The organism is Halobacteriovorax sp. GB3 (assembly GCF_028649655.1).
Lineage (GTDB): Bacteria > Bdellovibrionota > Bacteriovoracia > Bacteriovoracales > Bacteriovoracaceae > BSW11-IV.
Window position 1 is genome coordinate 627,750 of sequence record NZ_JAQSLN010000001.1, and the last position, 57,671, is coordinate 685,420.

58 protein-coding genes (2 of these 58 cut by a window edge) are annotated in these 57,671 nt (G+C 36.1%); 44 read left to right on the forward strand and 14 right to left on the reverse strand.

Annotated features, from left to right (window positions below; all coding sequences use genetic code 11):
* A protein-coding gene (locus tag HBN50_RS03110; RefSeq protein WP_273867849.1) for a DNA recombination protein RmuC crosses the window boundary here: on the forward strand, positions 1–1,043 show its 3' portion. The gene continues 97 nt to the left of window position 1, outside the view; the window shows 1,043 of its 1,140 coding nt (coding positions 98–1,140); the start codon falls outside the window, past its left edge; its stop codon occupies positions 1,041–1,043.
* Here HBN50_RS03110 and HBN50_RS03115 read toward each other — a convergent pair.
* Entirely contained in the window at positions 1,035–2,051 is a 1,017-nt protein-coding gene (locus HBN50_RS03115; protein ID WP_273867850.1) for an MBL fold metallo-hydrolase, read from the reverse strand. The two genes, HBN50_RS03110 and HBN50_RS03115, sit on opposite strands and share 9 nt — an antisense overlap.
* Before the next feature lie 304 nt (positions 2,052–2,355).
* Positions 2,356–2,991, reverse strand: a complete 636-nt coding sequence (locus tag HBN50_RS03120; RefSeq protein WP_273867852.1) for an alpha/beta hydrolase — start codon at positions 2,989–2,991, stop codon at positions 2,356–2,358.
* Between the two features lie 130 nt (positions 2,992–3,121).
* On the opposite strand from HBN50_RS03120, the gene HBN50_RS03125 reads away from it, so the two are divergent.
* Positions 3,122–3,757, forward strand: a complete 636-nt coding sequence (locus HBN50_RS03125; protein ID WP_273867853.1) for a 50S ribosomal protein L25 — start codon at positions 3,122–3,124, stop codon at positions 3,755–3,757.
* A 30-nt stretch (positions 3,758–3,787) separates the two neighbouring features.
* On the opposite strand, the gene HBN50_RS03130 is transcribed toward HBN50_RS03125, so the two are convergent.
* Positions 3,788–4,312 carry a hypothetical protein gene (locus HBN50_RS03130; RefSeq protein WP_273867856.1) on the reverse strand — a complete coding sequence of 175 codons (525 nt, stop codon included), beginning with the start codon at positions 4,310–4,312 and terminating at the stop codon, positions 3,788–3,790.
* 170 nt (positions 4,313–4,482) lie between these two features.
* On the opposite strand from HBN50_RS03130, the gene HBN50_RS03135 reads away from it, so the two are divergent.
* The 3 genes from HBN50_RS03135 to HBN50_RS03145 are packed head-to-tail and all read left to right on the forward strand — an operon-like array spanning position 4,483 to position 6,193.
* Entirely contained in the window at positions 4,483–4,875 is a 393-nt protein-coding gene (locus HBN50_RS03135; protein ID WP_273867860.1) for a response regulator, read from the forward strand.
* Entirely contained in the window at positions 4,872–5,303 is a 432-nt protein-coding gene (locus tag HBN50_RS03140) for an Mpo1 family 2-hydroxy fatty acid dioxygenase (protein ID WP_273868344.1), read from the forward strand. Before HBN50_RS03135 ends, HBN50_RS03140 begins: the two co-directional genes overlap by 4 nt.
* A gap of 20 nt (positions 5,304–5,323) precedes the next feature.
* On the forward strand, positions 5,324–6,193 hold the full coding sequence (locus HBN50_RS03145; RefSeq protein WP_273868345.1) for an EamA family transporter: 870 nt from the start codon (positions 5,324–5,326) through the stop codon (positions 6,191–6,193).
* Here the strand turns inward: HBN50_RS03145 and grxB are convergent.
* Entirely contained in the window at positions 6,190–6,834 is a 645-nt protein-coding gene (grxB, locus tag HBN50_RS03150) for a glutaredoxin 2 (protein ID WP_273867863.1), read from the reverse strand. The genes HBN50_RS03145 and grxB overlap by 4 nt on opposite strands.
* Positions 6,835–6,901: 67 nt before the next feature.
* Between grxB and HBN50_RS03155 the strand changes: the two genes are divergently transcribed.
* The 5 genes from HBN50_RS03155 to HBN50_RS03175 are packed head-to-tail and all read left to right on the forward strand — an operon-like array spanning position 6,902 to position 10,594.
* Entirely contained in the window at positions 6,902–8,866 is a 1,965-nt protein-coding gene (locus tag HBN50_RS03155) for an MFS transporter (protein WP_273867866.1), read from the forward strand.
* Between the two features lie 3 nt (positions 8,867–8,869).
* Positions 8,870–9,298: a PPC domain-containing DNA-binding protein gene (locus tag HBN50_RS03160; protein WP_273867868.1), complete on the forward strand. Its 429-nt coding sequence runs from the start codon at positions 8,870–8,872 to the stop codon at positions 9,296–9,298.
* Complete coding sequence (locus HBN50_RS03165) at positions 9,295–9,738, forward strand: phosphatase domain-containing protein (RefSeq protein ID WP_273867869.1); 444 nt, start codon at positions 9,295–9,297, stop codon at positions 9,736–9,738. The genes HBN50_RS03160 and HBN50_RS03165 overlap by 4 nt, the downstream gene beginning before the upstream one ends.
* Complete coding sequence (locus tag HBN50_RS03170; RefSeq protein WP_273867871.1) at positions 9,738–9,950, forward strand: hypothetical protein; 213 nt, start codon at positions 9,738–9,740, stop codon at positions 9,948–9,950. Before HBN50_RS03165 ends, HBN50_RS03170 begins: the two co-directional genes overlap by 1 nt.
* Before the next feature lie 8 nt (positions 9,951–9,958).
* Positions 9,959–10,594 (forward strand): hypothetical protein, encoded by a 636-nt coding sequence (locus HBN50_RS03175; RefSeq protein ID WP_273867872.1) that lies wholly within the window; start codon positions 9,959–9,961, stop codon positions 10,592–10,594.
* Between the two features lie 30 nt (positions 10,595–10,624).
* On the opposite strand, the gene HBN50_RS03180 is transcribed toward HBN50_RS03175, so the two are convergent.
* Together HBN50_RS03180 and HBN50_RS03185 are read right to left on the reverse strand one after the other, a co-directional pair.
* Positions 10,625–12,628: a transketolase C-terminal domain-containing protein gene (locus tag HBN50_RS03180; protein WP_273867874.1), complete on the reverse strand. Its 2,004-nt coding sequence runs from the start codon at positions 12,626–12,628 to the stop codon at positions 10,625–10,627.
* Between the two features lie 68 nt (positions 12,629–12,696).
* The gene (locus HBN50_RS03185) at positions 12,697–14,058 is read right to left on the reverse strand and encodes an HD domain-containing phosphohydrolase (protein ID WP_273867877.1); all 1,362 of its coding nucleotides are present in this window, start codon (positions 14,056–14,058) and stop codon (positions 12,697–12,699) included.
* 173 nt (positions 14,059–14,231) lie between these two features.
* Here HBN50_RS03185 and HBN50_RS03190 point away from each other — a divergent pair, with 173 nt between their 5' ends.
* The 9 genes from HBN50_RS03190 (at position 14,232) to HBN50_RS03230 (ending at position 22,428) form a co-directional block, all read left to right on the forward strand.
* Positions 14,232–14,477 (forward strand): hypothetical protein, encoded by a 246-nt coding sequence (locus HBN50_RS03190; RefSeq protein ID WP_273867879.1) that lies wholly within the window; start codon positions 14,232–14,234, stop codon positions 14,475–14,477.
* Between the two features lie 149 nt (positions 14,478–14,626).
* Positions 14,627–14,878, forward strand: coding sequence for a hypothetical protein (locus HBN50_RS03195; protein ID WP_273867881.1), 252 nt, complete (start codon positions 14,627–14,629; stop codon positions 14,876–14,878).
* Between the two features lie 64 nt (positions 14,879–14,942).
* The gene (locus HBN50_RS03200) at positions 14,943–16,373 is read left to right on the forward strand and encodes an aldehyde dehydrogenase family protein (RefSeq protein WP_273867883.1); all 1,431 of its coding nucleotides are present in this window, start codon (positions 14,943–14,945) and stop codon (positions 16,371–16,373) included.
* Between the two features lie 112 nt (positions 16,374–16,485).
* On the forward strand, positions 16,486–18,165 hold the full coding sequence (locus HBN50_RS03205) for a hypothetical protein (RefSeq protein ID WP_273867884.1): 1,680 nt from the start codon (positions 16,486–16,488) through the stop codon (positions 18,163–18,165).
* Positions 18,166–18,443: 278 nt separating this feature from the next.
* Entirely contained in the window at positions 18,444–19,970 is a 1,527-nt protein-coding gene (locus HBN50_RS03210) for an ATP-binding cassette domain-containing protein (RefSeq protein ID WP_273867886.1), read from the forward strand.
* Positions 19,971–20,047: 77 nt separating this feature from the next.
* Positions 20,048–20,539, forward strand: a complete 492-nt coding sequence (locus tag HBN50_RS03215) for a YajQ family cyclic di-GMP-binding protein (protein ID WP_273867888.1) — start codon at positions 20,048–20,050, stop codon at positions 20,537–20,539.
* Complete coding sequence (locus HBN50_RS03220) at positions 20,539–21,276, forward strand: glycerophosphodiester phosphodiesterase family protein (protein WP_273867889.1); 738 nt, start codon at positions 20,539–20,541, stop codon at positions 21,274–21,276. The genes HBN50_RS03215 and HBN50_RS03220 overlap by 1 nt, the downstream gene beginning before the upstream one ends.
* A 2-nt stretch (positions 21,277–21,278) precedes the next feature.
* On the forward strand, positions 21,279–21,881 hold the full coding sequence (locus HBN50_RS03225) for a hypothetical protein (RefSeq protein WP_273867890.1): 603 nt from the start codon (positions 21,279–21,281) through the stop codon (positions 21,879–21,881).
* A 10-nt stretch (positions 21,882–21,891) separates the two neighbouring features.
* A complete protein-coding gene (locus HBN50_RS03230; protein WP_273867892.1) occupies positions 21,892–22,428 on the forward strand; it encodes an NUDIX hydrolase in 537 nt (178 codons plus the stop codon).
* On the opposite strand, the gene HBN50_RS03235 is transcribed toward HBN50_RS03230, so the two are convergent.
* Positions 22,420–22,998, reverse strand: a complete 579-nt coding sequence (locus HBN50_RS03235) for an NYN domain-containing protein (RefSeq protein ID WP_273867894.1) — start codon at positions 22,996–22,998, stop codon at positions 22,420–22,422. The two genes, HBN50_RS03230 and HBN50_RS03235, sit on opposite strands and share 9 nt — an antisense overlap.
* Before the next feature lie 16 nt (positions 22,999–23,014).
* Entirely contained in the window at positions 23,015–26,626 is a 3,612-nt protein-coding gene (locus tag HBN50_RS03240) for a hypothetical protein (protein WP_273867895.1), read from the reverse strand.
* A 157-nt stretch (positions 26,627–26,783) separates the two neighbouring features.
* Between HBN50_RS03240 and HBN50_RS03245 the strand changes: the two genes are divergently transcribed.
* The 4 genes from HBN50_RS03245 to HBN50_RS03260 all read left to right on the forward strand — a co-directional run bounded on the left by HBN50_RS03245 (position 26,784) and on the right by HBN50_RS03260 (position 31,407).
* Positions 26,784–28,151 (forward strand): hypothetical protein, encoded by a 1,368-nt coding sequence (locus tag HBN50_RS03245; protein WP_273867897.1) that lies wholly within the window; start codon positions 26,784–26,786, stop codon positions 28,149–28,151.
* A gap of 79 nt (positions 28,152–28,230) precedes the next feature.
* Positions 28,231–29,925, forward strand: coding sequence for a hypothetical protein (locus HBN50_RS03250; protein ID WP_273867899.1), 1,695 nt, complete (start codon positions 28,231–28,233; stop codon positions 29,923–29,925).
* Between the two features lie 46 nt (positions 29,926–29,971).
* Positions 29,972–30,784: a CPBP family intramembrane glutamic endopeptidase gene (locus HBN50_RS03255; RefSeq protein WP_273867900.1), complete on the forward strand. Its 813-nt coding sequence runs from the start codon at positions 29,972–29,974 to the stop codon at positions 30,782–30,784.
* Positions 30,785–30,906: 122 nt separating this feature from the next.
* Positions 30,907–31,407 (forward strand): hypothetical protein, encoded by a 501-nt coding sequence (locus HBN50_RS03260; RefSeq protein ID WP_273867903.1) that lies wholly within the window; start codon positions 30,907–30,909, stop codon positions 31,405–31,407.
* Positions 31,408–31,415: 8 nt separating this feature from the next.
* Here the strand turns inward: HBN50_RS03260 and HBN50_RS17585 are convergent, their stop codons facing one another.
* Complete coding sequence (locus HBN50_RS17585; RefSeq protein ID WP_443135159.1) at positions 31,416–31,532, reverse strand: zinc finger domain-containing protein; 117 nt, start codon at positions 31,530–31,532, stop codon at positions 31,416–31,418.
* 169 nt (positions 31,533–31,701) lie between these two features.
* On the opposite strand from HBN50_RS17585, the gene HBN50_RS03265 reads away from it, so the two are divergent.
* Positions 31,702–35,061 carry a hypothetical protein gene (locus HBN50_RS03265; RefSeq protein WP_273867905.1) on the forward strand — a complete coding sequence of 1,120 codons (3,360 nt, stop codon included), beginning with the start codon at positions 31,702–31,704 and terminating at the stop codon, positions 35,059–35,061.
* A gap of 13 nt (positions 35,062–35,074) precedes the next feature.
* Here the strand turns inward: HBN50_RS03265 and HBN50_RS03270 are convergent, their stop codons facing one another.
* Positions 35,075–35,911 carry an Fpg/Nei family DNA glycosylase gene (locus tag HBN50_RS03270; protein ID WP_337961796.1) on the reverse strand — a complete coding sequence of 279 codons (837 nt, stop codon included), beginning with the start codon at positions 35,909–35,911 and terminating at the stop codon, positions 35,075–35,077.
* A 74-nt stretch (positions 35,912–35,985) separates the two neighbouring features.
* On the opposite strand from HBN50_RS03270, the gene HBN50_RS03275 reads away from it, so the two are divergent.
* The 13 genes from HBN50_RS03275 to HBN50_RS03335 all read left to right on the forward strand — a co-directional run bounded on the left by HBN50_RS03275 (position 35,986) and on the right by HBN50_RS03335 (position 49,089).
* Positions 35,986–36,606: a hypothetical protein gene (locus HBN50_RS03275; protein WP_273867906.1), complete on the forward strand. Its 621-nt coding sequence runs from the start codon at positions 35,986–35,988 to the stop codon at positions 36,604–36,606.
* Complete coding sequence (locus HBN50_RS03280) at positions 36,603–37,166, forward strand: histidine phosphatase family protein (RefSeq protein WP_273867907.1); 564 nt, start codon at positions 36,603–36,605, stop codon at positions 37,164–37,166. Before HBN50_RS03275 ends, HBN50_RS03280 begins: the two co-directional genes overlap by 4 nt.
* Before the next feature lie 376 nt (positions 37,167–37,542).
* Positions 37,543–37,860 (forward strand): hypothetical protein, encoded by a 318-nt coding sequence (locus tag HBN50_RS03285; RefSeq protein WP_273867908.1) that lies wholly within the window; start codon positions 37,543–37,545, stop codon positions 37,858–37,860.
* A gap of 11 nt (positions 37,861–37,871) precedes the next feature.
* Positions 37,872–38,150 carry an XRE family transcriptional regulator gene (locus HBN50_RS03290; protein WP_273867910.1) on the forward strand — a complete coding sequence of 93 codons (279 nt, stop codon included), beginning with the start codon at positions 37,872–37,874 and terminating at the stop codon, positions 38,148–38,150.
* 41 nt (positions 38,151–38,191) lie between these two features.
* Positions 38,192–39,229: a serine hydrolase domain-containing protein gene (locus HBN50_RS03295; protein ID WP_273867911.1), complete on the forward strand. Its 1,038-nt coding sequence runs from the start codon at positions 38,192–38,194 to the stop codon at positions 39,227–39,229.
* Positions 39,230–39,855: 626 nt separating this feature from the next.
* The gene (locus tag HBN50_RS03300) at positions 39,856–40,026 is read left to right on the forward strand and encodes a hypothetical protein (protein ID WP_273867912.1); all 171 of its coding nucleotides are present in this window, start codon (positions 39,856–39,858) and stop codon (positions 40,024–40,026) included.
* Between the two features lie 139 nt (positions 40,027–40,165).
* The gene (locus tag HBN50_RS03305; RefSeq protein ID WP_273867914.1) at positions 40,166–41,617 is read left to right on the forward strand and encodes a sensor histidine kinase; all 1,452 of its coding nucleotides are present in this window, start codon (positions 40,166–40,168) and stop codon (positions 41,615–41,617) included.
* On the forward strand, positions 41,607–42,266 hold the full coding sequence (locus tag HBN50_RS03310; RefSeq protein WP_273867915.1) for a response regulator transcription factor: 660 nt from the start codon (positions 41,607–41,609) through the stop codon (positions 42,264–42,266). The genes HBN50_RS03305 and HBN50_RS03310 overlap by 11 nt, the downstream gene beginning before the upstream one ends.
* 75 nt (positions 42,267–42,341) lie before the next feature.
* Positions 42,342–43,226: a hypothetical protein gene (locus HBN50_RS03315; RefSeq protein WP_273867917.1), complete on the forward strand. Its 885-nt coding sequence runs from the start codon at positions 42,342–42,344 to the stop codon at positions 43,224–43,226.
* A 328-nt stretch (positions 43,227–43,554) separates the two neighbouring features.
* Positions 43,555–45,498, forward strand: coding sequence for a hypothetical protein (locus HBN50_RS03320; RefSeq protein ID WP_273867918.1), 1,944 nt, complete (start codon positions 43,555–43,557; stop codon positions 45,496–45,498).
* On the forward strand, positions 45,495–48,605 hold the full coding sequence (locus HBN50_RS03325; RefSeq protein WP_273867920.1) for a hypothetical protein: 3,111 nt from the start codon (positions 45,495–45,497) through the stop codon (positions 48,603–48,605). Before HBN50_RS03320 ends, HBN50_RS03325 begins: the two co-directional genes overlap by 4 nt.
* 161 nt (positions 48,606–48,766) lie before the next feature.
* Positions 48,767–48,907 (forward strand): hypothetical protein, encoded by a 141-nt coding sequence (locus HBN50_RS03330; protein ID WP_273867921.1) that lies wholly within the window; start codon positions 48,767–48,769, stop codon positions 48,905–48,907.
* Positions 48,901–49,089: a hypothetical protein gene (locus HBN50_RS03335; RefSeq protein WP_273867923.1), complete on the forward strand. Its 189-nt coding sequence runs from the start codon at positions 48,901–48,903 to the stop codon at positions 49,087–49,089. The genes HBN50_RS03330 and HBN50_RS03335 overlap by 7 nt, the downstream gene beginning before the upstream one ends.
* A 56-nt stretch (positions 49,090–49,145) precedes the next feature.
* Here the strand turns inward: HBN50_RS03335 and HBN50_RS03340 are convergent, their stop codons facing one another.
* The 3 genes from HBN50_RS03340 to HBN50_RS03345 are packed head-to-tail and all read right to left on the reverse strand — an operon-like array spanning position 49,146 to position 49,730.
* The gene (locus HBN50_RS03340; protein ID WP_273867925.1) at positions 49,146–49,424 is read right to left on the reverse strand and encodes a helix-turn-helix domain-containing protein; all 279 of its coding nucleotides are present in this window, start codon (positions 49,422–49,424) and stop codon (positions 49,146–49,148) included.
* Positions 49,414–49,509: a hypothetical protein gene (locus HBN50_RS17590; protein WP_443135162.1), complete on the reverse strand. Its 96-nt coding sequence runs from the start codon at positions 49,507–49,509 to the stop codon at positions 49,414–49,416. Before HBN50_RS17590 ends, HBN50_RS03340 begins: the two co-directional genes overlap by 11 nt.
* A complete protein-coding gene (locus HBN50_RS03345) occupies positions 49,509–49,730 on the reverse strand; it encodes a type II toxin-antitoxin system RelE/ParE family toxin (RefSeq protein WP_273867926.1) in 222 nt (73 codons plus the stop codon). The genes HBN50_RS17590 and HBN50_RS03345 overlap by 1 nt, the downstream gene beginning before the upstream one ends.
* A gap of 496 nt (positions 49,731–50,226) precedes the next feature.
* Here HBN50_RS03345 and HBN50_RS03350 point away from each other — a divergent pair, with 496 nt between their 5' ends.
* Entirely contained in the window at positions 50,227–51,024 is a 798-nt protein-coding gene (locus HBN50_RS03350; protein ID WP_273867927.1) for an aspartyl protease family protein, read from the forward strand.
* Positions 51,025–51,084: 60 nt separating this feature from the next.
* Positions 51,085–52,125: a hypothetical protein gene (locus HBN50_RS03355; RefSeq protein WP_273867929.1), complete on the forward strand. Its 1,041-nt coding sequence runs from the start codon at positions 51,085–51,087 to the stop codon at positions 52,123–52,125.
* Positions 52,126–52,379: 254 nt separating this feature from the next.
* Here the strand turns inward: HBN50_RS03355 and HBN50_RS03360 are convergent, their stop codons facing one another.
* Positions 52,380–53,165: a hypothetical protein gene (locus tag HBN50_RS03360; RefSeq protein WP_273867930.1), complete on the reverse strand. Its 786-nt coding sequence runs from the start codon at positions 53,163–53,165 to the stop codon at positions 52,380–52,382.
* A gap of 206 nt (positions 53,166–53,371) precedes the next feature.
* Here HBN50_RS03360 and HBN50_RS03365 point away from each other — a divergent pair, with 206 nt between their 5' ends.
* The 5 genes from HBN50_RS03365 to HBN50_RS03385 all read left to right on the forward strand — a co-directional run.
* Positions 53,372–54,208: a TIGR02147 family protein gene (locus HBN50_RS03365; RefSeq protein ID WP_273867931.1), complete on the forward strand. Its 837-nt coding sequence runs from the start codon at positions 53,372–53,374 to the stop codon at positions 54,206–54,208.
* Entirely contained in the window at positions 54,208–56,100 is a 1,893-nt protein-coding gene (locus HBN50_RS03370) for a hypothetical protein (protein WP_273867933.1), read from the forward strand. Before HBN50_RS03365 ends, HBN50_RS03370 begins: the two co-directional genes overlap by 1 nt.
* 23 nt (positions 56,101–56,123) lie before the next feature.
* Positions 56,124–56,666: a hypothetical protein gene (locus HBN50_RS03375; protein WP_273867935.1), complete on the forward strand. Its 543-nt coding sequence runs from the start codon at positions 56,124–56,126 to the stop codon at positions 56,664–56,666.
* 126 nt (positions 56,667–56,792) lie between these two features.
* Positions 56,793–57,263 (forward strand): hypothetical protein, encoded by a 471-nt coding sequence (locus HBN50_RS03380; protein ID WP_273867936.1) that lies wholly within the window; start codon positions 56,793–56,795, stop codon positions 57,261–57,263.
* A 124-nt stretch (positions 57,264–57,387) separates the two neighbouring features.
* Positions 57,388–57,671 carry the 5' portion of a hypothetical protein gene (locus HBN50_RS03385; RefSeq protein WP_273867938.1) on the forward strand. The gene runs 250 nt beyond the window's last position, so only the first 284 of its 534 coding nucleotides appear in the window; it begins with the start codon at positions 57,388–57,390; its stop codon lies beyond the right edge, outside the window.

Consider the following 57,671-nt stretch of genomic DNA (forward strand, 5'->3'; position numbering starts at 1 on the left):
TTCAAAAGATGAGTAATTTCATTTTTCAGAACTTTGCTGAACTTCGAGAAACTCTTGTTCTTAGGCAAGAAGAGAATCGTGAGAAGATCAATCGAGAGATTGGAAACTTTAAAATGGAGATGAAAGATAGTCTCCATAAGGAATTTGTAAATACCAACAATGTCTTAGAAGAAAGACTGGATAAAATCTCAAATCGAGTGAGAGAAAATCTCGATGAAGGGTTTAAAAAGACCAATGAGACATTTGCCAATGTCATTCAAAGACTTGCCAGAATTGATGAAGCACAAAAGAAGATTGAGTCTCTCTCAAGTAATGTTGTCTCACTTCAAGATGTTTTAACAGATAAGAAAAGTCGTGGAATCTTTGGAGAGGTTCAACTTAATCACCTTCTTGCTAGTGTCTTTGGCGATAAGAACGATAAGGTCTATGCTCTTCAGCATAAGCTCTCAACTGGCAAGATTGTCGATTCCATCCTCTTTATGCCTGAGCCAACAGGTAATATCTGTGTCGATTCAAAATTTCCTTTAGAAAACTTTAAAAGAATGTTTGATAAGGAACTAGATGAATCGCAAAGAGCTTTTGCTCAAAAAGAATTTGCAAGAAATGTAAAAAAACATATCGATGATATCGCTAATAAATATATCATCACCAATGAAACTTCTGATCAGGCGATAATGTTTCTACCGGCAGAGGCGATCTTTGCTGAACTACACGCCTATCACCCTCAAGTCATAGAGTACGCCAACTCACGCCGTATCTGGATTGCTTCTCCTACTACTTTTATGGCAACACTAACGACACTTCAATCAGTGCTTATTAATATTGAAAGAAATAAGTATATGGGTGTGATGCATGAAGAGATTAATAAACTTGGAGAAGAATTCAAGCGTTATCAGGAAAGGTGGGGTGATCTCTCTAAACACTTAAATGCTGTTACTAAAGATGTTGATCGCATTAATATAACTTCCAATAAGATTTCAAATCGCTTTCAAAAAATATTGGAAGTTGAGTTAGAGCAAAAGCATCAGCAGTTTTTAGAATAGAAACTGCTCCCCGTTGTAGGGAACATAGAATTTTGAATCATCTTTTAATGGATCATTTTTTATGGCCTCTAAGAGATCTTTCTTAGGTGCATCGTAGGGCTCTTTTGTCAGACGAAAAGTTCCAAAGTGGATGCCAATTGATGTTTTAGCATCAAGAAGATGATGGGTATCGAGTGCTTCTTTTGGGTTCATATGAGCGTAGCGCATAAACCAGCGCGGTTCATAGGCTCCAATGGGAAGAAGGGCGAGATCGGGAGAGCCTAGGCGGCTTTTAATCATATGAAAGTGCGGCCCAAAGCCTGTATCTCCTGCAAAGTAGATCTTCTTTGAACCCTCTATCCAGAAACTTCCCCAGAGCGTTTGATTTCGATCGCGTAGTCCTCGAGCGGACCAATGCTGAGAGGGCGTAAAACTGTATTTTATTTCTTCAATCTCAATGGACTCCCACCAATCGAGTGTTTTTACATTTTCAATACCATTTTCTTTGAGAAGAACATCGTTACCAAGACCAATGAGAATGAGTGGTCTATCTCTTTTAGAGAGGTACTTAAGAGATTCAAGATCGAGATGGTCATAGTGATTATGACTAATGAGAATGACATCAATTTTTGGAAGGTCTTCTTTTTTCACTCCAGGTTCTGTAACTCGGGCAGGACCTGCAAAACTAAAAGGAGAGGCCCTATTAGACCAAATTGGGTCAGTGAGAATATTCTGATGATCAAGTTGAATTAAAAGTGTCGCATGATTAATGAAAGTCACTTTCGCTTGATGAGTCTTATCTGGGGCTACTGGTTTTACCTTATCAAACTCCGTTGGCCACTTTGGCCATGGATCGTCAAAGTACTTCATTTTGACGAAACGCCAAAAACTCTTTTTACCTGGATCTTTTAGGTAGTTTTCAAAGGTCTTGCCATTAAAGTGGTCACTTTTAGGACCGCTGTAGGGGGTTGAACTTATCACCGTGCATGATGTCATCAGGAGAAATAGTATATATTTAAGTGAATTCATAGGGAGATTATGCCGAAAGGTCATAATAATTTCTATAAAAAGATCTCTGTGATAAAATTATCTAAGATCACTTTCAACTTTGTGATTTTTTGATTATATTTATCAGGATTTCTAATTATTTTTTAAAGGATAGCGTTATGGGTTTTGATGCATTTGTTGCTTTTTGTTTAGTTGGGATTTGGGCACTTCTTCCAATCTCTCTCGTTATTGCTGTAAAGACATTTGATGATGAAGCTATTGGTGGTCACGACCACTAAATAATATAAGCTCCTCTTCAATAGGAGGAGCTTAATCTCTCGTGGCCTTAAAGATATTCGTTAAGCCACTCTCTCAGGTCTTTCATTTCTATGGGGTCTATTTCGTGCTCCATTTCATAGGCATAAAAACTTACATCTAATCCTTGCTCTCTAATGAGATGCTGGGCTTCGCTTACTTCCGTATAGGGAATGACGGGATCAAATTCTCCGTGGGCCATAAAAAGGGGAGTCTTTTTCGCTTGATCAGAAAGAGACTTATTGAGTTCGCTATAGAAGACGCGCGGACTAAGGGCCACGACACCACCGAGTTTATGGTTGTAATTAAAAAAAGTATGAAGCGCAATACAGCCTCCCTGTGAGAAGCCACAAAGAAAAATATCATCATTTTGATAACCACTGGCCTTAAGTTCTTCAATTAGTTTAATGACCTTGTCACTTGACTCTTTTACTCCAATCATTGGATTTGCTGGAGGCAGATCATACCAAGAGCTACCAATTGGGTAGGGCCTAGGCGCATCAATAAGGACATAAGCAAGTCCTGTAACATTGATTTCCCCAATAAAGGGAAGATAGCTTTCTTTGCAATCTCCAAGCCCGTGCATGACGATCATGACTTTGTGGTGAGGGCTTGGCACCTCGTGCTTCGCCTCGATAAAGAGAGAGTTAAATTGAGTTGTTTTCATATACTTAACCTTTTAGTTGAGTAGTTTGGTTGCTCATTATTTTCATAAAAATACATTTAATTATAAACATTTTTTCCCACCCTCCGAAATGATTAAATGAGATATTTGTCACAACACATAGGAGGACAATGTGTACGAACTACTAAAAACTGAATGGAGAGATGATAAAGTTAAGGCACCTCTTACAAGAATGAGAAGAGACGGTTGGGTTCCAGGCGTTCTTTTTGGTAAAGGGTTTGAGTCGACAAGCTTTATGGTTAGAAAAAATGATCTAACAAAATTTCTTCACCACTCAGGTAAAGTTTTTGAAGTAGAAGTCAAAGGTTATGGAAAGCACCTAGTATCACTAGATAACGTTCAATGGGATCACATGGGTGATTTTATTAAGCATATTTCTTTCCACAAAATCTCTGCAAACGAAAAAACAATCGTTAAGCTTCCAATTCACTTTGTAGGTGAGGCTGTTGGTATCAAAGAGGGTGGAGTAGTACAACAAGTTATGCAAGAAGTAGAAGTAAAAGGACTTCCAAAAGATATGCCAGAATTCCTAGAATTCGACATCTCTTCACTTGGTTTCCACTCACACTTCACTCTACATGATGTAACTCTTCCAAAGGGACTAGAGTTCCACCACGATATGGAAGACACTCTTGTTTCTTGTCATCCTCCGAAGAAGGTTGTTGAGACAGTTGAAGAAACTGTTGCACAACCAGAACTGGTTGGAAAAGAAACTGTTGTTGAAGACGAAGTTAAAGAAGCAGCATAAAAAAGAAAGGGCCCAGAAAATGGGCCCTTTTTAATTTGAAACTAATTTATCTAGTGTTTGTTTTGTCTTTTTAAAGAGTTCTTCCAAGTAACCATCTTTATAGAGAATATAGTGGTTTGGTCCAGGAAGAATGGAATTCATTAAACTCATTTTTACAACTTTATGATCTTCAGTTTCGATCGTCTCATCATCGTGATCTCTATCGAGGCGACAATGTCCTAGTTCGTGATAAATCATCATTTCTCTAGAGGTCTCACCACGATCTTCCCACCAATCTTTTTCTATTATAATTTCTTTTGTTCCATCAGAGTAAGAGATGCAGACACCATCGTATCCATCATTTCCTGTATCTCCAAAATTGATAGGTATATCTCCGACACTAAAATCCGAGCCGTATCTCGCTTTGGCGTCGGTCTCAAACTTTGTGACGTACTTTGAAAAAGTAGAGTCCGAAGTTGTAAATTGGCGAGTCCCGTTTGAAGACTTGGCATGTTTTAAAGGCAATCCACAAGAGACAAGTAGTAGCGGTAATAAAATGATAGCAAATTTTCTCATGGTCTTCTCCTTTGCCCTTAATAAAAGCAAAAGAGATGCCAATGAAATAACGTGAAAACGATGAGTTATTCCCTAAATAACTGTCTAAAAAATAGACTGTATAAAAACCTAACACATTGAAAGGTTTACTATAAAAAATATCGATTATAATAAATAAAAAGGAACTCATTATGGGAAAAGATATCTTAAAAGACATTAATATTCTCGTCGTCGATGACGAGGAAGAGATTAAGGACATTCTGAGGCATGACTTTACTGAATTAGGTGCTAATGTTCATTTTGCTAACGATGGTAAAGATGCCCTAGATAAGATTTTCAATCAAAACTTCGATGTCATTCTTACAGATGTCGCTATGCCTGGCTATGATGGATTGCAACTGATTGAAGAGATGACATCGAGTAAACTGGCGATTCCCATTGTTGTGATGACTGGCTATTTGAAATACATTGATGAGCTTGAACACTTTGATCAAATCGTAAGAGTCATCCAAAAGCCTTTCAACGTGCAAGAGGTAGCCTCAATATTAAAGCATGCCGTTTTAGAAGAAGGAGATCTTACATAAAAACTCTAGATCAGTGGCTAAGTGAATACGGAGAGTCCCACCAAAATACGACAAATCGTCTCATTCATAAAATTTGTGTCCCGGCCATTACGTGGAGCTTGCTGGCGCTTCTTTGGAAGATTCCAAATTTTGGTATGCCTGAGCTTGCTAATTTTGCGAGCCTCTTTGTCTTGATTTGCTTTGCTTTTTATTTAACTCTTCGAAGCTTTAAAGTTATGGGTATATTTTTTATTCTCTTAGGCCCCATTTTTCTTTCCCTCTACTTATTAAGAGATTATCCTTACTTGTGGCAGACGGCCTTGACCGTCTTTGTCATTGCTTGGATTGGACAATTTATAGGTCACAAAATAGAAGGAAAAAAGCCTTCCTTTTTTAAAGACCTGCAATTCTTACTTATTGGACCTTTGTGGATATTCATAGGTAAGTAAGCTCTCTTGGTAGGTGGATTATTAACGTTTATGTAACAGCTCTTCTGGCTACCTTTAGCTTTGCGCTTGGCTCTCAGATTTTTACTTACTACGCTAGAAGTGTTTCATCTACATGGATGAATGCAGTTAAGGCGATGGTTGGACTCTTGTTCTTTGTCCTCTTTGTCTCGCTGTTTATCGGCTTTCAAAAAATTAGCCTCCCTTTCATTTTACTTTTTGCCCTTTCTGGAGCCCTCGGTTTAGGAATAGGGGATATCTTTCTCTTTAAGGCCTATAGTGAAATGGGTCCAGGAAGAACGATGATGCTCTTTGGATTTCAGCCCTTGATTCTTGGAGTTCTTAGTTATTTCTTTATTGGTCAGGCCATTGAACCTAAAAAGCTCATTGCTATTATTTTCTTTGTAGGATGTCTTTTTACGCTCTCTCTTGAAGCATTTCGAGCTGATGGTCACTGGCAGATCAAAGGAATTCTCATGGCCCTTTTATGGCTTGTGATGGATTCAACTGGTGTTGTTATCACGCGCTATAGTTTTGATCAAAATCCTGATTTGCATGCGATGGAAGGAAATATTTATCGCTGTCTTGGTGCTGTATTTGTTTTCATCGTCATGATGAAATTGAAGCCCTATGGGCTTGTTTCAAATTTCAAAAAAATGAAATGGAAATCGCGCTCAATGGTTGTGTTTGGCTCTTTTTTAGGGACATTTGTTTCGCTGGCCCTTTATCTCGAAGCGATTAAGACTATTAATCTTGCGAGCCTTGCGGGAATCAATGTTTCTGGAACTGTTTTTTCGGCGATCCTCGAATGTATCATTTTCAAGAAGAAGCCAACTCCCTATTTGGGAGTGGCCTTTATTTTCTTTCTCATTGGTGTGAAAATTCTCTTTTAGTCGCGCCAGAAATCTTCGTGGTAATCGAAGTTACAAAGTTGTTTTACTTTCTGTAAGTACATATTGAGATCTTGTGGAAATTGAAATTCTGGAAATACATAAAGCCCCCAGAGATGGGAAGCAATCATGATGTCGACTACTGTAAACTTATCTCCACCAAAGTAAGGGTGAAGATTATTTTTTACCTTCATAAGTACTGGTACGAGTTGCTTTAGAAAGGCCTGTCTGTTTTGAACGAGCTTATTAAATGGCCCTCTTTTTTTGCTCTTCTTTTCTACAAAGTACTGTCTGGACTTTTCGTTGAACTCTGGAGTCCAAACCCAATAAGGCATACAGAGATTATGGACCGGGCCAGCAATTTCATTTAAAAGCGCTTCAATTTCATCTTTGTGCTTATCGTAGAGACTGAAGTCGAGTTCATTTTTAGTATCAAATTTTTTAATGATATCTAAACTCTCATTCATATTCGTCCCATCTTCAAGGCCCATGATCGGAAGCATTTTAACGCCTGTCAGATCAACAGGGGTCTTTTCATCATCGTAAGGAACAACGACAGACTTGTATTCAGTTGATAGAAATCCGAGTGCCATGCGCACGCGAACACAAAAGGGACAATGGACATAGTGATATAGTGTATTCATGGGCCCTATCATAGAAAAAAGGGCCCTTTTTGGCCATATGTTTGCGATGCGTAATAAGTGACTTCTCATGTTCTCTAGGGCACAATTTAGGGGAACATCATTTTTATTTGGGAGAACACACTTGTCATTGGAATTTATCTTCAAGGATCGAAGGTTTTGGCCACTTTTTTGGACGCAGTTCCTAGGGGCCATGAACGATAACTTTTTTAAAAACGCCCTAGTTATGCTGATTACATACAAAAGTATTTCTTTAATGGGGCTCTCATCTGCATCGGTTGTTGCTATGGCCGGTGGAGTTTTTATTTTTCCATTTTTTCTCTTTTCTGCAACAGCAGGACAGATTGCAGATCGATATGAGAAAGCAACGGTCATTCGGTATACAAAGATTTCTGAATTTCTGATTATGTTTGTCGCGGCCTTAGGCTTTTATTTTGACTCCTATCAAATGCTCATGTTTGTTCTCTTTTGTATGGGAGCACAGTCGGCCTTTTTTGGACCGCTAAAATATGGAATCTTGCCCAATCTTCTTAAAACAGAGGAACTCGTTACAGGTAATGCCTTCGTTGGTGGAGGTACATTTCTTGCCATTTTGATTGGGACAATTCTTGGTGGCCTTGCAACGACAATCGAAGGGGCGTCAGTTGTTATTGGAATTGGTATTCTTCTGGTTTCTTTTATTGGGATTTTAACTTCTAAAAAAGTTATCAACGTTAATAATGCCGATGAATCGATTAAAGTTGATTACACTTTTATTAAACCAACAATTGATATTATTAAATTAACGGCAAAGAATAAGAAAGTATTCTACTCTGTTCTAGGTATTTCTTGGTTTTGGTTTCTTGGGGCCGCGATACTTTCTGTCCTTCCAGGTCTTGTTAAAGATTACTTCTACGGGGATCAAAGCGTTGGAACTCTCTTTCTAGCAACATTTACTATTGGGATGGGGCTTGGCTCTTTTTTCTGTAATAAGCTTTCCTTTAAAAGAGTTGAAGTGGGAATGGTTCCTCTGGCCGCTCTTTTTATGGGGATCTTTCTTTTTGATATGTATCTTGTAGGAAATAGCTGGCAAGGGGTCACTGATGAACTTCTCTCTATCTCTGCTTATTTAGAAGAAGAGAATTCTATTCGCGCCCTCATTGATCTTCTTCTCGTTTCGGCCTTTGGTGGAATGTTTATTATTCCTCAATTTGCTTATATTCAGCATGAAACTCCTGAAAATGAAGTTTCAAGAATCATCGCTGGAAATAATATTTGGAATACTATTTTCATGGTCGTAGCTGCAGTGCTCATTATGGTTATGGACTCTATGGGAATGACGATTCCAAAGATTCTTGGAATCTTTGCTTTTGTTAATATCATTTTCTCTTTCATCATTTACTACTTTGTTTACTCCGAAGAAGCTCTTCGTTTCTTGGGATGGATCATTGCTAAGCTCATGTATAAAGTTGAAGTGAAGGGGCGTGAGAATATGCCACAAGATGGACCTTATGTGATTGCAAGTAATCATGTGAGTTTTGTTGATTGGATTCTCGTTATGTCTGTGTGTCCACGACCTGTTCGATTTGTTATTGATCACACATATTACAATGCTCCTATGGGACCTTTTTGGTTTGATCAGGCTAGACTGATCCCAATTGCAACAAGAAGGGAGAGTCCTGAGGTTTTAGCAACGGCATATGAAGAGATGTCTAAGGCCTTAGATGAGAATCATATTTTAGGAATTTTTCCTGAGGGATATCTTACTCGTAATGGAAAAATGAGGGCCTTTCAACCAGGACTTACAAAAATTATAAAAAGAAATCCTGTACCGGTTATTCCCTTGGCCATTGATGGACTTTGGGGAAGCTTCTTTTCTCATTCAGGGAAGGGACCACTCAAGGGATTGCCTTCAATTTTTAAAAGAAGAAAAGTGAAGTTAACGATTGGTGAGCCAATGCTCCCTGAACAATTGGATATGAAAATCTTAGAAACAAAGATTCATGCTCATCTAGAAATTAATCACGAAGGACTTGAAGAATTCGTATCGGAGTAATCTATGGAATTTATGAAAGATGGTGATAACTACGCAATCCGCATCGACAAAGACGAAAATGTTTTTGAAAAGCTTACGGAGTTCGCCTTAAAAGAAGGGCTCAACAGTGGTCATATTAGTGGTATTGGCGCCTTAACGAACGTAGAGCTAGGATTTTATCACTTAGATAAAAAAGAGTACGAAAGAAAGGTCTTTGATAAAGAATATGAGCTTTTAAGTTTAGAGGGGAATTTAACTCACTTAGATGGTAAGCCATTCTTTCATCTTCACGCCTGCCTTGGTGATGAGAATTTTAATGCTTTTGGTGGTCACGTTTTTAATGCAGATGTTGCCGTAACATTAGAGCTTAACTTTCGCATGTTTGATGAGTTGATTGAGAGAAAGATGAATGCTTGTATCGGTCTTAATCATATGGAAATGAGAAGAGTATGAAGCAAAAAGCAATCATTGTTGATCTCGACGGTACGCTTTGTGATTTAAAGCACAGAGTTCATCACGTTGAAGGGGAGACAAAGGATTGGAAGTCTTTTAATTCTAAAATACCTTACGACGAACTCAATAAGTGGTGTCTCGATTTAATGAAGGCCATGAAAAAGGCAGACCATAAAATAATCATCGTCACAGGTCGTAGTGAGGGAACAAAAGAAATGACGGCCGTTTGGCTTTCTAAGTATCAAGTGCCTTACGATGCTCTCTATATGAGACCTAGTAAAGATCAGAGTGAAGACTCTGATGTTAAAGAGGCCATTTACAATAATCACATAAAAGATCACTACAGCGTTACCTTTGTTGTTGATGACAGACTTTCTGTTGTTAAAAGATGGCGTGAAATGGGACTCGTTTGTTTGCAATGTGATTGGGGAGATTTTTAATGACACATGGATTTCGTGCTCAGATAACAAAGAAAGATAATTCTTTTCTTGTTCAAATGACGGAACAAGATAAAGGAACATTAGAAGAAGCTAAAGTCTATGCTAAAGAGATTGTCAGAGATTGGCTTGAAACATATCCTGATCTTACTAATGAAGAGTCTTCTTTTACATTAGAATTTAATAATCATAAAATGGATTTAAACATACACTAGGAGGGTTTATGAAAGGTTTAAGTGTTTTACTCATTTTGACTCTTGCCATCTCATGCGGAAAGAAAGAAGAAAAGAATAGTGAACTTGTTCGCTACGGAGAGGCCCTTCAAGAAAAAAGGGAACTTACATCTGAAGAGGTTGAAAGAGTTCAAGGAATGTGTGAAGCCCTCGCCTTTAGCGAAAGAAGACTTGATAATCTGACTGATAACGGTAGAAAATTTAGATTTCAAAGAGAAACGAAAAATTGTAAAGGTGAGAACGAAAAACTCGATTCTGCCATGGCCGAAATTACAATTCCATTTGATGGGAAGGCACCCTTTTTTAAAAATCTCTCAGAGGGAGATCTCATTTCTACTCTTGTAACAAGTGATTATTATCTCTTTAAAAAGGCCTGTGCCAAAGAAATTTCGCATAATCAATGGCAAGAAGGGGATATCTTTTATAGAATGCGCATCTTAAAATCAGATCATTTAGAAGTCATTCACTATAAAAAAGAAGATGACGGAAAATGGTATCCAAAGAGAATTGAAGAGGTTGTTGTTCAATTAGCTGGATCGGATTCAATTAAAGGTCTCATCAAAAAGCATGTCCAAGCAACTTTTTGTTCCAATGGTCAGTTAAGTTATTTTAAGCAAAGTTTATAAAAAAAAGGAAGGCAAAATGCCTTCCTTTTTTTATTTCATTTGATTGTAGGCTTCTAAGATTCCTTCAGTATTAAGTTTGTGAAGATCGTAGAGGTGATCGGCTTTGTAGGCCGACTGACCAAACTTACCATTGTTAGCAAGTGTGCGCACTTTAAAGTCAACATCGTTAATTTTAAGAGCGTGAACAATCTGCGCTCCCATACCACCAACAAGTTGGTGATCCTCAATTGTAATGAGCTTTCCATTTGTAGCAGCAAGACTCTTTTTAATAAGATCAACATCTGGCTTATTAACAAAGGCATTATTAATAACGGCTGCATTAATTCCTTTTTGAGCAAGTTCTTTTGCTGCATCAAGGGCCTTTTGTACCATTGGCCCATTGGCAACGATTGTTACATCACTTCCTTCTTTAAGCATTTGAGCTTTTCCCCACTCATAGCTTAGTCCTTCTACATATTCGCTTGGGTGACTTTCACGGCCAAAGAAGAAAAGAACACTGTCGGCAACTTTTCCGCTTTCTCTCTTTTCTTTAATCTGATTAATGGCCTGTTCCATATATAGTTCAGCTTCTTTTGAACAAGAACAACTAACAACTGTAGTATGAGGAATCGATGAAGTTGCTGCAAAATAAGTCGTCGCTTGGTGAGAAGCACCATCAGCTGCATCTTGAAAACCAGTGTGAGAGAAAAGACCAATTACTGGTGCTTCAGAGAGTTGGGCCATAATTAAAGGAAGGTTCCCTTTTGTTACACCAAATTGTGCAAATGTATCAACGATTGGAATGAGCCCTTGCTTTGAAAGTCCTACGGCCGTTGAAACCATATTTGATTCTGCAATTCCGATATCAACATAATGAGTTGGAAATTCCTTATGGAAAGCTGCAATCCCTGTTGAACCTTGAAGATCTGATGTTACAGAGAAGACTGGTAGACCATTTTTAGCTGCGGCAATTGTTGCACGGGCAAATCCAGGTTGTACTTTTTCTTTGACTACACTTGAAGGAGCTGATTCTTTTGGAGCTGGCTTACTAGCAAGAATTTCATTTGCCCAAGTTTTAAATTCTTCAGGAGCGCTTCCTTTGTAGATTTCATCAAGAAAAGAAACAAGAGAATCATCATAGGCCTTTAGTGGATAACCGTGTCCACCTGAAGCACTCTTTTCTGTCGCTTCAACTCCGTAACCTTTTATTGTCTTTAGAATAAGAGCTATTGGTTTTGTCGGGTCTTTTTTCGCTTTTTCAATTGAGTTTTCAAAAGTTGTATAAAGACCTTGAAGATCGTGACCATTTTCAACTGTTTCAACTTCCCATCCTAGTGCAGAGAGAGAAGCGAAAGTCGGTTCCATATCAAAAGAATCTTCTTCGATTCTACCTGAAAGTTTTGTGTTGTTATCAGAGATGATAAGAACAAATGGATTCATCTTATTTTTCTTTGCTAGACCTGGAATTGCGGCAAAAGCTTCTTTTGTTTCACCTTCCATTGAGCCACCATCTGAGAGAACACAAAGAGTTGTTCTGTCATTACCGATGATTTTATCTGCAAGGCAAAGCCCTTGAGCTTGAGGAACACCAGAACCAAGTGGACCGTTAGAGATAAAAACTCCCTCAGGGTTAAGGTGAGCTTCTCCGTGTCCTGTTAATTTACTTTCAATTGAGCGGAAACCTCTTAGAGCTTTGAAATCGAGGTTATCAAAACCATAGTTTGCTCTTAGAGCGTAAATTCCATTTTCTGCGTGACCAGCGTCATTAACAAAGTTGAAGGCTTCAAACCATTGCTTATTTGAGTTAAACATAATTCCATGAAGTGCCGACATTGTTTCAGCGAAGGCCGCTGGACCACCCCAGTGACAAGCAGCTCCACCAATAACAGCGTGCTGATTCATCAGAGCAACGAGTGCTCTTGTTGCCATAGGACAACCAACTTTAATTTTATTTCCCTCTTTATCTGTAACTTCACTAGCGTACTTAAGTTCACTAGTTGGATTCAGGGCTAATTTATTAGCAACTTTAAGGGGAGTGAGTTGACTCAATGACATATATTCTCCTAGGGTAAATTCATAAAAATTTCCCTATAAAGATAGTTCAATTTCTTGTTTCTGCAAAGTTAGTCGAGACTTTCACCAGGAAAAAGTTTTTTAAAGGCCTCTAGGTGGGACTTTTCACACAAATTTTCATGAATATCCATAAATTTATGATAGGCACGCGCCGAAGCATTGGCATTCGCTAGATCTTGTTTGAGCCCTTGAAGGTAGTATCTGGAAAAATGATTGGTAATATAAATGATTTTACTAAATGGCGAAATCTTGTGGCCTTTGAGTTTTAAAGGAAAGCCAGATCCCCTGACATCTTCATGATGCTGATAGGCAGCAAGAATGACTTCCGAGGGGACATTGTGAAGGGTGCTTAGAATCTCCATTCCGTGTTTTGGATGTTCATTGAGTTCTTCTTTTTCTTCAATTGTTAAATACAGTGGGTTCTTTTCACGAATCTCTTCTGGAATCATTTTCATTCCCACATCGTGTAGTAGACCAGAGAGAAAGAGCTTTGTTTTTCTTTCATCACTTTCCCATTCAAGCTTTTCACTAATGGCGAGAGCATAGATTGCACTTAAAAGAGAGTAGTTGTAGATGTCGGGGCACTCAAGTCTTAAATGATCCAATAAGTTCAAGTAGGAGTGAGACTTTGAGAGGACATTTAACACACTCTTAGCGTAGTAGTTGATATAGCTCATTGTTCGATCATCAAAGTTTAATTTAAAGACACTTTCTTGAATGATGTTATGGGAGTGAACGAGAAAATTCATTCTCTTTGAATCATCAATTTTCTTATTGTCTTGAAGGGCCTTGCAGATTTTTAAGTTCATCAGAGTGTAGTCTTGAAAGTCCTTTTTGAGAGCGTGAAGGAACTCCACGCCTTTATCTTCAAACTTTTTTAAGATCTCATAATTATAATTGTCACCCTTATTAGAGACTTTGATGTACTTGCCGTTTCTTATTCTTATGTAAATATCAAAGGGCGCAATTTTACCTGAGATAAAACTTTTAAGGGGAACTTCACAAAAGAGATCATCGTCAAATTCATTTTGCTTGTAACTATCTTCCGATTCACTGCCAAGAAGATGCATTAATTTATTTCGAAGTTCATCTTGATTAATGGGCTTAGCGACAAATTCATCCGCGCCAAGACGGTAGGCTTCTTTAGCATCGAGAGCGGAAATAAAAGATGTCATAATGATAAAAGGAAGGTCTTGATTGATGGACTTAACATCCTTTAAAAGATCGATTCCATTGCCATCTTCTTTGAGGTGTACATCCGAGAGGATCAGATCAAAGGTGTGTTCACCCATTTTATTTTTGGCGGTAGTGATATCTTCGGCAAAAGAAATTTCCACATCTAGATTCTCTAGATAAAATTCTAGAACGTCGTGAATACCAACTTCGTCTTCGACAATTAATACCGATTTCATTGGCCTACCTTGATAGTTTTCTTTTCTTAATTTTAAAACAAAAAGAATAATTCTCACTATAAGATTTGTTTTGTTTTTTAAGGTGAAGCTTCATTTTTCTTAAGACTTAAAGGCTAAGGCCAAAATAAGAATTGTCGATAAAATAAGGGATATTGATTAAAAGGGAGGCGCGTGTGTGTGATAACTGTAAAGCACTGAAAAGAGATTCAAGATTTTTAAACGGAAGACGCTACCGCATCCATAGGGTGAATCTATATCGTGTTTACAAAGAGCAGATTATTACTATTCGTCTTTGCCACGTTTGTGCCATTGAATTATTTAAAAGAGGGGAAATGAGTTTTCTCTCTCGAAACCGTCCTTTACTTCGATCAATAGATCGCTTCAAGCAACCCGAGAAAGATCTTGGAATTGAGTGGTAAATTCGCCACATTAATCTGTCATTGAATTCAGTAACTTATTGATTAATCGTTTTCAATACTAATTGTTTTGCTTGTAACTTATTGTATTTACATAAGCTTTAAGAAATCCTAATATTTTCATTATAATAATCTCAAGAGAGGTGGAACGTATGTGCGACTCTTGTAAATTTAAGAATGAAAATTGGCAATTTAAAGCAGGCGAGAAGCGAGCAAGACTTAAGAAAGTGACGCTCTATGGGATGATTCCAGGCTTTACTGTAGATCTCAAGCTTTGCACTCTTTGTGAGAGAAATCTCTTCTATCAAGGTGAGTTGAAGTTTATTCAAGAAAACGAGCTCCTTGAACAAGAGGTTAAGCAAAATAGGCAGAGTTATTGTCGGGTGAAACAGCAAGCGCGCTAGGTCTTTAAAAGTTATCTCTTTTGATTAGAATAGACTATGAGAACACAACGACAAGGAATCTCATATGACTTATTCTCATCTCAATGGTGCCTATATAAACCATCAATGGTTCAATCAAAACTCCAATACAATTTCAGTAAAAAATAAAGAGACTGGCGAGCTTCTCAGTGAAGTCTCTCTACTTGAAAAAGACCAATTGGACTCTGCGATTGATGGCTCCGTGAGCGCATTTAAGGAAATGAGAAATTGGAGTGCTGGAAAGCGATACGATATGCTTGAAGTTCTCATTCAAAAATTTAAGGCAAAAAAAGATGAATTTGCAACACTGATTTCTCTAGAAGCTGGAAAGCCTATTAGTTACGCTAAAGCGGAAGTGGCCCGCTGTCTTTCAACACTTGAATTTGCTAAAGAAGAAACGCGAAGAATTTGTGGAGAAGTCGTTCCGATGGACTTTGCAGCTGGAGCTGGTAAAACGGCTTTTACAAAGCGCGTTGCAAAAGGCGTTCTCACTTGTGTATCACCTTTTAATTTTCCACTAAACCTTGCTCTTCATAAAATTGCACCGGCCCTTGCCGTTGGATCGAGCGTTGTTTTAAAACCTTCGCCTTATACTCCTCTTTCAAGTCTTATGTTCGCTGAGCTTTTGAATGAAGTTGGCTATCCAGAGGGGGCCCTCAATGTTGTCGTCTGTGACAATGATGTTGCCCAAATGCTTGTGGAAGATGAAAGGGCCAAGGTCTTTTCTTTTACGGGCTCTCCTCAAATTGGCTGGATGCTAAAGTCACTTGCTGGGAAGAAGAAAGTTATTTTAGAGCTTGGAGGAAATGCTGCTTGTCTCATTGATGAGAGTGCCGATCTTGAAAAAGCTGCAAAAGATTTAGCCGTTGGTTGCTATCTCTATAGTGGTCAAATTTGTATCTCCACACAAAGAATTTTCGTCCAGCAAAGTGTTCAAAAGAAATTTCAGGATCTCTTATTAAAAGAAATTGAAACGATTCAATGTGGTTCTTTAAGTGATGAGTCAGTGATTGTTGGACCATTAATTGATCGTGTTCACTTTGATCGCATTGACTCATGGGTGAAAGAGGCCATTGAAAAGGGAGCGAGTGTTCTTGTTGGAGCAAAGGCCTTTGATGAGAAAAGAAACATTTATGCTCCAACACTTCTTACAAATGTTTCAAAAGATGCAAAAGTTTATCAAGAAGAAGTCTTTGGTCCTGTGGCACTCATTTCTACGTTTGATTCTATTGAAGAAGGATTCGATCTGGTTAACGATTCCCGCTTTGGACTTCAATGTGGTTTCTATACAAATAATCTCTCACATTTTAAAAAGGCGCACGACACATTAGATGTTGGGGCCATTATCATGAACGGAGCTCCTGGATTTCGAATTGACTCGATGCCATACGGTGGAGTCAAAGACTCTGGACTAGGAAGAGAGGGACTTAAGTACTGTATTTTCGAAATTACTGAGCCGCGCCTCGTTATTTTCTAGAAGGTGTCACATTTTTTTAGGGCCCGAATTTTGCTAAATGAAATTGCTCGTTCTATGATGTCCTCGTCAATTATGGGATGACGAAACACCACACAGAACAAGGAATATCACGATGAAAGCAATCATACTTCTTAGTACGATGATGGCCTCAATCGGCTCTTTTGCTTACGCTCCAGATTGGAGTGCCAATGCTAAAATTAATCTTGGAGAGACAAGAGAAAATATCTACCAATTAAGTGAAGAGGACTTTCAAGAAGTTCAAAAAGAAGGATACATTCATGCCCTTCGCTATCCCGTTTCAGTAACTGGTCTTCTTATCCCTTACAGGGCCATGCAAGACTATTATATTTCTAGTGAAGAATCGGGACTCAAGAAATTCCTTGCTCGCCTTGGAAAGAAACTTGTCGGTTTTAACTCTGAAGAAACGATGTATCAGTGGCTTGGGCTCAATCCTTACAATGATGAAGATGCTACTGGGATTTTTAAAATTCCTTATCCTGATGGATATAAGCCTTCTTATTATATGGGTGCTAGTGTTGTTGATACAAAGTGGGGAAAGGGCTTAACATATTCGTGTGCCACTTGCCACTCGGCCACTCTTTTTGGAAAAAGTGTCATGGGTCTAACAAATAAAAGACCAAGGGCCAACCGATATTTCTTGCTCGCTAAGAACATGATGCCATTTATATCTACTAAGACCTTTGGAAAATATACCAATGCTACAGAGGGTGAAATGGAAATGTTTGCTCGCACGAAGAAAAACCTTCACTCTGTTGGTGCGACAAAGCCTCAGGTTTTAGGACTTGATACATCTCTTCCACAAGTTGCACTCTCTTTGGCCCGAAGGGGAAAAGATGAGTACGCAACAAAGAGCAAATTCTATCAAACGTTTCCAAGTCATAATAAATTAGACACTGAAGTTGCCGATTCCAAGCCCGCTGTTTGGTGGAACTTAAAATATAAAACTCGTTGGCTCTCTGATGGATCAATTGTTCAGGGAAATCCTATTCTTACAAATTTTCTTTGGAATGAACTGGGTCGTGGAACTGATTTAAAAGAACTTGAAACGTGGATGAAAGACAATCAAGAGACGATCAAAGAATTGACTGTGGCCGCTTTCTCGACAAAGGCACCAAAGTGGTGGGACTTCTTTCCTGTGGAAACGATTTCTCTAAAGCGTGCTAAGCGTGGTGAAAAAATTTATGAGAATCGCTGTAGTAAATGTCACGGCAGTTATATAAAAGGCTGGTCTCAAGAGGGAAGTGAATCTTGGGATCTCGAAAAGAAGTTAGAAACTGTCGAAGTTCAGTATCATGAGAAAACACCTGTTAAAGATGTTGGGACTGATCCAAAGAGGTATCAGGGAACGGAGGCCTTTGCAGGAGCTCTCAATGATTTAAAAATTTCAAAGTGGATGAAAACTGTTGTTGTTCCTCAAAAAGGTTATGTACCACCTCCTCTTGAAGGTATTTGGGCACGTTATCCTTATCTTCATAACAACGCCATACCAAGCTTGTGTCAGCTTTTAACGAGAGCGAAAGATCGCGTAGAAACATTTTATCAAGGCCCTGCTGACAATGCTGAAACTGACTTTGATAGCGAATGTGTAGGATATCCAATTGGTAATAACATTCCTAAGCACTTTAAAAAAGATAAAGATGCCTTCTATGATACGAGAAGAGAAGGGATGTCTAATAGCGGACATGAAAGAGCATTTATTGGAAAAAATGGTGAGGAACTTCTTTCTAAGCAGGAAAAAATGGACCTAATCATGTTTTTGAAAACTTTATAGTTGATTATAATTTGAAACTCGACTACGATCGAGAAAGTTAATAACAAACCTCATTGGAGGCCGTCATGATTTTAAATTCAAAAAAAATCTATTCAGAGTTCATCGAACTGGCGGCGTCTATTCGCATCTTATAAGTCTTATATCCAAATATATATTCTTGTAGGCCAGTCTGATGACTGGCCTTTTTTATGTCTAAAAACGAAGGAGAACTAACGTGAACAATTCAAATGCAATTGAAAGAAAAGGAATGACTATGAACAACGTAATGATGAGGTTTCATGACTTATACGATAACGATAAATCGCTTAGAGCGAGGAAGAAAAACACTTTTAAAAAATATCAATTTAACGTTAGCAAAGAATGATAGAGTTGCTCTGATTGGTGCCAATGGTGCAGGCAAGACAACTCTTCTAAGTTATTTAAATAAACATCACTTTGCTAACTCAAGTGCTCTATTGAAGCAGGAGTTAGACAATGCAGTCACAATTCAATCACTATTTTTTCCAGATCAAACTGAACTTGGAAAACTTTATTCACTCATTCAAAAAGAAGCGGCCACTCTCGATGATATCCAACGATATGAAGAATTGGGAGGCTATCTTTTTGAAGGACGAGTCTTAAACTATCTTGAACAATATGGGTTTTCATTAGAGCGGAAGATCACATCACTTAGTGGAGGCGAGAGAAAAATTCTTTCTTTAAAAAAGATCGAGTTTCAAGAAAGAGAAATTCTCTTACTAGATGAGCCCACAAATCATATGGATGAACAAAATAGAGAAATTCTAAAAGAATTTATTCATTCATATCGAGGTTGTATTCTTTGTATATCCCACGATATCGATTTTATCCAAGAATGTTTTCGAAGAACTTGGGTCATTGAGAATGGGGAAATTGAAGATTACCCTATGAGTGTTAAAGACTACTTTCTTCAAAAAGAGAGAAAGCGAAGAAACAACGAACTTCTAAAAGAAGATTTAAGAAAAAAAGAAGATATTCTCAAATCGTCTTTTGAAAAAAAGAAAATTGAAGCGACTAAACAGGACTCTTTTAAGCAACCACGATCCATTACAAAAACAGGGAGAGTGTGTAAAAGGGATGCTGGTGCTGGCTCAGCACAATTTCGAGCTCAGTCTCTTCATAAAGGCACTAAAAGTATAGAGCGATCGCTGGAGATGATTCATGAAAAGAAGGCCCAACTAAGTTTAGCGAGAGAGCCTAGTTACTCTTTGAATTTAAAAAGCATTTCAAAGTCCAAGGGGCGCTTGATTTCTGTTGAGAGATTTTGCTTAAAAGAGAAAGAGGGCCTGCTTAGCTTCTCTCTTTCATCAAGTGAGAAAGTTTGGTTACAGGCTCCTAATGCCTGGGGAAAGTCCTCACTGCTAAAGATTATTGAGGGAGAAGAAATTCCCTATATTGGTGATGTCTATTCACACAAATCGATGAAAGTGATGAGCTTTAAGCAATTTATCGAGCGTGAAGAACTTCTTTATAGAAAATTGGACTCTTATGATAAAGAGAAGAGAGAAGAGATTCACACTCTTTACTGCTCTTGGGGAGGAGAGTTCTTATCGCTTAAAAATCGAGAGCAGCTCTCATCGGGTCAAAAGGTTAAGCTATGGATGGCCATGGCCTCTATCTCACAATATGACCTTCTTCTTTTTGATGAACCAGAGAGTCATTTAGACTTGTTTTCAAGAAGAATGCTTGAGAGTTTTATGAAAAATTATCAAGGAGCGATTCTTTTGATTACCCATGATACCAGTATAGTTGATTCGAGTGTTTTTACTAAGGTTGTTCCCTCTTAAAAAGAGGGGGCAACTTTTCAAGAGCACTGGTCTTTGGTATCTTAGTACTAGTAAATATTATTTAAGAGGAGAGAGTAATGCCTTCATTTGATTTAGTTTCTAAGCTTGATATGGGCGAGATGAAAAACGTTGTAAACATGGCCCAAAAGCAAATTTCTGGTCGCTATGACTTTAAAGGCTCTAATACATCGATTGACTTTAAGGGTGAGGAAGCCCTTGAGATTAAGGCCAGTGATGATTATAAAATGACTGCTGCCCTCGATATTTTAAGACAAAATATGGCCAAGAGAAATGTTGGTATGAGATCAATAGATCCTCAAGATATTGAACCATCAGGAAACCAGATGTTTAAACAGACTATTCTTATCAAGGCAGGAATTGATAAAGAACAAGGAAAGAAAATCAATAAGGCCATTAAAGAGTCTGGAATTAAAGTGACATCGAGCTATCTTGACGAAAAAGTTCGTGTTCAAGGAAAGAAGATCGATGATCTTCAGGCCGTCTTCCAATATTTAAAGTCTCATAAAGATGTTGTCGTTGATTTACAGATGGAGAATATGAAGCGCTAATGAGAGAAGCTTTTATAGACCGACTAGCTATTGCTCATCGTGGTCTTCATCGAGATGGTATTCCTGAAAATACATTAGGCGCTTTTGAACAGGCGATTAAGTATGGGTACGCCATCGAAATTGATGTTCATTTAAGTGCGGACAAAGAAGTTGTCGTCTTTCACGATCAAACTTTAAAGCGTGCTGCTAATCGCGATATCGCTGTTGAAAAAACGGCTTATAGTGAATTTAGAGATATTGAAATCTTTAATTCAAAAGCAACCATACCAACACTTCAAGAGGTCTTAGATCTAGTTGATACTCAAGTTCCTCTAGTGATTGAATTAAAAACCTACGATCTTTCAATTGAATTAGCACAAAGAGTTTACCAAATCCTCTCTCACTATGAGGGGAAGGTCGCTATTCAGTCATTTAATCCAATCCCACTAATCTGGCTTCGTCAGCAGAGTCGAGATTTGTGTCTTGGCGTTTTAACGGGAAGTTTGGATGGGGCAGTACTTCCTTGGTACAAGTGGCTTACTTTGAAATATATGATCCTTTGTCCTCTTGTTCGACCTGATTACTTTGGCCTAGAGTATAGAAAAACCAATCGTTTTCAAGAATTGATAGCTTCTAGCTTTTATCAAAGACCAATCGTCAATTGGGTTATTTGTGATGAATCTGAAAGAGAGGATAGTCTCAATCAGGGCCGTAATATTATTTTTGAAAATTTTCTACCAGAAAAGTTGAGTTATTAAGAATGAAAAGAATTGCTCTTTTGGCCTTTGGCCTATTAATCATTGCTCTTGGATATTATGTCTACTCGCAAGATGGATCAGTTACTGTCGTAAAAAGAGATGATCCAAAAGTAAAGAAAGACTTCACGTACAATAAAGAGAAAATTCTTTCTGAGGATGCCGTCGAAGCTCTCGCAAAAAAGGCCCAGGAATCAGAAGAATCACCATTGAGTGATGAAGAACTTGAAGAGATGGAAGAGCACTTCATGGAAGTCGAGGGGAGATGGAGAGCTGAGATTGAACAACTCTTTATTAAAGAACTCGAGTTATCGGAAGAGTTTGTTGCTGATTATTATAAAATGCGTGAAGGCTTTGAAAAAGATAGCTACCTTGCTTTTGAAACTTATCATGAACAGATGAGACTAAAGCATGGAGATAACTACAGTTATAATCCAACAGAGGATGAAGAGGCCTTTCAAAAAGAAATTCGTGAAACGTATGAGAAAAAGCTACTAGAAAAAATGGGCAAGGAAAAATTTCGAAAGTATATTCAGGTTAAGGACCGATTTAATGAAGGCTTGATTGAAGGTAACGATCGAAAGGCCGCGCTACTCATAGAATTTTAGGGATTGATTCATGCTTAAGAAATGGAAAGAACTTAGTTCAAAAGAAATTCTAAAGGCCCATGTTTTTCGCTACATCCAAAAAGTTCGTCAAACACCAGACGGTAAAAAAGAGGGAACTTTTGATGTTCTTCATTGTGCCAATTGGATTAATATCTTGGCCTTCGATGAAAAAAATCAATTGATCATGGTGAAACAATATCGTCATGGAACCGATGAAATCAGTCTTGAGCTACCGGCAGGGGTAATTGATCCTAATGAATCAGCTTTAGATGCAGCTAAAAGAGAGCTGCAAGAAGAGACAGGTTATAGCTCTAAAAATTGGCAAGAAATTGGGGTTCTTAAACCAAACCCGGCCTTCATTGACAACACTTGTAGCTTCTTTCTAGCAAAAGACTGCAAGAAGACTCATGAGACGAACTTTGATTACTTTGAAGAAATAGAAACTCATCTCTATGATCTTGATGAAGTTAAAGAGATGATAAGAGCGAAAAAAATAGGCCACTCGTTAGTGGCCTGTGGATTATATTTTTACGACAATCTAATTTGATTTCTTACTTGGGGCCTTCTTTTTATTTTGGCCTTTTTTCTGAGTCTTTTTCTGACTTGATCGTTGATTCGATCTTTGATTTGATCTCTGTTGAGAAGGAAGCTCAAAAATATCACTTTCTAAAATTGGGTGAAAGTAATCAGCTTCTTCAATGAGAACTCGCGATGTCGTCTCCTCAATAGCTGCAATTTCAACGCGAACACCTTCACCTTTCAAGTGGCGAACGAGCTCAACATAATCACTATCTCCCGACATAATGATAATGGAGTCAACCTTACTTGCAAGTTGAGTGGCCTTAATCGTTAGGGGAATGTCAGCGCTCTTGTGACAAGCAATAACTGAACCATGATAGAAATTGTGTAGCCTTTCACGAAGCTTAGAAGAGATGTTCTTACCCTCTCTAAAGTAAATTAGGCGGTTGAGTCCTCTGTTGTCGAGAAGTCTTGGAACAACGGTATCAAAATTAACCATCGTTGTTTGGCTGTTTGTGATTGTGTGGATACTTCTTTCGATGTTATTTCCATCGACGAGTATGGCCACAGATTGATTGATGAGTACTTCAAAACTCATTTTAACTCCTTTTATATTATCTTCTTAACTCCTCGTCTGGAGGTGATGGAAGATCATCGTCATCACCCTCGTCGCTACAAGAAGCGCCATTTACTAGATAATATAAAAGAGAACCGATATTTACTCGTTTAGCCTCAAAGTTTCTATAGTAAAACCAAAATCCATAGTGGTGCTTAGCAATGGTCGCCTTACTGCATGGAATCTTATTATACTTGAGCATGTAGAAGAAAACTGTCTTAGCATACTTCCTATTTCCACCTTCATTAAGCTCAGGTGCAAGCATTAGGATTACATTTTCATAAACTTCGTAGGCCTTCTCTAGTTCATCTCTATCAATGACATTGTCTTGATTGCGATCGAAACGAAGGAATGTAGATTCGATATTGAGCATGGCCCCAAGAACGAGTGAGAAGTCTCTAATTCTCATTGGCTCTTCCATTGGGATGTCTCTTGCGAATCCTTCAATACTTTTAATAAATTCGATGTCATCTTGATCTGAGTTCCACTTAGAGTACAGACGTAGCCTTGGGAAGTAATCTCCATAATTCAGATCGTCGAAGATGACTTTAAATAGGTTTTTACGATGACAAATCGGATCGATAAGTGGGTCATCGTTTTTGTCTAATGTGTATGGACAGATGACTTGCATCTTGTCGACAACATCACTGGCAAGCTTAACGGCCTGAAGAATGAGAGCAACATACTCAGTCGCTTCTTCTTGATTAAGTGACATATCTCCATTTGATTGACTCTGAAAGAGATCTCCTAGGAGAAGTGTATTTCTTGCAAAGAGGGTAAAGTCGCTTGTCCAAAGAGAGAACTCTTCAAGGATTGAGCGAATCCCTACGAGAACACTTGAGAGCTGATCAATAGAGATTGAATTCTTAAGTGCCTCTTCTTCATTTGTTTCATACGGACCGTAAGCAATGAGCGCCTTTCCAAGTCCCCAACGAAGGAAGGCCAATTCTTCGTAACCGTACTTATTTCTGTTAACACTATAAGTGTAGTGCTGCATTCCCGATTCTTTCTCTCTAAAGTAACGGTAGTGCGATGCAATTTTTGAAAAATTCTTCTTAAGCTTTGTGAGATACTCTGGGCGAAGTTTCTCGTATTCTGGAAGCTTAGGGAATTGTAGATTCTTAAGTGTCTTCTTCGACACATCAAGAGTCGGTGCGAAGTGCTGGTAAGTGACATCATTAAAAATCAGAGTTTCAAACCCTTCCATTGCAAGAACAATCAGACGATCAATTTCTTTTTTAGAGAAAATCGAATCAATCATATCGTTATTTGGTGGAAGGTCAGGATTCGTTGCATCGTAAGAGAGTAGCTCTCTTGGTCTAAGCTCTAAAAGCCTCTCTTTGACATCAACGACTGTACGCTTAAGATTGACAAAGTTAAAGTCAATGAAGCGCTCAAGAGTTCTTAGAACTCCTTTAACACCAAAGAGCTTAGTCTGCGGTTGGATATTTTCAAAGAGCGTATCAACAGTTCTAATGTAAGAGTAGATCTTTAAGTTAAACTCCGCTGTCGTTTTGAAATCGTCTCTTTCTGTGGCCATGATAGAAAGTGCCAGCTTCACCATCTTTCCAACTTTTGAAAGAAGTTTAAGAGCGTCTTTTTTCGAAAGTTTCGAAGGCTGTCCTCCAGCAAAGAGAGCTTTGATTGGAAAGAGATCTTCAATGAGCTGAATGTCTTCAGGCTTCATGTTGATCGTCTCACCAGCATCTTTAAAGAGTGACACGAGATCAATGTCATTATTAAGAATATATCCCTTATTAATGAGTGAGATCACTTCTTTAGAAAGTTGGTCAATACTCTTTAGGAGAATTTCAGCGTTGGCATCACGCTCTTTCTTGTCATATTTGTCAAAGAAATCACCGGCCTTTTCTACAAATGTATCACCGTGAACAAGAAGGTTTACGTAATCAAGGGCCTGCTTAAATTCAAAGAAAGAATAAACCGTCGGGCTACCTCCAAGAATATGCGACTTGAAGCTATTGAGAAGGTTTGTATACTTTTGTTGATCATCTTTATCTTCAAAGAAGAACTCAACGATTTTTCCCGCTTCTTTAGAAGTAAGAATATCGAAATCTTCCTCTCTTTCAATGAGGAGACTTTCAATCTTTGATAGCTGAGAGAGAAGGAGAGTTCTAATGTCGCTCTTTTTCTCATAAATAGGAAGAACGTAGCGAATATCAAAGTATAACTCAACGAGTTCTCTTGTTTTTCCTACAACTTTTAAAACTTCATCCCTTGTAACGATGTGACGTAGACCACCCAGCGTCAGTTGCTTAACTGAAAATAGTGCGTTTACAACTTCCATATCAAAGTTAAACGTTGTGGTTTCATTGTTTAACGTTTCAATAAACGTTAGTGGAGAAAGCACTTCTGGAATGTTCTTGGTGTTTCTAATGAGCGTTTCGATATCTTGCGGGAAATCTTTTGCTAGCTTATAGACTTTCGCTCTCGCCGCAAGGATATCATCATCAGATTTGCTTTTGATATCTTTTGTTAGCTCATCAACTTGGAGATAGCGTTGATAGGCCTTAAGACCAAGTCTTGTGTAAGTGAAGATGGTCTTTAAATCTTTAAAGATAAATCTTCTCTTATGACCACCAATGAGATCTTTCTTTAAACTCTCGATTACTTTTTCGTACTCTTTTAGCTTAAAGCTATCACCTTGATCATTTTGAATTTCATCAAGATTGATTTGTTCAGCAATATTGAATAGGTCATCGATATCAAAGATGTGCTCATTATCTTTTTGTTGATAGAGCGTTCCTTCGATGTCGTCTACTTTAGAAATAAGAAAGTCGTGGTATTCAAATTTATTAGTGAAATTATCTTTTGAAATAAGAATCATATCAAAAGCACTCATAAGTAGTGTCGGTGCTTTATAAACGAGATCCACAAGTTGAGAAGAGGTAATGAACCTTCTTGAACCACCTAGAAAAAGCTTCTTAATGAAAAGAAGACTGTCGATGGTCTTTTCATTAATAGGTTTTCCTGCAAGGTCATTTTGTAACTTAAAAATAAAGGCATTGAGATCGATTGTTTTTGGCGTCTTGTGTCCAAGCTCAATCAGCTTAAGAGTTTCATCGCTAAATCTCTTAACCGCTCCAGCAAGCTTTTCTCTGTTTTTCCAAAAGTCCAGACGAAGTTCCTTCTTTTGCATATCTTCAAAAGTCTTGAGGATAATGACGGCTTCTCTGTTAACGTTTGAAAGCAGTTTGAAAAGAGGTGAGATATTTTCTTTAGAGATTTGGTTCGCTTCATCACGTAGCATGAGCATGTTGAGTTCGAAAACGAGTGAGAGACCTTGAATGATCGTTTCACTATTTTTTTCGAAGAACTCTTTAATAAAGAGAGTAAGTTCTCCCTTTGTTAAAACATCTCTATTTTGAACTTGAACATAACGAAATTGTCTTAAGCTCTCTTCAAGACAAACGATTTGATCTTCAATATTTTCGATGAAAATTTGTGAAATCTTCTCCGGGTTAATCGTGCACCCATTGAGTTCTTCACTTTTATAGATATTTGATTCCTCTACTGGAGTGTCATTTAGAAATCCACAGGCATTGAATAACAATGCTGAAGCTAGAAGAATGATGATATTCAGTTTTCGCATATTTAGCCAACTCGGTTGGTTATTTGATATTAATTGTGCTAGAAAACATTAGTTAAAATTTCACTAAATTGGAAGGAAAGTTAAGGAAATGTAACTATTTTACAAGTTGCGTAAAAATAAATAGCATTTTACTTCGTTAACTTTACTATTGGATGTAATGAACTTGAAAAAACTAACGACAACGGCCACGCTCGCGCTAATTTTGCTAGTTAATCCGGCCTATTCAAAGAATTCTGGGATCAAAAGTACATTGTCTCTCGAGACATTTCAAAGGCTTAATGATCCGCAGCAGAAAACGAGCACAACTGAATGGGTTGGGGCATCCCTTAAGGGAAAAAGTAAGCTCTTTCACCTAGATTCAGCTCTCGATACAGATCTTCGCGTCTATCTCAACGACGATAAAGATATCAACTTCTCTATTGCCGAAGCTTATGTTGAATCATCAAATGGTTATGACAAGAGCATTTCTGTTGGGCGAAAATTATTGGACTGGAATATTAACGAGCATTATTGGATGCTTGGAAATATGAATGGTCTCCAAGGAATGCAGCTTTTAAGCGAAAAGCAAGAGGGGCTTATTGGACTCCACGCTGAGCGTACGTTTGATACAAATTTTAAAGTTTCCATTTTCTTTTCTTATTTCAATATTCCGGCGCTAAACCCTGGTCTTGACGTTAAAGACGGAAAGATTACTTCAAACTCTGAGTGGGTGAGAAGACCACCTGAGTATACAGTTGTAAAAGGAAAGCTTGTTCCTATTCGCTATGACATTAATATGCCAGGTTACGATAAGCTTGTTCTCAAGAAGTCTCTTGGGATTAGACAGTCTTATAAGTGGGAAGATGGAGAGATTTCAAGTTTCTTCATTTATAAGCCAGAGAATAAGGTTCGTGTGAATGCTGAGGCGAAACTTGTAGAAGAAAATGGCGGTTATTTCGTTGATGTTACGGCAAACCCAATTGTTAATCATCATATGATTTATGGTGTACAACTTAGACAAGACTTTGGCGATGTGAAAACGATCACAGGATTTGATATCACTGATCCAAATGCTCGACTCGGAAAGGACTTCGATGTTCTCGATCCTGTTAAGCTTGAAGAGGCCCAGAGAACTTATAAGTCTGAATACTTTGATGTTGCTCCTAACTATGACCGTGAAAGTTACTTTCATTCAACGGCCTATATCAATCGCGATACTTACGATCTCCTCTTTGGTTACATTCAAATTCTCTCAGATAATATTCGTGGAAGTGATGACTTCTACAGTGAGACGGTTAAATGGAAGCAGGCCTTTGGTGGTAAGATTCGCTACTTTTTCTCAGATGATCTTCAGCTTTCTGCTGATATTAAATATGATATTTCAAGAAAGGATCAGATTGTAAAAGCGGAAGTTTTCTATCGTTTTATGAATTCTGCTGCCATCAAAGTTGGGGCTGAACTGATCAAATCACCACAAGATAATAGCTATTGGAGTGCCTATCGCGCTCACGATACGATCTATTCAAACCTCAGTTATACTTTCTAATTTTCATAGGGCCTTGTTAACTTAGGCCCTATGGCATAATCTTTGCTCTTTATATAGTGAAACCTGCTATTTGGAGCGTATGTCTTTGTTTTTATATAAGCAATTGTCTATATTTCTTTTAACTGTCAATATTGTTTGCACAATATTTCAAAGTAGTTACGCCAGTGAATCGGATTGTTACGAGAAGGCGCTGCTCTTTGTAACGAACCACCGTCTCCAATTAAAGATCAAAAATAAAGAATCAGCTCAAAATTATCACCGTTTTCTCGTTGATCTCAAAACTCGAACAAATGTATTCAGTGCAGATGAGATCGAGAAGCAACAAGATCTTCTGGCCCAATATGGACTGGAAAAATATAAGGGCTCGGCCTTAATGCAAAAGATTTATAATTTTGTTGGAGGAACTGAAAAGTTAATTGAGTATTATCAATTTGAGATTCCAACTCTGAAGGGATTCAAGAGTAAGTTTGAAGCTGAGTCCTACGCGCCAACTGAAAAAGTTGAACAGACCATTAATGATAGAATAAAGCTTAAAATTGAAAATACAAAAAAGGGAAAGAATCTCGATCTCTTTATGAAAGAATTAATAGAGAGAGATAAGGGGCACTACTCCAATGAGATTATATCGAGAAATTGGGACCTTGTTCTTAAGTACTTTCCAAAAGAAAAATCACTTAAAAACTTCCTTGCAAAAATTAGAAGCTTCTATGGAACAGTCCTACAAGTTGCTGAGTACTATAATATGGTCGTTGTTTCAGCTCCTGTTTCGAAGGAATTAGAAAAACTCATTGATTTGCGAGATAGAGAAACTATTTTAGAGAAGCTTCGCTTGGTACTTATTGATAAGCCTGTTTCTAGCGTGACACTCGATGAAAATGAAGCGAGATTAAAAGAAGTCTTTTCTTTTGAAAACCTCGATGATTTTAAATTCTTTCTAAGAAGAGCATTTACAAGTTATTACGAATTAAATATCGCTTTAAAACCTCGTGATGAAAAAAATATTTACTTTTATTATGACAATTATAAAGAGGAATTGCTAAACGCGCTAAAGGAAAGCGGACTTCCAAAAGAGTTAAACTATAGAAAAAACCTTTTAGACTTCAAAAAAATTGTCGAACAACATATTGGACGAGAAGTTAGAGAGGAGAGTCTTAAAAGATTTTTATCGTCACATCTTGAAAGAGAAGTTTATCGGAAATTTCTAAGGAGACACCGTTTTAAAGAGTTTAAAGAAATCGTTTTTGATTATATGAAAAAAGATGACTGGTCTTATGATCTCAATCAGCCAAAAGATAATTTTAACCACTTAAGAGAATTGATGACGAAGATTCTTGGAACTTATGTGGGAAGAGGGAAAGTCACTCGCTTTATTTTGTATTCAAAGCTGGATGAATTTAACTTTGAGATTAGTGAGATTCATCGAATCTGGGCGATGGATGCTTTAAGAAAGAATGCTGGAGTCGCGGCCTACTCGGTAGATAATCCAAAGAGTATGACTGATATGAAAACCGATGAACTTATTGTCATTGATGAATCATCAAACCCTGAGCTAATGCTATCAAGTGATGAAGCGACAGAGGGGCTTTTTGAAATAGCAAGAGAGCTCAATTATGAAGATGTAACTTCTGCGGTGTTAGTTCTTGAGCAAATCATTTTAAGAGGAAATCTCGATCTCAATAAAATTGTCCAAAGAACAGAGTTAACTCAAGACAAAGTTATGGAAATTCTAGGTGCGTTAAATGAGAAAAGAGAACTTCTTGCAAGTTTTATGTAAATAAATAAAATGGTATTGAACTAGGCCTCTTATTTCTAGGATGGAAATGAAGCATATCAAAATCTTTACTCTCACTATTTTATTAAGTTTCACCTTTCATTCAAAGGCCCAGATGAGTCGTGGCTTTGCGAGTCTTCTTCCAGGCGGTGGTCAGGCCTTAAACGGAGACTACCTCGAGTCCTTTCTCTATTTCACAGCAAGTTTTGGACTCATGTCCTATGCAAAAGATCCAAAGCTTAAAACAGTCGGTCTCAATATTTATTTTTATAATATGTACGATGCCTGGCGCGACGCTGGGGGAAAGCCTAGTGAGCAGGAGACCATCTTCAGTCACTACGGACAAAGTTTTGTTCCAACCAATATCGTCGATCCCTTTGCCATTTCTTTTCTCACCCTTGCGGCCATGAATCGAAATGGAGCAAGAGAGCGTGCCATTGATGATGCAAAACGTGACAACGATCAAGAGCAGCTCCATCGCTGGCTTTTAACTGATGGCTGGAAATCAACTTTAACGTTCGCCGCCGTCGGTATGGGAGAAGAGGCCTTCTTTCGCGGTTTTCTCTTTCCCGCTTTTTCCGAGTATCTAAGTCCATGGGGTGGGGCGATAGTTAGTTCAGCTCTTTTTTCATTTGCTCACGTTGGAGCAACTAGAGAGGAGAATCTCGCGCGTTTTATTTTCGGTATGATCTTTTGCTGGCAATACGCAAGCAATGACTACAAGCTTGGAAAGAATATCTTTACTCACGCTTGGTATGACCAAATTCTCATTGGTCCTTTTAGCGTCGCTAATTCGATGAATGGAGAGAAGCTTTCTTTAAGTGAGAGACCCCTTGGTATTCAGTTCTTATTGCCTTTTTAGAGAATTCTTAAGTAGTGTTTAAACTTTGAACATATAAAGAGTTCTCTAAATGATCTTTCTTTCTCCCTCTTTTTTGTCTTTTATTATGATGAAGAAAATAACTTCAAATAAAGAGGTAAGACATGAAGACATTTTTCTTTATGGCCCTAATGGCCGCACAATCTTTTAGTGCCTTCGCATCTACTGAATACGATGCACAGGGAATGAAAAGTACTTATGCAACGATTCTAAATACGACAGATCAGTCCATTGAATTAACGGTAGGGGATTCTAAAAAAATTCTCGTCTCAAAAGAAACTTTTGAAACAGAAAAAGAGGCGATGAACTTTTGTAAGTCACAAAAGCTAGAACTCGATAAATCAAATATGGGCCTTGCCATTGCCATGAGTGGTGCTCTTGAGTATTACCCAAAGCTTCGCGATCTACTTACAATTGAATTCACTGAAATTCCTGCATCAGGAGTTCTTTACTGGACAGGAGAGGGAGAAGATATGGTGATGACTTTTATCGATGGAAGTGGAACAGCATCTGAGAGAGTTCCTATTTCACAACTCTCACTTATTAAGCAAAAGCTCGAAGTAAATCCAAAAGCTAAAGTTACACTTCCTGCTGTTTGTTACTAATTTAAATCTCAACGCTGGCAACTTGGACAATAATAAGTTCCACGACCTGCCAGCGTAATTTTCTTCACTTCACTTTTATGGCATAGCCCGCAAGTTTTTTGATAGAAGACAACTAGGTTTGTCACTCCTCGACCTTTCTTATAAAGCAAAACAATATCGATCAAATTCAAAAGCTAAGATAGCTAGAGTTGTTGAATCTAACTAATAATAAAGTGATTTTTCTCTGTTAAGAAAAATTGATTCTAGTTAAGCCTGTTTGTGACGATAAGAAAAAGTATCTATACAGGAGTGATAATGAAGTTAAATACTGGATTTGACCTATGGTTATTTAACAATATTAGACGTTTTTTTCAGCAAGATCCAATCTTCAGAAATTTCAATACTCACGTTATAACAGCTGATTTAAAAAAGAAGATCTGTTCAAAGAATAATTATGAAGAGTTATTAAAAAGTTTAGATTCTGAGTTTTATAATTCCAGCTATAAATCGGTAAGAAAAGTTGATGGTGATATTAAATATTATTATGAATATCCAAGCTTAAAGTTTCAGTTAGAAACTTTAGTCGATGTGTATAAAGAAGCATTGCTAATCCTAAAATCTGAAAACGATTTAACGAGTTATAATTTTTCAGATGATAGCTTCTTACAAATTCATGATACGGGTAATATTGAAGAAGAAGAATTTGAGCTTTACAAATATAAAAACTCTTTAGATCGAAATGTATTTGGTAATAAATTGAATAAGAACACATATCTCTCAAAGATAGATGAAGAAAAAAAAATATCAATAGATAAAACTGAGCGGTTAATTGATCGTGAGAGGTACAAGAATAGTTCAATCAAACTAAATTATAAATTTGAATATAACTGTTTCTCTTTCAAAGTTCTTAATGAAATAAAACGAGTCGCAGAAAGTAAAAAAGATGGAATATTTTTTCAAACAGATTTAGTTAAGTTCTATCATTGTTTGAAAATTGATCAAATTATTTCATTTTTTAGTCATTTTTATGAAGGACAAAGGTCTCAAAAAATTCGTGAGTCATTAGAAAAGATTAAAGACCTTTTTCATTTTGATTCATTGCCAATTGGCTGGATATACAGTGGAATTATTTCTAATATCATATTAATAAAATTTTATCAGGAATTTCAGATAAAAATCACCTCATCAATTAAAAATGATGAGGTAATGAACCAAGTTCAAAATGTTGAGCTAATCTCTTTTGCAGATGATTTGATATTTATTATTGAATTTAAAAAATATTCTAAAGAAACTAGTATAGAGAGTATAACAGATAGGTTGACTTCAATTGTTGAGGAAGTTTTTGTTACAAAACTTTTTTTTCCATCTGTGACTTGTCACAAGCCTAATACTGATAAAGTTAAAAGTTTTGTAATAACTAGTGATTTTTCTAAGCTAGCTAATACGAACTTTATGAAATTTGATACTGGGACTTATGTTGATGGTGAAGCCGATTGGGGGCACATTGGCTCTCTAATTTCTCCTATTGATAATGATTTAGCACTTAATACAAATGTTGTTTTTGTACAGAACTTAAAGCAGATTAAAGATCTTATTAGTGAAGGAACCATAGGTATAGATGATTTCTTAAGTAAATATATTAATATTTTGATTTTTAAGCTTAGTAATGGTGGGTTAAAATATATTTCTTATATAACAATGGTTGCTTCTGAGGTAATTAAAAATGATGCTGTAAGCAAAACTTTTGACGGAAAAAAGTTTGAAAGTGTTTTTATGCCGATTACTGAAAAAGTAATTGAAAGTGATATGACCACAGATGTGGTTTTGAAATTTTTAAAAAAGATTTTTGATTTGTTTTATTACGAGTATCTTGATGAAGAATCATTTTTCAGTGCTTTGAAAATATACTATAAGGTAAGAAATGAGTTTTTTAAAAAGCACGGAGGAAGAAAAAACTTTGTTTTTGATGTCTTTGAGTCAGAACTAAAGCTTATTTCTATTGTTAGAGGTTTCAAATCAGATTTGAGATTTTATGACGACCATTTCTCAAAACAATTCTATTTATCATCATGTTTAACCTTGCCGAATATTGGCAGTGATTCGAATGAATATCATGTTGCGTCGTTAGGCTATATGTTCCGTAGAACCGGCAAAATAAGGTGCTTCGTAGAGTTATTGTTCGAAAATATGTTTAAACATAGTAGTGATAGGCCAAAATTCAAAGAGAAGATCCGAAGAGTTATAGAGGAAACATTGTATCTTTATATTAATGAACTTTATAGTAAAGAAATGACTTCTTTATTTGGGATGTTATCTGAAACTAGACTGTATGAGACTCTTACGAAAATACTTGAACTCAAGAAAGGCGAAATAAAGAAATATGGAATATTAGAGTTTCAGACAGAATTAGGTGAATTGATTAATGGTGATATTAATTATTTCAATAAATCGGGGTCAAGCGATGAGAAGATCCTGAATTTAATGATTCTCGCATTATTTTATCTCGTCGCAGATAATGATGAACGCTCCGCTGTACTAAGTTTTTGGCTACGAAATTTAGAGAAAAAGTCTCTGATTAATTGGCCCGTTGAAGCAAGGCTGGTCAATGGTAATTTCGATCTCATTCATACGTTTATTCGCAAGTTATTTTTTAGTAAGACTAATGAACTACACGATAAGAGCTATGTAGAAAGCTTATTAGAAATACTTGCAGTTAAAATTGAGGAGTTAAGTTATTTTAGAGAAAAGAGAAACGGTTTAGAGATTATTGATTTAGACTATATTTTAAAAAACTATAATAAGGCTTATTTTAAAAACTTGAATAAAGATATTAAACTGTCAATTTGTAGGATCGGTATAGATTGGAAAAATGATATTCATAGTATGCAGTTTAACTCATTAAGTAGAGAAAGAATTAATACAAAAATATTGAATAGTATTTCTTCCGCTATAAAAGATAATACGGATATTATAATTATACCTGAGCTTACTTTACCAAGGAAATATCTTCATAAATATTTATCTTACGTTGCTTCTTTTAATAAAATATTAATCGCAGGATTAGAATATAGGCTTGTGAAAAGTGGGAATGCTTATAATCAAACAATTATCTCTATTCCAACTAAGTCTAAAAATATTGATGGAAGTACCTATCATTGTTTTATTCAGACTAAGCGGTACCCTGCTACTGACGAAGCTTTAGAAATAAGACGTTTAGAACTAAATTATGTTGAAGGAACAAATCAGTTCTTGTTTCGTTCTTCGAAGTGGCAAAATTTTTCAGTTTTAACATGCTCAGATTTTTTATCAACGACTTTGAAAAGTGAATTAAAGGGACGAATACAAACACTATTCGTACCTGCTCAAAACTATGACAGTACAACTTATACACATTTAGCTGAATCTGCATTAAGAGAGTTATACTGTTATTGTGTAATTTGCAATAATAATAAGATGGGGAGTTCTGGTGTTTATGCTCCATATAGAGATGCATATAAGAGAGAACTTTTTAAAATATCTGGAGAATCATTGCCGAATACAAATACTGTAACTATACAACCGAGTGTAATAGATCTTATCCAAAGTAACTGTAACCGTAATATTCACTTTAAAACTCATAACAAATTGAAAATCTGGAAACAACTTCCACCTGACTGGAAAAAGAAGTCTGGGTAGCATTTTTTTACTTCTAGCGCTGGCAAGTTGGACAATAATAAGTTCCACGACCTGCCAGCGTAATTTTCTTCACTTCACTTTTATGGCATAGCCCGCAAATCTTTTGATAGAACACAACTAGGTTTGTCACTCCTCGACCTTTCTCTCCATAAGCATCGGCATAGCCCCCAGAAAAAGTCGTTCCACCAGTTTCAATAGAATCATCAAGAACCATCTTCGTCGCCTGCAAAAGATTACTAAGATCATTTTTCGTAAGCGTTTTCATTTTTCTCGTAGGTCTAATGCCCGCGCGCGCACAAATTTCCGAGGCCATATAATTACCTACACCTGAAAAGAAATTCTGCTCCAAAAGAAAAGGCTTAATCACTTTCATAGGCCTTTCTTTTTTAAGCTTCAAAAGATACTCAAGTGTAAATTCCAAACTCGATACATCCGGCCCAAGCCGCTCTAGCCAATTCGCCTCATGCTCTTCAGTCAAAAAATGCATATTCCCAAATCGTCTCGGATCAACATAGCCAAGATAAAGAGGCCCATCCGCATTTTCACCTACAAGTTGAACATGCGTATGTTTCACATCAATCCACTCTTTAGAAATACGCCACGACCCACTCATGCCAAGTCCTGAAATCACACGCAACTCATCCTCAAAAAAGAAACGCAAAACCTTTCCTTTTCTTTCTACTTTTAAAAGTTCTTTTCCCTTCGCTGAAAAATCTTTGTCTTTAACGATTGAGTCGGAGACATTTGAGAAATGAACTTCTTTCACTTTCATCGGGAGGACTTTGTTTAGTTGGGACTTGATGGTTTCAACTTCCGGTAGCTCAGGGATTGTGTATCTCCTTGTATTTATTGATAATTATCTATACTATACCAGAACTGTTTCAAGTCGTGTATCTTTGTATTTGAAATACTACAGGAATCAAAATGAAAATAGATCAGTTAACATTTAAGAGTGAGAAGTTTAAAGTAAATGTTTCTCATTTTAGACAAGAAGAACCAAAGGGAATAGTTATTATCTTTCCCGGAGCGGGGTATTCTCATATGGGACCTTGTTTATATTATCCAAGTGGGGCTTTATATAATGCTGGGTATGAAATACTAAACCTGGAGTATGACTTTAGACGAGAGCGATTAAAAGATAACTTAGTCGAGACTTATAGAGAGTTTTTCCAATTTCTGTATAGTAATCTAATAGAGTTAGATTTACCTGAGGAAAAGATTATCTTATCTAAAAGTATTGGGACAAGAATCATTGGAAGTGGAGATTTAACAAACTTTGATAAAGTAATATGGTTAACACCAGCCTTAAAAGATGATTTTGTTTTTCATTCTATGCTCGAAAATTCTCATAAATCATTATGTGTTATAGGAGATGCCGATCCGTTTTATGAGAGAAGTAGAGTCGAGCAGTTTTCTAAAGAAAAATTAGAGACATTAGTAATCAATGGAGCAGACCATGGATTAGATATTGATTCTGATCTTAATAAATCTCTAGATGAACTTAAAAATATTATTTCCACAATAGAAAAGTTTGTCCTTAAGTGAATTTGAATAATATATATTACTTTTTAAGACATGCAGATACCGATAGAAGTCAAGATATTCATTTTAGTGAACATCCATTGTCTTCCTTAGGTCACTCTCAGGCAAGGGCAACCTCTTCTCAATTAATAGATTTAGATATTGATATGATATACTGTAGCCCGTTTGCGAGGGCCAAGCAGACAGTAGGGCCATATGCAAAAGAACGTGGAGTAGATCCTATCGTAGCTGATGAACTGTGTGGGCGTATAATAAAAAATCTTCCAAGAGAAAAGACCTGGGAGTTTTTTAAGCAAAGTTGGTTGGACTTTAATTATACTGAGTATGGTGCTGAGACAGCACAGGAATGTATAGATAGAGTTTCTTCTCTTTTTTCTAAGTTGGATAAACAGCACTCTGGCAAAAGAATACTTCTTGTATCGCACTCAAATCCTATATCATTATTTTTGAGTACGATTGATAAAACTATTGGTTATGAATGGTTTAAGAATATGAAGTCACCTTCGTTATTTGAATTGAACTCAAGTAATTCAACTTTAAGTTACACCGAAATTGAGCTGTAGTCTCGGTGCCCTGTTACACCGAATTTGTGAAACATCCTGAAAAACAATGAACTAACATGAAATAGAATGAAAGAAGAAAAACGCTGAAAGCCTTTGTCGATCGACAAGTTCATGATTTTGTTAAAGTTTAATTATAGGTTAAAGATAGATCGGGTAGTTCTGGGAGACCAAGAGGCGCCTTTATTACTAGTAACCTGTTAAATTTGAAGAAGTACGTTAGTAGGTGCTATAAGCCTCGGGTAGTTCGGGCAGATGAAATTGTAGTGTTTAAAAATACCGTCGCTGTAGATCGGGTAGTTCAGGTATTGTTACTTTTATAGGGGTGGTTGGTAAATTTGCCAACTGTGATATACTGTTAATTACATGAAGGTTAGGTTTGATTGAAAGGCCTAGTGGTTTAGAAGCTGTTGAAGTTAATATTGAGTTTAATTTTCTAAACTATACAAAGTTAGAGATTGATTTAGCTCATGTAAATAAAGATGGTAGGTCTTCTTACTCTTGTGAAGATGTTGCTGAGATTGTTTCACATTTGTTAAACGGTCTTAGACTAGAGGCCAGTGATGAAAAAGCATTTGGAGAAGAAATATGCTCTTACTTTGTTAGAAGTGGAGCATTTGAAGAAAAGAATTATAAACTGGTTTTTTGTATATGTAGTGATAGACCAGAATCAATTGGAGTAATAACACTCCATTGAGTGAGGTAAGTATGAACCCTTATGAAGTAGACATTGATAAACTACAAGAGTCTAAAGAAGTTAAAGATGAGAAGGAGCTTCTTAAACTTAAACTTGTTTCAGCTTTTTTAAAGGCTACTTCTTCTATGTCATCTGAAGAGATTATTTCTCTTACTGGTCTTCATAAGTCTGATCTTTCAAGACTTCGCTCGATGAGTGTTAAGAGGTTTACGATTGATAAGATTGTAGGGCTTCTTGATGACCTTGGGTTTTCTACTAAGATTGATGTTGAGAGGAAGGAAGCATCATGAAGTTATCTCTCTTATTCTTACTACTATATGGAAGTACTGTTATGGCCGATATTGATAAAAAAGTTATAGAGATTGTAAAAAAATATAAAATACCATCTATGTCAGTTATGATTTTATCACAAGATGAAATTCTCATTCATTCTAACTTTGGAGTTAGAAAAAGTGGAGAGGATGATAAAATTAAAGAAACGGATTCATTTCATTTAGGATCATGTGGTAAAGCATTTACTGCTACATTGGTTTTGAAATTACATGATGAAGGAAAGCTAAGCTTAGAAGATTCTGTTACAAAATACATCAAATCTCTTGATTCAAAGAAATTTGAAGATATTAAGATTAAGCATCTTTTATCTCATACTGGAGGAATCGTTGGTAATGTTGAAGGAAAGCCTTGGGGAGATATGTTCTCATTTGATATAACTGCCTCCCAAGGAAGAGATATTGCTATTAACTTTTTAAATACTGCAAAACGAGTAGGTAAAAGTGGTTCAGTATATGAGTATAGTAACTTAGGGTATATGTTACTAGGTCAAGTTATTGAACAGATTGAGTCTAAGCCATTTGAAGAAGTAATAACTAATAAGCTCTTTAAACCTTTAAAGATGAAGTCTTGCTCATTTGGACCAGCAGGGAGAAGTGATGGTTCTGCTCAACCATGGGCACATCGATTAGATAACGATCGTTATATACCGCAAGACCCAAAATTAATAAGTTCAGATAATCCACCTGCGATGAGTCCTGCAGGAGGAATTAGTTGTAGTCAAAGAGATTGGTCGATCTTTATAAAGTTTGTACTAGGTGTAGGAAATAACAATGATTACCTTAGTAAAAAAACTAAAGATTACATAAGTGAGACTAATTTAGATGGCTATACTTTTGGAGCATGGGGAAAAGTTACTAGAGACTGGTCAGGGACATTACTTGCGCATGCTGGTTCAAATACACTTAACTACGCTTATGCAATAGTTGGGTTAGATAAGAAGTTCGCGTTTTTAATAAATACAAATTCACCTGCAGAACAAGCCGTACTTGAAGTGGTTCCTTTTTTAAAGGAGTACTATTTAAAGACTCTGAAGTAAACTATCTGGATGCCATACCTGATTTGAAGAAGATGTTATTGGTCGTTTGATTTTATTATATTTCTTTTTCTTTATAGACTTATCTCTAAGATTATAAGTTTTATATACTTTCTCCATGTATGATAATTACAGTAAATATGACCTTTTCTATAAGCGTAAAGTTGTAGACGTTTAATAGATAAATGCTTCAGATTCTTTCTTTTTGCTAGTGAAATTATGGTCTTTTGTTCTTTGATCGTTAATTGATTTGCATGTGTTCTGGAGATGCTTACTTGATTTGTTAATAAGTAGTACTTTTTTATGTTAAGTCCTGATAGCTGGCATAGAGTCACGATATCTAGAAACTTGGAGTATTGTTTGATGCACTTTGAAGCTTGCTTTTCTAACTCTTTTTGGCAGTTTAGTTTTTTATAACGTAAGAATTTCTGCTAAGAAAAGCCTTTTCGTCCTCTCTTTAATCAATTCTTTATTCGCTTCATTTATAATCGTTTTATACTCTTGTGTTTTATTGCCTTTAAAATTTGTTTTCATTTTTCTCCCTCGTCGAAAATTCGTCACTGATCATATCAAAAATTACGATTTTAATTAGTTAATAGTTCTTTTGGGGCGATATTTTACTAATTGAGATGAGTAAGTGGTTGGAAATGGTTTTGAACTCGGGTAGTTCGGGCATTAGAGATAGCTTTAATGATAGAAAGTCATTTAAAGAGATTGCCGACGATTTTCAGCGTACAGAAAAGGCTATTATTTCAAAACTCGTCTTTCTAGGCCTCATTGAAGATCCATACCAAAGATAATAATTGGGCCCTATCTATTAGGGCCTTTTTCTCATTTAAACATTGTGCACAGTGTGATAAGTTCTTAAAAGTATAGAGATTTACTGCATTATTTCATCTCATGATATTCCCATGACATGAATTGGATAAAAAAATATTAATGAATCAAAAAATATCGCTTATCACATTTATTTTAGGACTGGTTCTAGTGATTTTTTCGTTCACTCTTAGAGAGTCTTACGAAAAAGAGATGTACCAGTTATATATAAATCAGCAAAAAGATAATCTAGTTAAGGGGTGGACTAAAAGCTGGCAAGATTACCTCGTACAAAATTATAAGGTCGATTCAGACTCTAATGTCATTACAGTTAAGGTTGATCGAAATGGGAAACTGGTTGATAAGGCCTTTTTTCCTACTAAATCAAAAAGTGAAAGTGACTGGAAACAGTTCAGTTCATTAACTAAAATTGATCAAAAGAAGTTTCTTGAGTCCCAACTCACAAAGAATGATAGCTGGGATAAGGCACTGGCCGTTAAGAGGTTGCACTCTAATGATAGTTCCTATCAATTTAAAAAACTTAGTCTTTATGAAAAGACACTCGTTGATCAAAGTATTAAGGAGTCGGTTTCACTCATTTTTGAACAACTAAAAAATAAGACAGACTTTAGTAATATAGAAAATCGCTATACTTTTGATCGTGTTTTGATGAAAGCTGATAAGGATGGAGTTGTTTCATTATCAGTTCCGTCGCTAAACTATTTAACAAAGATATTGTTTCCAGCTTTTAGAAGTGAAGCCAATGTTACAGAAATAGAGTTATCCGCAAATCCTTTCAATATTCAAATCAAACAAGGATTTAATCCTTTTAAGTTCAATTCTGTTAGAGAAAAGACTCTGATGGGGCTTGGTTTTATCTTACTCTTTTTAGCTGTTGGCCTTTATTTGTTGGAACTTAAAAATAAACGCTTAGAGGTTCTTAAAAAGGTTAGTTTCCTAAACCAGCTTGTTCATGAAGTTAAAACGCCAATAACAGGAATAAGACTTAATTCTGAATTACTTTTAAAACATGGTCATGATGAAGAGTTAATTACAGCACTAATGAAGTCATCGAAGAGACTGAATGACTTCTTTGAGGATATTGTCCTGATAAATAAGGGAGATAAATCTTTAAATCTTATTAGATTAAGTCAATCTGAGTTTCAGGATTTCTTAGATGAAATAGATTCTGAGTTTAAAAATAAGATTGTTATAACTAATTCTATCCAAGAATCAGTAAATATTGATAAGGGTAGATTAAGAGTTGTTCTTAGAAACTTACTTAAAAATGCCATTAGATATGGGAAACGTGGAACTTTGAAAATGGAGTTGATTGATAATAGTTTAGTATTTCAAGTTCAAGATGAGGGCCCAGGAATTGACTTGCAAGATAGTGGAAAAATCTTTGAAGAGTTCTATCGTGCAAAATCAGCTAAGAACACATCTCCCGATGGCCTTGGAATTGGTCTATCTATAGTAAAGAATTTAGTGACTCAAATGAATGGTGAGATTGAGCTAAAGAATCCAGGAAAGGAACATGCTCTCTTTGAATTAAGGATTAAAAATGAGTCATAAAATACTTGTTATTGAAGATGATGAGAACATTCAATTAGGTCTTAAAAAGGCATTAGAAGCTGAATCCTTTATCGTTGAGCAGGCATTTGATGGTGAGGATGGAGTTTATCTTGCTGGGACTGTCGCACCTGATTTAATAATTTTAGACATTATGATGCCTTTCATGAATGGTTTTGAAGTCATTTCAGAATTAAGAGGTGAAGGAAATGAGATTCCAATAATTGTTCTTTCAGCAAGAGTTGAAACTCAAGATAAAGTCCGTGGCCTTAAATTAGGTGCAGATGACTATATGGAAAAACCTTTTGCTCTTGAAGAATTACTTGCAAGAGTTCATCGCAAATTGGGTTCTTCAATTAAAGAAGAAGTTGTATTTGGAGAGTTTAATTACAGTCTCAAAACATCTATTTTGAGAAAGTCAGATTCAGCGATTGAACTCTCAGGAAAAGAGATAAAGCTAATAGAGTTTCTTTTAAAACGAGATGGTCAAGTTGTTAATAGAGAACAGATTATTTCTGCGGTTTGGGGAAGTTCTTATGATGGAACTGATCGAACAGTAGATAATTTTATATTGGGTCTTAGAAAAAAGATTGAGAAAGAGCATTTAGTAACAGTTAGGGGCCTTGGCTATCGGTTCATGACAAAACCATGACATGACCGTGAAATTGTGGGGATAGAGACATTCGATAATGGTTTTAACAATAAATCACTTATCGAGGAGATTAGAATGAAAAAGATGATTACATTTACATTAACGGCCCTAACGATGAACGTGTTTGCTAACGGACTTGATGTTGCACACCGTTACCAGGATGCTATGGATGCTCATAAAGTTGAGCAAAACACTGAGAAAGCTAAAGTTATTCTTGAAGATGTTCTCAGTGAGGTATCTAACGATCACCCTTTGTTTGAAGATATTTATAAGTCTTACCTTGAGTACAATGGAATGAAAGCTAGTGATGACTTAGAGAAGGCCATTAAGTTTGCAACAGGAAGAAAAGAATCGACATATTGTAAAGGTGTAGGTCTTGTTCACTCAAAACTATTTCACAATGATAAAACTGAATCTACTCTAATTTTAGGTAATGGAAATAGGTCATTCTTAGATAAAGATGCATATTCTGTAATGCATGAGGGAAGGTGGACTTATCAAGTAGATACTGGTTATAGAGAGCCTGTAAAGAGTGAGGTATGGATTAACTCTAGTGGTGAAAATCATTATGACATTCAAGAATTAAGACAGAGAGAGAATGGTAGAGATAAAGGGAAGTACACAGCTAAATGGAGAGATGGGTCTATGTCGTCATCTACAAGTAGTAATGGTAGCCCTAAAGAACCAATCCCAATGTTTTTAGGAATGGATCTTCATAGATGGGGAAATAGTGACCTTGGTTATAGAATTAACTTTAAGGTTGGTGAAACTGATATGACGAACTCGGGTGAAGGAACTTTTGGCCATGGAAGAATCTTACTAAGTGGTGAAAGGACTGTTAAAAAGCATCTTAAAAAGTACAGTGTAAAAGACTTTGATAATAAAGAAAGAAATTATAGTGACTGCTTCCTAGTTGAAACTAAAGTTAAGTTTGCTGGGATTGAAAGAAAAAGAAGATAATAAATTTAATTTTAAATAGGCGTTACTTCATGTGGCGTCTTTTTTTGTTTGCAACGTAAGCACAGTAAACCCCTGATTCCCCTGAGTTGATTAAGGCCATTGATACTTTGGTTAAATAACTTTAAAGGGAGCATTCCGCTCCCTTTTTTCTAAATATATAAGTTTCAAGTATAGTAGAAGCTTCATAATTTTAGGCATTTATACAAAATAAAAAGAGAATAACGTCTAAATAAAATGCGAAGTCTGACCGAAAAGGTCAAGGATGGCATTTAGAAGCAAAACTTCGGTTTATAGGTTTTTAACCTTCATATTGATTTTGATTTTTTCAATGAATTCGTACGCTATGACAATTAGCAAACTATTGAATTTATATGATGTGCCGACGTATAGTGAAAATTCTTTCTTGGAGCAGCGCCTATTGGCCGAAGTCGCGCAGGACTTCATTTCAAATCCTGAAAATAGAGACGTGTTGAAAACCCCAAAGGGGCAACTGCTTCTGGAGAAACAGAATAAAGTTTTAAATCTTTTAGAAATTCAGCGTGTCTTTATGGAGTGCCAAGAGAAGAAAGACTCTAGGCGAAATCTCTATTTAAGAATTTTAAACTCTGCCCAGCGTATAGACCCTGTTGAAATTGATTGTCGTGAGAACTTAACGAAGTTTAAGAGTCTTACTGATTTTTCAAGGCAGATGCAAGGGTTGGCCAAGTCTATTGAATTAAATAATGTACAGAAAGATCTTCATCAAGAATCTTTTGGAAATATTGTTCGCTCATATATTTTTATGCAGAGAAATTTCGATGATAAGTTAGATCCAAAGGAAGCAGTTAATTCTCTTTGTCGAAGTTCTGTTCATGCAGACGTCTGTACTGATGAAGAGAGAGAAAAATACCTTAGAATCGCCAATGACGAGCTAAGAAAACATAGTGATTTAAAAGCTTTCAATCATCTTGATGCTGCAAAAGAGTTAAATAAAAAAATTAATAAAATTAATGAAAAGATTGTTGATATAAAGCCTCGTACAGATCAGGGCTGGTTTAATAATTTTCTCTACGATAGTAGTGATCCTGTTTATGATGACAGGGCCAATAAAGCTTATGAGAACTACCAAGATACCTATGTAGAAGAAGTAACTTCTGGGATTGGAACACTTTTAATGAGTGAGTCCTTGAAAAAGAAAGTTGGAGCACTTAAGGCAAAAAATCAAGACGAATTTGAAAATTCTGATCATGATAAAAATAAAACGACTTATTGGTTTGAAAAGCACCCGAGTGTAAAAGAGGCGGACATTGCTGATGGTTTAAATGATGCTTTGGCACAAATGAAGCTTCAGGCTCAAAAGTTAAATAGGCTAGAGCGTAAAAGAGAGTATGAGCAAGACCGCTCAAATGATCCTGTCCATCAAAGTACGATTAATAATCCTTTAGATGGTCTTGATTCTGGCATGATCGGTGATATAGATAAACGTAAAAGAGATATTAAAAGACTGATAAAGACAAATCCAGCAGCCGTTGGACAGCTACTTGCTAATCATCCTGAGTATGCCCAAAGTATTTGTGACCTGATTATTGATATTGAAGATAATGATGAATCTGATGAGTTTTGGGATGAGACCTTTTTTTGGGGAGGGATTATCGTAGGTGGAGCACTGATGGTGACAGGACTTGTTGCTGTTGGAGGAGTTTTAGTTGCGAGAACACTTGCAACTACTGCGTTATTTAAAACGATAGGCTCTGCAGTTACTGTTACAGGTGCAGTTGTTGGTAGTGTTGAATCAACCTACTACGCTAAAGAGCTTGCTCAGGCGAAATTGAGAATGGCCGTGACTGAGCAAGCTTTTCTTTCTGGACTTGGAGATAAAGCTTCTATAATCGAAAGTAAAGATGCCTTACAGGAATTTAATGAAGCTAAATTCACTCTTGCTCTAACCTTAGGGTTTACAGCGCTTGATCTTGCAGGACTCTACAGTATCCTAAAAGGAGCTCGCTACAAAAGTGACACATTGAATTCTCCGGCTAAAGAAAAAGTCATGGTATTAAATAAGATGACTGACACTATTAATATAATTTTAGGTGATAAAGAGTTAATTCAAGAGTTTAAAACTCTAATGAAGCTTTATGGAGCGGAGAATATTTCTAAGTTTATTTCTATTATTGGGCATGCAACGAAGGAGACGAGAGGACGTTTCTTTGATGAACTGAAATTAAGGGGAGGTAATAATTTTGATGATCCGATTAAAATTGCTCTTCGATCAGTGAGGGAGTGCTCTCAATGAAAAAGCTAACTATTTGGTTATTTACATTCTTTGCTTTCTCTCTGTACTCTTTTGCTGAAAAAGAGGTGGTGGACAGAGCAGCATTCTTAGCAAAAGAAATACTAGATGCTAATAGTAATAGCTTCAAAGAACTTGCGGCCTCTAATCCTGAATATAAATACGATAATTTGATTAAACTTTTAAACAATGGTGAATCGCCTGAACTTCTTGCTAAAAGCTTAGAGGAGTTTAATCGAAATCTTCCGACGAATAAGAAAATTATTGAAGCAATCATTAATGCATCAGAAAGGAATCCTGACTTTCAAAAAAGGGCACAGCAATCACTAAGCGAAATCAAGGCGAAGCTTAGACCTGGAAGTTTAACTGGAATAACACCAAACCATTGTCTTTTATTTCTTGGGTCTTATTTTTCCACAAGAGATTTAGCATACTCATCACGCGCATTTTTCCCTCAAGGTAGCCAAGAAGACAAGGAATTTGTGTACAAAATGAATATTGCAACGACCTTAATGGAGTATGGAACACCATTGATATGCATTTTAGATATAGCTTCAAGGATGAATAATTATAAAGAGCTAATTCAGGATGTATCAAATTTTAATCGTAGTCGAGCTAATATCAAGACATTAAAAAGCATTGTAAAGGAATTTAATCAAGATCCTAAAAGAGTAAAGGAGCGAAAAAAGCAAGCTAGTATAAAAGCTCTTAGTGAGAAGGAAAAACAAAAAGTTCTTATGCTTGCGCTTGAAAATGTTGAAAGAGAATCGATAAAGCTTCCATCAAATTCAGTGGGACAAAAATTTCAAAAATTTATGACAAGTAAGAGGATAGAGGCTCTGTTTAAAAAATATGCAAGCTCTTTAACTAAAGCAGATCTTGGTCTTCTCAAAGCTTTACAAGATAATCCTAGCTTAAAGCTACCTAGTAACAAGGTAAAATTTCTTAAAAGTTGGCAAGATTTATACAAAAGTATGGAAGATGACTTTGTAAAGCATCTCGTTCGTAATGGAGAGGGGAGTTATGAAGACTTAAAAAAAGAGCTAAGGATTTTTAGAGAAAATAATTTAAAGCATCTCAAAGAATTTGATATCCCTACATCGACTAAATTTTGCTTTGGAGCAATTGGTGGAACTATGTTAATCCAAGGTCACCTAGCTGCGATTGGTCCAAAGAAAACTATCTTCGATAATTATGAAGATGATTGGCTGAGAAGAAATAGGGATAAGTTTGTTTATTTAGGTGCGGGAGCCATATCGGCAACTTGTTTTTCTAAAATTCCTCAGTACTTTTATCTAAAATCAACGGGTAAGTTAAATGATAAACTCGAGATGGATCAGAGAGATTATAAAATAATGGAAGATGCATTAGAAAATGCATATGAAAGGTTTCAAAATGGTGAACGTCCTAATGTGAAAGACCTTAAAAAAACTACTCCTACAAATATTATATCGAGAACTGAAAATAAGATGATGAACTCCTATGGTGAAGAGCAGATGATAGGTGGAAAAAATAAGAGTAATCAGATTCTCTCGGTTATCAATGACCTAAAAGGTGGTGAAGCGAAACTACTTAAAATTATGAATTCTTCAATCAAAAATAATGATCACAAGTTATTTACTCAACTTACAGAATCTAAAGATCCAAAAGAATTTAAGGCCCTTGTTAAAATGTTAAAAGAGGGTGATAAGAAATCTGCTCAAGTTTTTATTGAAGAATTAAGTCAAAATAAATTTGATATGATTAAGTATCTTAAGCAACTTAGAACAGAGGTGAGGAGCAATCCCGAAACGCTTAGTCGTATTGAACAAAATCTTTTGGCGATAAAAAATGACATGCGCCTAAAGAACATAACTCCTCCAAGTGCTCAAGCATGCCTTATTGCCATTGGAACGTATGTAGGAACAAGAGATTTATTCTTTTCGATACGAAATAGTTATATTGAAAAAAAATTAGATGAGGCATGGGCGGATACCATGGATGCTGCAGATATGTTAACAGGTCTTGGAATCGCTTATTTTTGTATGGCCGATTTCATTGTCCATGGTAAAGACTTTGCTAACTATGTTAAGTCTATCGCAAATCTTAGTAAGAATCGAAAGAATGTTCAATTGTTAATGGATTTAAGTACTAGCCTTAGAGAAAACTCTGAAATTCAAAAGAGTATTTCACGACTTTCTTTTGTCCCAAATCTTGATCGGGAGAGAATAGAGAAAATATCAGTAAAGATTGCTCAAAAAATAGAAGGAAATAAACCAAATAGTTATCCTGGTATTTCAAAAGCATGGAAGGATTTTATCTCCTCTCATAAAATGAATAATATTTTTTCTGAATATAGAAAAAAACTTTCTTATGAACAGAGAATAGGTCTCGATATTCTCCTAAATAAGGGAGCAACTAATATTAAAGAACAAGAAAGAGCCTTGAAAGTTATTGATGACTTTAAGTCTTTCGTTACTTTAAACTTTGAAGAAAAATTAAAAAATCTAAACAAGACTGATAAGGAAAATTTACTGCTAGAACTTAGGAATTTAAAATCAGAGCAAAAGAGAATTAGAGCAAAGCACAAAGAGCCAGGTCTTGGTACGAAGGCGTGTTTTTGGGGGACGGGTACAATATTAGCTGGGCTTGGTTATCATGCCGCTGTTGGAAATAAGCCAAATGAATTAGATCATACGATAGAGCTAGAGCAAAGACAGAGAACTCAGGAACTATTTACTGGTGCCCAAATTATCTTTGGAGGAACATGTGGGGTGAATGTATTTTATAGCAGTTGGGATAAAATGCGTAAAAAGAAAGAGCTTAGGCAGAAGCCATTTTTAAATCTAAAGTCAGAAGACTGGGCCATGCTTGAAGAAGTTTTAGAAGAACCTGTAGAAATAAAATCGCAGTCAGGTGTTGAGCAAAAAGGTCATCAATTAAGGCTAAAAGATATTTTGCTAACAATGGCGAATAGGCAAGCAAGCTACGCTGTTGGTGCTAAATATGATACGAATCCTATTAAAGGAGCCAATACCCTAAAGAAGTCTATCAATAGTGGTGTTTCTCTTGACTTTCATTTAAACTTTGACAAGAAGTGCTTAGAGAGTGCATTAAAGTCAGCATTCTAAGAACTTAATCACTCAAGCCCTTATAATCATTTAACCTGTCAAACCAATCGTAAAGTTTCATTCAAAAATTATACTATAAGCCTCAAATCAGAGTTGTAGGTTTATTTCTTGCGTCCCCTTTTGGATGGGGGTTGTAAGCTCATTTATACTAAGGGGATTTAATGTCAGATCATACGGAATATATTGGAAAGAATATAATTTGTAATTGTGCAGGAATTGGTGAAATTATAGATGTTGTTCCATTGCATGCTGGTAGAGAGGAGTTTAGGGGATACAAAAGAAATTTGAAAAATGAATGTTAGCTCTTGTTGATAATGGATATTTCAAGGAAGGAAGTGTTGAGTATCTCGACCAAGATGATAAATTACAGAGAGCAATTCGTAGAGGAATATCAAAAAATATTGAAATAGGTGAAAACATTACTTATCTTGATAGTGATGAACTAATGTGGGAAGAGCAGCTCAGTAGCCACGACCATTTTTAGCGCCAGAGTGTTCTGTTTTAATTTTCTTACTTGAGGCCATTGTCGTTCCTCTCCTCTTAAATAGCTAGTTTAAGAGGTGCTTTATTTGCGAGTAGGGTAGATATTTTAATAAGAAGCTCCATAGAAATAGAGTTTTCACCCATGTTGGAAATTCTATTTATTCTGGCCCTAGAAGTTCCTACCATCTTTGCAATTTGTTCATGAGTAAGTTCACTTTCAGAGATAAGCTCAGCACATTTATCGTAAAGCTTGGCCTTTAAATCCATCATATAAGCATCAATATCACTTAGGCCTAAGTCATCAGCCAACTGTTTTGCATCTTTACTAATTCTCATCTAAAAGCTCCTTTAACCTAGAGATAGATAATTTAATTTCTTTTTGTGGTGTTTTTTGAGTTTTCTTGATGAATGCGTGAGGTATTAAGACCTGTGTCCCTCAACACATAGGACATAGATTACTCTGTAGGCACCTTTGTTATCTTTTACCCTTAGTTCATAAGCATTTTTATGAATCTGCTTGAAGGGTTTAGATTGAGGGGCACCTAATATTTTACCTCTTTGTAATAGAAGTAATAAAACACCAATATCTTTCTTTACTTCGCTACCCAAGGACTTAACAAATGCCTTCGCTTTTCGTTCCATTTTACTTTTTTCATACTTTCACTTTCAAGATATACGTTATTATTACAATACTCACGATTTCTCACGATTTTTTCTATGAATTAAAGTGAAATATCGTGAATTAAAATGAAGATAACTGAACCTATAGGTTCAGAGACGTAAACGTGAAGAAGCCCATTAGGAGCGTCATTTGTTGTTTTTTTAGTGTTTTTTTAGGTCGGAATATACATCGGGTAGTTCAGGCATTTGAAAGAGGCTAAAGATAGACCGGCTAGTTCTGGAATCATAAGTCTGATCTTTCAAGACTTCGCTCGATGAATGTTAAGAGGTTTTCGATTGATATTATCGTAGGGTTACTTGATGATCTTAGATTTTCTATTAAGATAGATGTTAAGAAAGAATTAGTATCATCGTTTTCATTTTTGAGAATATCTATTTGGAGCACTATTACAATAATCGAAGATGAGATCTTGTAGGATTGTTCTCACTAATCAAGTGCTACTGTGGAGAAAATAAAGTGATAAAAAATAACTCTTTAAATATTGAAGTAGAGGAAGTTGAGCCTGGTGAATATTTACCATTTTTAAAAGTCGTTTTAGACGGGGTAGAAAGAAAGCTATTACTCGATACGGGGGCCTATAAGTCTTCCATAAAGACTGATGATTGGTCTAGTCAATATCCTGCTATTGAAAGTGATCAAACTCATTTTTCTATTGGTGCATCTGGTGTCAAAGTTAAATGCGATTTAATCGAGATAAAGAATTTTGAAATTGGAAATACTAATTTAAATAATCATCGTATCGAGAGATGCAGGAGTAATATATTTGGGCTGGATTTAATTGGTGATGTCCCATTTGAGCTAGATTACAGAAATAGTAAACTAAACTATGTACAGGAACTTGATGAGTCTACTTCTCAAAAACTAGGTAGAATGAAAAAAGGACATTTAACAGTTAGAACTAAACTTAACGAAGTGGAGTTTAATACTATTCTAGATACAGGTGCAACAGCAACAATCGTTGATCTCTCTTATGTCAAAAAGCATCCAGAACTCTTTAAGATTTTAAAAAGAGACGATGGAACTGATGGGCATAGTGGTGAATCGATAGAAAGTTATCGATACGAACTATGCGAACTCATTGTCGGAGATAAGACATTAAAAAATATTTCTATTATTTCTTTTGATTTTCCTGAAAATATGAAAAAAGGCTTTGAAGGCTCTCCAATTATGATTGGAAACAATATTATCAGAATGGCTGCCTGGCAATTTGACCTAACTAATATGCTCTGGCGTATAAAGGATTATACGGATTAGAATTCAACAAAAAAGTCATTACATCTGATTTTGTAATACTTCTACTAAAAGGTTAAGAGCATGCGTATTGTATTGAATAATATTTTTTTAAAGTTTAAAAAATTAATAGGCCTTGAGATCTCTTTACTTGCAGACCTTGCAATAGGTGGAAGTGACAATTTATCTAATCGGAAGTTGATAGATTCTGAAAAATATAATCTTGGCACAAGTGAGATTTCTTTCATGTATGGTGGGTTCGATCATCACATTAAACATAGTAATTTTGAATATGATCAAGAGAAGTATCAAAATATTTTGTCTTTAATTCACAATTACTTAGACTCTACAAATTTGAAAATCTTATCTGAAATTGAATTGGCCATGGATAAAATGCGTGTGATCACTTTCTATATGGAATTAATAGAGCATTTTGAAAGTCATGAGAGTTTCGATGAGATCAAAAGAGAAAAGATATCAGTGTTGGCCCGTATCTTAATGGAGAAGGGACGTGATCGTGAAGTTGTAAAACTTGGAATGGTTTTAGGATATTTATTTGGAGGTAATGAATTGGTTGGGAAGTATGTTGCCATGCTTGGAATGCATAGTGAATTTACCTTCTATTCAATTCCTTACATTAATCGCTATTATCAGAACTGGGATGAACTTCTATATATTTTAATCGTTGATAGCAGTGGTTGGAGTAAGACATTTCTCCTAGATCGACTAACAGGTTTTAAAAAACCAGAGTTCTTAGAATGGTTAATTAACGGTGGGTATAAGAATGAAGGCCTCACTAATGCTAGTGCTTACGCGCTTTCGTTAATTTTTGATTTTCCAAAGCTACTTATGAAAGATTCGCTTACAGAGTGTGAAAAAGATCTCATTTTGGATTCTGTCATTGGGCTTATGGAGTATCCTTTTTCTCATAATTTTGGTTTAATGGATAATCCTGAAGACATTCTCATTCCATTTGTTAAAAATGCGGAAAGACTCTCACTCAATTTAGACGCTAGATATAGTGAAGCCCTTGAGTTATTAAAACAGAAATTACCTTTAAAAAATGGAGTATTCTCAACTCATAGTGAGGAGGTTAGGCAAGCACTAACGGATCTAGTTGAATAAGCAAAAAGATTCTATAGGATAAAGTATCAAAAATCTTCAATGAGATTCCAACACCTTCTTACTTAAGTAGAGAGTTCGTCCATAGTTGGGCGAAGCATGTTCTTTTAGGTTCTGAAGTTATTCTTTGGTCTTAAGAAGTAGAGGATTTTCTCAATACGCAACAAATTAGGATAGTTTCTTGAGGTCGGTTATTTTAGTCATTCGACTTAAACGAGAATGAGCCCCCAAGATCGAGGGCCAACATAGAAATTAAATTACTGAAGATTAGGTGTCTTGTATTTCTTTAGCATTCTCCAAAGTAAAATGATGCTATTATCACTTTCATCGATTCTCACAACTTTAAAAGCGACAAGAATATCATAGTCACTGTATGTGATGGATCTTACTGTGTATGTGTGGCCATTTCTTACGTTAATACGAGAACCATATTTATGACCTCTATGATGAGCTCCATTTTCAAAGCGTCTGTACTCACTTCTTACTTGGACTTCTGCTGTTGGAGTGATGTAGTTATACGAATACTCGACTCCTGGAGTTGAAGCATTTACTTCTGTTATGTCTATGTCTCCTAAATCTGTAAAGAATCCATAATCTGCTCCAGCGAAGCCAATTTGGAATTGATTTCCTCTTAGTGATATGTCTGATCCATTACCGTATTCATGGGTTTTAAGGGCAAATGAATAGTAATTACCCCCACCGTTGATTTGAGTCAGGCTGCCAGTCGCAAGTAATCTAACGATTTTGACATCACCTTTAGAAAGGATGTCACTATACTCATCTAAGTCTTCTTGGGCAGGAGCGAGAATGCTATTCTCTAATTGAGTGAGCTTTTCTTTGAGTGTCTTGTGCTCTTCATATGAATCAACTCTCTCATCAATAGAAACAGAATAATTAATCAAGTCAATTTGATCTTTAAGATCGATTGTTGAATTTGAAATATTACCTTCTACTTGTTGGTTGTCTTCAATGTCAGCTTGGTTACAGCTAATAAGATTGATAACGATCATAACTACAGCAAAACTTTTTATTAGGGCCTTCATTCACACTCCTTTCTGTGATTGCTTCTTAGGATGAATATGCTTTTAAAAACTTGGGAAAGCAATGTGCTGAAAGCTTGAAGTGAACACAAAAGTGTACGATTTGATACTTAATTATCTTACGAAAAGCTATAAGTGTCTGATTTTGTATCCCGCAAGGCTACGTCAATACCTTGCTAGCTTAGTTTTGTGATGCTAAAAGTGTACGCATGAATCAACCGAATATTGAAACATATCTAAACTATCGAGAGTTTCTAACAGACTGCTATGCTTATCAGAAAAGTAGAAACTCAAGCTTTAGTCATAGGGCCTTTTCTTTGAAAGCTGGTTTATCAAGTCCCTCGCACTTTAAAATGGTTGCAGATGGATCGAGAAATCTCTCTCCAAAGACCTTGCCGAAGTTTGTTAAGGGGCTATCGCTGGATAATCAAACGGCTTCTTACTTTGAAACTCTAGTTTATTTTAATCAAGCACAGGATAATGAAAGCCGCTCCAATTATTTCAAAAAATTAATTGATCTGAGATCTAAGAAAAATACATCAACGTCTTTAGAAGATAGTTCATTCGAGTTTTTATCAAATTGGTTCACTGTGGCTATTTATGTACTTATTGGAACTCAGTACTTTAAAGATGATATTCACTGGATCATAAAGAAGTTAAACAATAAAGTTTCTGTGACCAATATTAAGAAGGCGCTCTCTTTGATGTTGGAATTGAATTTGATCAAAGAGGATAAAGAAAAGGGTTATGTTCAGTCAAATGGTGCCCTCAGCAGTGCTGAAGATACTAGAAGCATCGCTGTTTATAACTATCATAAGCAAATGAATGAAATCGCTAGTGAGTGTCTTGATACGGTTGATGGTGATTTACGTGAGTTTAATGGTGCGACCATATCTATATCTGTTGAAGATATCCCTATATTAAAAGAAAAAATTAGAAAATTTAGAAAAGAAATAAATGAATTAACAAGCAATGAGTTAAAGGGAAAAGAAGTATATCAAATGAATGTACAGTTATTCCCTTTAACCTCTGTGGAGAAACACTAATGAGAACTCTCGTTTTAATATTAAATCTTATCGTCAGTATGATCACATTTGCAGGTGAAGGCGAAGGTGGAGTTGATGTTGGTAATTTTAGAGTGACCAATATTCCAGGAGCAAATTTAAATCTTCAATTACCTAAAGATTGGAAGACTAGGATTGAAAGTGGCGTATTAGAAATCGTTTCTCCAGGCAAAAGTCGAATTACTGCAAGATTAGCAAACTTTGGTTCAAATCAAGTATCGTCTCGTGATGAAATTTTAAGATACTTAAATGATAACAATTCAAGAGAATATAAAAAGATTGATATCAACGGTATGAACGGACTTAAGTATGTATCTGATGATAATTTGATTCATGATCTTTACGTTATTTCCCCTACAAAAGAGATCGTAAAGATCGAGGCCATTTCAGATAAAAATGATTCTCAGATGACAAAGGCTATTTTAGAGATGATCTTTTTTAAGTACCGTGGAGTGAAAATTACTGACTCACATGATATTACAGTGACTCTTTATCATCGTTTGTTAAGTGGGGTTGAAAGCCAGCACAATATTTCTTTTAGTAACGATTGTGGCGGGAATAGTTGTTCGGATTATATGAATGGTGTTTTAGGTGAGTACGGAAATAGCTGGGACAGTGATGAATTCCAGTTAGGAATTGCAGGCTACGATACGGGAAAAATTATTGATCTTGGTTTGAATCTTTCTGATTACGATAAAATTAATATTCAAGGAGAGTATCTTGCTCTTCCTAAATCAAAAGTTAAATTAGATCGCCTCTACGAGACATTCACGGCTAAAGGGCCAATTGAGAGTTTAGATAGAATTACTCTTAAAGAAGGTCATGTCTACCTTATAAGAACTATTCGCTGGCCAGAAGAGGATCTACTCGTGAAGATGCGAGTCGATTCTCTTGATGAAAATAATAAGGCCGTTCTAACGTTCAAAAGACTTGCTGTTATCCCTCAAAAGCAGTTACAAAGTTATATCGATTATATGAATCACTATACCCTTGATGTTGAGGCGAAAAGAACTGAGGGGATTGTCACGCTCTACGATAGGGTCCTTTGGGCCGGAGATTATGCTCCTGCAACTTTTAATTTTCACTACGGAACAAGAGATAATCAATTTATTACTTACAACGCTTGGGATCTCCTTTTTGATGGGGGGGACGAAAGAAGATCCAAATTTTCCTTTGCGGGCTCATGGTCAGATCGTGGTGCCGTTATTGATTTTGGAAAGACACCGTTGAATGAAGTTAGTTTGAATAGCTTTCCTATCCCAAATTCTATATTCCATGATAAGGCCCCTGTTAAACTTGGACACACATACCTTGTCATGAGCTATTTAACCGGTTTGGGTGTAACGTGGAGTGCCTTTGAGGTTCTTGATATAGAACCTGAAGAAGGACGTTGGGTGAAAATTAAGTGGAAAATTTTTAAAAAAGATAAATTTGATGACCCATTTGTTCATCAAGTTGTGACTGACTCATTTGGAATTAAATCAGCCTCAACTAAGTTAGATGAGAGATTTTATCCTTATGCGGATTTTTTTGAAAAAGATCTCATTTGCACAACTGATTTCAGTATATCAAAGGACTCGATTGCACTATCAAGTAACCTAGGCGGAGGTTATTATAAGTTCGAAGGAAAGCTTGAAGAAGCCACGCTACAAAATTTTAAAGAGTCAAAGTTGATTCACAGCAAGCACTTAGACTCTTGGCAGGGGATTTACAATTATAAGCTTGGAGAAGTTTATTACATAAAACTTCGTTCATTTTGGGAAGAAACAATTTTTGCTTTAGAAGTAAAGAAAGTTGAAGGTGACATGGCCTTCTTTGATTATAGAATTATTTCACTAGAACAAGCTGTTCCTGGATACTGTGGAGCTCCTTAGTTTAAAGTTAGAAGGATTTTGATATGAAAAGAATAATCGTTATCGGCGTTACCGGTAGTGGTAAGTCTACATTTAGTAAGAAATTATCAAATATTCTAGGGCTTAAGTATATTCAGCTTGATGAGCTATTTTGGCTTCCTAATTGGGAAATGACACCTGACGATCAATTTTTTAAAAAGATTGATGAGGCAACAAAAGATAGTTCTTGGATAATTGACGGCAATTACAATAGAACGAATCATATTCATTGGCCTAAAGCAGACACTGTTATTTGGATAGATCTTCCTTTGTGGCTTACTTTTTATCAAAACTTATCGCGATCTTTTAATAGGGCCTTATTTAGAAAAGAGATTTGGGAAGGTACTGGTAACAAAGAATCTTTTTCAAGAATGTTCTCTAAGGACTCTATTGTAAGGTGGTTATTTAAAACTTATAGGCCTCATAAGAAAAGAAACGAAGATAGATTGAAGTCTATAGAGTACTCTCACATAAACTTTCATCGACTAAGATCTAGAAGAGAAATATCTGATTTTCTTCTTATGGTAGCAAAACGAAGTGATACTTAGATATTTGTATTAGTGAATTTCAATCCTTCTTTTTTTTAGAAAGGTATTAACCTAAAAAAAGTTCAATATTATAGATTGATCGATAAAAAAAATGTAGTTTTCTTTGTACTTACAACGGGGAAATCTATGAAAAAATACCTATTTCTTTTAGCATCTTTAATTTTAGCTTCGAACACTTTTGCCTTAACTAATCCAGAATATAGCGATGCGATTTTTAATAGAGGAAATTACTTCTTTGAAGATCAAGACTTTAATCAGTCTCTTTCTGGAGACTCCGCTTGCGCGGATATCGTCATTAAGAAAGTTATTGATGATAGGCTATATTCGGATAAGAAAGGAAAAACGACTTATACAATTAGCTTAGGTGATGTTTTCCAGGACAAGTATGTTACTGATTGGATTGCTGATTTTTCAATCTCAGGCATGAAGTATAACGCCGAAAAAGGAATTTTAGACGAGGCCGGTGATATTGTCGGTTATACTCTAAAAATTATAAAGAAAGATGATCTAACACTTAAGTCAATTCACTACAAAGAATGGACACGTCCATTTTATTCGCCATTTAAAAAGACGACTAAAGAAGTTGAATGTTATTAGTTTTTGTAGATCTGTCTAAAGATTTTACATGTAAAGTGTACATGTTCTTACAGGGGTTTGAGGGCGAAACGGCTTTTTGAGTTAACTTTATCATATATATAAGCTGATTTTTATAAGGATTTTTATGAAGAAAATATTATTCGTTCTAATTTCTTTAATAACTCTTTTTTCTCCTCACACTTATGCTTCCGAGTCAGAATATGTAAGTGCACAGAATGGTTCAATATTAGATTATGATGAAACGAAAGTTTTGTGCGAAATTACTTTAAACACTGGCAGTGGCAAGACAACACTTGGATTTCTCAAAAAATACGCTCAAAAGTTAGAGAGTAATGATACAAAAGAGTTTCTATTCAAGTATGGCACGAGCATTCAATGTTATGGCAGATCATATATTTATTTTGTTCT

Coding starts and splice junctions, on each gene's coding strand:
- HBN50_RS03305 (WP_273867914.1), top strand. CDS start 40,166: ATGAATCAAAAAATATCGCTTATCACATTTATTTTAGGACTGGTTCTA.
- HBN50_RS03160 (WP_273867868.1), top strand. CDS start 8,870: ATGGAATTTATGAAAGATGGTGATAACTACGCAATCCGCATCGACAAA.
- HBN50_RS03360 (WP_273867930.1), bottom strand. CDS start 53,165: ATGAAGGCCCTAATAAAAAGTTTTGCTGTAGTTATGATCGTTATCAAT.
- HBN50_RS03180 (WP_273867874.1), bottom strand. CDS start 12,628: ATGTCATTGAGTCAACTCACTCCCCTTAAAGTTGCTAATAAATTAGCC.
- HBN50_RS03335 (WP_273867923.1), top strand. CDS start 48,901: ATGTTAGCTCTTGTTGATAATGGATATTTCAAGGAAGGAAGTGTTGAG.
- HBN50_RS03120 (WP_273867852.1), bottom strand. CDS start 2,991: ATGAAAACAACTCAATTTAACTCTCTCTTTATCGAGGCGAAGCACGAG.
- HBN50_RS03215 (WP_273867888.1), top strand. CDS start 20,048: ATGCCTTCATTTGATTTAGTTTCTAAGCTTGATATGGGCGAGATGAAA.
- HBN50_RS03240 (WP_273867895.1), bottom strand. CDS start 26,626: ATGCGAAAACTGAATATCATCATTCTTCTAGCTTCAGCATTGTTATTC.
- HBN50_RS03255 (WP_273867900.1), top strand. CDS start 29,972: ATGAAGCATATCAAAATCTTTACTCTCACTATTTTATTAAGTTTCACC.
- HBN50_RS03325 (WP_273867920.1), top strand. CDS start 45,495: ATGAAAAAGCTAACTATTTGGTTATTTACATTCTTTGCTTTCTCTCTG.
- HBN50_RS03330 (WP_273867921.1), top strand. CDS start 48,767: ATGTCAGATCATACGGAATATATTGGAAAGAATATAATTTGTAATTGT.
- HBN50_RS03355 (WP_273867929.1), top strand. CDS start 51,085: ATGCGTATTGTATTGAATAATATTTTTTTAAAGTTTAAAAAATTAATA.
- HBN50_RS03295 (WP_273867911.1), top strand. CDS start 38,192: ATGGCCGATATTGATAAAAAAGTTATAGAGATTGTAAAAAAATATAAA.
- HBN50_RS03175 (WP_273867872.1), top strand. CDS start 9,959: ATGAAAGGTTTAAGTGTTTTACTCATTTTGACTCTTGCCATCTCATGC.
- HBN50_RS03135 (WP_273867860.1), top strand. CDS start 4,483: ATGGGAAAAGATATCTTAAAAGACATTAATATTCTCGTCGTCGATGAC.
- HBN50_RS03275 (WP_273867906.1), top strand. CDS start 35,986: ATGAAAATAGATCAGTTAACATTTAAGAGTGAGAAGTTTAAAGTAAAT.
- HBN50_RS03315 (WP_273867917.1), top strand. CDS start 42,342: ATGAAAAAGATGATTACATTTACATTAACGGCCCTAACGATGAACGTG.
- HBN50_RS03365 (WP_273867931.1), top strand. CDS start 53,372: ATGAATCAACCGAATATTGAAACATATCTAAACTATCGAGAGTTTCTA.
- HBN50_RS03380 (WP_273867936.1), top strand. CDS start 56,793: ATGAAAAAATACCTATTTCTTTTAGCATCTTTAATTTTAGCTTCGAAC.
- HBN50_RS03260 (WP_273867903.1), top strand. CDS start 30,907: ATGAAGACATTTTTCTTTATGGCCCTAATGGCCGCACAATCTTTTAGT.
- HBN50_RS03165 (WP_273867869.1), top strand. CDS start 9,295: ATGAAGCAAAAAGCAATCATTGTTGATCTCGACGGTACGCTTTGTGAT.
- HBN50_RS03185 (WP_273867877.1), bottom strand. CDS start 14,058: ATGAAATCGGTATTAATTGTCGAAGACGAAGTTGGTATTCACGACGTT.
- HBN50_RS03375 (WP_273867935.1), top strand. CDS start 56,124: ATGAAAAGAATAATCGTTATCGGCGTTACCGGTAGTGGTAAGTCTACA.
- HBN50_RS03310 (WP_273867915.1), top strand. CDS start 41,607: ATGAGTCATAAAATACTTGTTATTGAAGATGATGAGAACATTCAATTA.
- HBN50_RS03290 (WP_273867910.1), top strand. CDS start 37,872: ATGAACCCTTATGAAGTAGACATTGATAAACTACAAGAGTCTAAAGAA.
- HBN50_RS03345 (WP_273867926.1), bottom strand. CDS start 49,730: ATGGAACGAAAAGCGAAGGCATTTGTTAAGTCCTTGGGTAGCGAAGTA.
- HBN50_RS03195 (WP_273867881.1), top strand. CDS start 14,627: ATGTGCGACTCTTGTAAATTTAAGAATGAAAATTGGCAATTTAAAGCA.
- HBN50_RS03225 (WP_273867890.1), top strand. CDS start 21,279: ATGAAAAGAATTGCTCTTTTGGCCTTTGGCCTATTAATCATTGCTCTT.
- HBN50_RS03320 (WP_273867918.1), top strand. CDS start 43,555: ATGAATTCGTACGCTATGACAATTAGCAAACTATTGAATTTATATGAT.
- HBN50_RS03200 (WP_273867883.1), top strand. CDS start 14,943: ATGACTTATTCTCATCTCAATGGTGCCTATATAAACCATCAATGGTTC.
- HBN50_RS03115 (WP_273867850.1), bottom strand. CDS start 2,051: ATGAATTCACTTAAATATATACTATTTCTCCTGATGACATCATGCACG.
- HBN50_RS03250 (WP_273867899.1), top strand. CDS start 28,231: ATGTCTTTGTTTTTATATAAGCAATTGTCTATATTTCTTTTAACTGTC.
- HBN50_RS03265 (WP_273867905.1), top strand. CDS start 31,702: ATGAAGTTAAATACTGGATTTGACCTATGGTTATTTAACAATATTAGA.
- HBN50_RS03230 (WP_273867892.1), top strand. CDS start 21,892: ATGCTTAAGAAATGGAAAGAACTTAGTTCAAAAGAAATTCTAAAGGCC.
- HBN50_RS03245 (WP_273867897.1), top strand. CDS start 26,784: ATGAACTTGAAAAAACTAACGACAACGGCCACGCTCGCGCTAATTTTG.
- HBN50_RS03130 (WP_273867856.1), bottom strand. CDS start 4,312: ATGAGAAAATTTGCTATCATTTTATTACCGCTACTACTTGTCTCTTGT.
- HBN50_RS03300 (WP_273867912.1), top strand. CDS start 39,856: ATGAGTAAGTGGTTGGAAATGGTTTTGAACTCGGGTAGTTCGGGCATT.
- grxB (WP_273867863.1), bottom strand. CDS start 6,834: ATGAATACACTATATCACTATGTCCATTGTCCCTTTTGTGTTCGCGTG.
- HBN50_RS03370 (WP_273867933.1), top strand. CDS start 54,208: ATGAGAACTCTCGTTTTAATATTAAATCTTATCGTCAGTATGATCACA.
- HBN50_RS03235 (WP_273867894.1), bottom strand. CDS start 22,998: ATGAGTTTTGAAGTACTCATCAATCAATCTGTGGCCATACTCGTCGAT.
- HBN50_RS03340 (WP_273867925.1), bottom strand. CDS start 49,424: ATGAGAATTAGTAAAGATGCAAAACAGTTGGCTGATGACTTAGGCCTA.
- HBN50_RS03155 (WP_273867866.1), top strand. CDS start 6,902: ATGTTCTCTAGGGCACAATTTAGGGGAACATCATTTTTATTTGGGAGA.
- HBN50_RS03205 (WP_273867884.1), top strand. CDS start 16,486: ATGAAAGCAATCATACTTCTTAGTACGATGATGGCCTCAATCGGCTCT.
- HBN50_RS03210 (WP_273867886.1), top strand. CDS start 18,444: ATGACTTATACGATAACGATAAATCGCTTAGAGCGAGGAAGAAAAACA.
- HBN50_RS03220 (WP_273867889.1), top strand. CDS start 20,539: ATGAGAGAAGCTTTTATAGACCGACTAGCTATTGCTCATCGTGGTCTT.
- HBN50_RS03170 (WP_273867871.1), top strand. CDS start 9,738: ATGACACATGGATTTCGTGCTCAGATAACAAAGAAAGATAATTCTTTT.